The sequence below is a fragment of the Streptomyces sp. NPDC004610 genome, assembly GCF_040609715.1.
Lineage (GTDB): Bacteria > Actinomycetota > Actinomycetes > Streptomycetales > Streptomycetaceae > Streptomyces.
This window is the reverse complement of record NZ_JBEXLA010000003.1, coordinates 216,991-264,462: the sequence shown is the minus strand read 5'-3', so window position 1 is coordinate 264,462 and position 47,472 is coordinate 216,991. Positions and strand designations below refer to the sequence as shown.

The window sequence follows — 47,472 nt, the reverse complement described above, 5'->3', positions numbered from 1 at the left end:
CTGCGGTGGGGGGGGCCCCCGGGGCCACCCCCCCTTCCGCTGTCCTTCCTTGCGGGGCCATCACCCCGAAGCCCGCCCCCTGCCGACTACCCGATCGACCCCGGTCACCCCCGATCGACCCGTCAATCAGCGGAAGACCTGCCCCCGTACGGCCCCCTCGGGAAAGTCATCGGTGTGGAGGCTGACATAGAACCCACCCGGCTCGGCGGCCAGTTGGCGCAGGGTGGCGGGGTCGGCGACGGGGGCGGTGCCGGACAGGGCGATGATCGTGCCGGGGAGCGGCGAGGTGAACAGGGGGACGGCGACCTCACCGTCCTGGCCGAGTTCACCGCGCTGGACCTGGGCGCGGGTCGGCGGGCGCAGATTGACCCAGGCGAGGGAGTAGTCGAGGGCGGTGCCGTCCGGGTCGAGGGAGACGTTGGTGACGGCGTCGGGGTCACCGGCGGTGCCGAGGTCGGCCTCCTGTCTGCCGTCGGCGAGGGCGCTGAGGGTGCCGCCGGGGATGACGCCGAGCGGGTCGACGGGGGTGTCGGAGACGGTGACGGGTCCGCTGAGGGTGCCGCCCGGGGCTCCGGCGGCGGTGAGGGTGACGGTGAAGTCGGCGGGGCGGCCCCGCAGGTCCTCGGCGAGGGCGGGGTCGTCGAGGGTGAGCTGCCCGGCGGCGGCACGGGCGCTGCCGGGCAGGGGTGAGCCGAAGAGCAGTACCGCCGTCCCGGTGCCGCCCTCGGTCCGCTCGATGCGGGCCGCGCTGGGGGCGTCCATGCCGCTCCAGCTCAGGGAGAAGGTGACGCGCCGCTCGGCGACCTTGGCGAGAACGGCGGCACTCGCGCCCCGCGCGCCCTCACCGAGCCGGGCCAGCAGGGACGTCCCGGGACCGCCGGGCACGGCACTGGGCGACCCGCTGTCCGCGACCTTGGGCAGCCCGGTGCCCTGCGCGCCCGACAGACCGGTGCCCTGCGATGTGCCCACGCCCGGACCGGCCCCGCTCCCCCCGAGCGGCGCCCCGCACGCGGCCAACGCGGCGGTGAGCAGTACGGCTTCGGCGGTGATGAGAAGCCTGCGCATGATTCATGTCCTCACTGTGTGCGGTCGGCCACTGCGACCCGGGGCCCGCCAAGGGGCGCCCCGCGGGGGATCCGGCACGGGAGTTCCGCGCGGGGATCCCGACGCGTGGAGGAGCCTGCGCGGGGTCCGGGCATACGGAGCACGCTTGGCCGGGGGGAGGGGTTCAACTGAGCGCCGCACGTGCCGGGTGTCCCGGCCGGGCAGTCAACCCGGCCCGCCGCTCCAAGAGATGAGCGACGGGCCGACTGACAGGAAAGGGACTGCCGATCCGAGATCCGCAAACCCACAGACCCGCAGATCCATCAATCCCACCCACTACCGCAACTACCCAACTACCGCGACGACCTCAACCACTACCGCACGGCGACATAGTCCCCGGTCGACGCCTTCGCCCCGGAGGTCGAGTTCCCTCCGTAGTTCCACCGCCAGGTCCCCGACCCGGTGGCCTTCACCGTGGCCTTCAGCGCCCCCGAACTGCTCGACGTCACCTTCTTCACCGTCTTGTACGTGGACGTGCCCGCGGCCTTGAACTGAAGGCTCACCGTGCGGCCCCCGTACCCCTGGTACGTGTGGGTGTCCCAGTTGGCCCGGGTGACCCGCCCCGTCACAGTGATCGTCTTGCCCTTCGCGACCGGCTCCGGCGACGCGTTCACCGTGACCCTGGTGGCCCGCTTGATCTGCAACGGGAGACTGACGTCATCGACGTCATAGGCGTCACCGACGAAAAAGACACTGGCGGCGCTCTTCCAGGCGCCCGCGTCCTCGTTCCCGAAGTCGATGTGCCGCGGGTCGATGTAGAGCCACTCCTCGAAGTCGCAGATCCCCTTCGCCTTGTCCACGATCTTGCAGTCACTGGTGATGATGGCGCTGTGCACGGTGTCCGTATTGTCGAGCCTCCCCCGGTAGGGGAACAGCGACGCCCCGAAGTCGAACTTGAGCTTGGTCGTCATCCGGAAGGAAGCACGCACCTCCACCTCCTCCTTCACCCCGACCACGATCGGCTTCCCGCCGTTCACCGCGACCCGGCTGAAGGAGGCCCCGCCCTCCGCCGCCCCCGCGGGTACCGCCGCCACCCCCAGGAACACGGCCACCGCCCCACCGGCCGTCACCGCTCTTCGCATCGTCTTCCCCATCCTCGAAGCCCGTCCTCTCCCCTGCCGCCCGAACCGAGCGCGCAGGCACACCGGCCGAAGGCACATCCTCACGGCTGGTTGTGGGACAGCGGAGCACCGCACGCGGTTGTACGCGCCACGGCAACGATTCGATCACTCAGCTCGCCCCCACGAGCAACTGCCGTGCCCACGGGGCCAGATCACCCGGCGAGGCACCCCTGCGGTCCCGCACGATGCGCGCGTCGTCGCCGGTGAAGACCCTGCGCAGGAACGCACCGAGATGCCGCTTCCGTACCTCCGTCATCGTGCATTCCCGACCCCTCATAGCGCCCCACCGCACTCCCCCACCCAGAACTATGGTGCCCCACCACATACGACACCGCCCTCCCCCTTCCTACCGTGTGGCGACACGGAAACGTCCCCGCCAACCGCCTGGAAGTGGTGCCGATGTCGTCACCCGCAAGCGCCCCACCCGCTCCCGCGAAGCTCCGCCGAATCGTCGCCGCCAGCCTCATCGGCACGACCATCGAGTGGTACGACTTCTTCCTGTACGGCTCCGCCGCCGCGCTGGTCTTCAACGAACTCTTCTTCCCCGGCTCCGATCCCCTGGTCGGCACACTCCTCTCCTTCCTGACTTACGCCGTCGGTTTCGCCGCCCGCCCGCTCGGCGCCCTGGTCTTCGGGCACTACGGCGACCGGCTCGGACGCAAGAAGCTGCTGGTGCTGAGTCTGCTGCTGATGGGCGGCGCCACCTTCGCCATCGGGCTGCTGCCGACCCATGCCACGATTGGATCGGCCGCGCCCGTGCTGCTCACCGTGCTGCGGCTGGTGCAGGGCTTCGCGCTCGGCGGTGAGTGGGGCGGAGCCGTTCTGCTGGTGTCCGAGCACGGCGACGCGCGGCGGCGCGGCTTCTGGGCGTCCTGGCCCCAGACCGGGGCGCCCGCCGGGCAGTTGCTGGCGACCGGTGTGCTCTCCTTTCTCACCGCCGTACTGTCGGAGGCCGCGTTCACCGGCTGGGGCTGGCGGATCCCGTTCCTCCTCTCCGGTGTCCTGGTGATCGTCGGGCTGTGGATCCGGCTGTCCGTCGACGAGTCACCCGTCTTCCGGCAGGCCCTCGCCCAGGCGGAGACCCGCCGGGCCGCAGCCGCGGAGAGGGCTGCGGCGGAGAGGTCTGCGGCAGAGAGGGCCGTCGCCGCGGAGAAGGATGCGGCGGAGGGGACCGCCGCGGAGAGGTCCGCCGTCGCCGCAGCGGAACCGGCTGCGGAAGGCACAGCCGACACAGCCGGCACCGGCGGCGGCAACGCCGACCAGGTCGAACCCAACCGGCCCCGAGCAGCCCGGCCCAGCACCAGCCGCCGCCCCGGCGCGGAATCCGCCGCCGACCGGATGCCCCTGCTCGCGGTCCTCCGCCACCACTGGCGTGACGTCCTGGTCGCCATGGGCGCCCGCATGGCCGAGAACATCAGCTACTACGTCATCACCGCCTTCATCCTCGTCTACGCCACCACCGCCGCCGGGATCTCCCGGCAGTCCGCCCTGAACACCGTGCTCATCGGGTCGGCGGTGCACTTCGCGGTGATCCCGCTGTGGGGCGCCCTGTCGGACCGGGTGGGGCGGCGGCCGGTGTATCTGCTGGGCGCGGCCGGGGTGGGGCTGTGGATGTTCCCGTTCTTCGCGCTCATCGACACCGGCCGCTTCCCCGCACTGCTGCTCGCCGTGACCGTCGGCCTGGTGCTGCACGGGGCGATGTACGCGCCCCAGGCCGCCTTCTTCTCCGAGTTGTTCGCGACCCGGGTGCGCTACTCCGGCGCCTCCATCGGGGCGCAGTTCTCATCGGTGGCCGCCGGGGCTCCCGCCCCGCTGATCGCGACGGCCCTGCTCGCCGACCATGGGAGTTCGATGCCGATCGCGCTGTATGTCATCGCCTCGGTGGTGCTGACGCTGATCGCGGTGGGGGTGGCGAAGGAGACCCGGCACCGGGACCTGAGCGAGGTCGGGTCGGCGGGGTCCGCCGCCGGGGCGGACCTGAAGTCGCCCACGGACGGCCCCGGGGTCTCCGGGGCGGCGACCGGCGCCCCGATGGCGACCGGCGCCCCGATGGCGAGCGGCGCCCCGATGGCGAATGGCGCGGGCGGTGAGCCCGCCGTCCCATCCTCCTCCTCCCGAAATTCCCTCGACGGATAAGGCCGCCCCGGCCAGGCCCTCGGCCACGCCCCCCGTGCCCCGTGCCGCCCCCGTGCCCCCACTCCCCACCCCCCGCGCCCCGTCAGGGTCCAGGCACCGCCAACCGATGCAGTCTCAGAGCCAGTTGGATCTCCAGTATCCGTGCCGGGCTCTGCCAGTCCTCGCCCAGGAGGCGGGCGACGCGCTCCAGGCGCTGGGCCACCGTGTTGACATGGACGTGGAGCGCGTCCTTGGTGCGGGCGGGGCTCATCGCGCCGGCGAAGTAGGCGTCTAGGGTTCCTGTCAGGTCGGTGCCCCGGCGGGCGTCGTAGGTCACCACGGGGCCGATGGTGCGGTCGACGAAGCCGGCGATGTCGCGATCGCCCGCGAGCAGCAGGCCGAGGAAGCCGAAGTCCTCGGCGGCGGCGCCGTCGCCGGTCCGGCCCAGCAGGCGCAGGGCCTCCAGGCAGCGGCGGCCCTCGGCGTAGGCGGCGGCGAGGGCGTCGGGGTGGGCGGCGAGGTCGCGGACGGGGGCGGAGGCGCCCACCGTGACGGCCTCGTGGACGGCGGTGCCCAGCTGGCGGGCGGCGCGGCGGGCGACCTCGGTGGCGGTGTCGCCGTCGGGCAGGGGCAGCAGCAGGACCGTGCCGCCGTCGCGGGCGGCTGCGAGTCCCTGGCGGGTGGCGGCCAGATGGGAGGCGGCGGACCAGAGCCGGCGGCGGGCGGCGGCCTCCTCGTCGGCGTCGCCGCCCGTACCGTCGAGACGGGCGGCGAGGACGACCTGGGTGGCGTCGAGGTCGGCTCGGAGCCGGGCGGCGCGTTCGCGCAGCAGCCGGGGGTCTCGGTCCCGGGCGTCGAGGAGGTCGTCGAGGAGTTCGCCGCGGACGCGCTGTTCGGCCTCGGCGGCGGAGCGGCGGGCGAGCAGCAGCAGGGAGGTGACCATGGCGGCGCGCTCCAGGGTGCGCTGGTCGACCGGGTCGAGAGCGGGGTGGCCGCGCAGTACGAGGGCGCCGAGCAGTTCGTCACCGGCGGCGACCGCGGCGATCCACTCGTCCCCGTGCCGCACCGCGTGGCCGTCCGCGCGGGATGCCTCCAGGGGGGCGGCGGGGGTGGCGTCGGCCTCGGTGAAACGGACGGCGCCTTCGAGGATCTCGGAGACAGCGGCGGCCACGTCGTGCACCCCGCCGCCGCGCAGGACCAGCTCGGCGAGCCGGTCGTGGACCTCGGAGGCGCGTTCGATGACGGCGCTGCGGTCGCGGATGATCTCGTTGGCCCGCTCCAGCCCGGCGAGGGCGGCGCGGGTCTCGGTGAGCAGATTGGCGGTGTCGATGGCGGCGGCGGCGAGCGCGGCGAAGGAGCCGAGGAGCGCGATCTGCTCCCGTTCGAAGACCCGGGCGCGGCGGTCGGCGGCGAACAGCACGCCGATGACCTGCGGTCCGAGGGTCAGGGGGACGCCGAGGATGGCCACCAGGCCCTCGTCGTGGACACCGGCGTCGATGGTGGTGGTGTGCTGGAAGCGGTCGTCGTGGAAGTAGTCGTCGGTGACATAGGGCCGGGCGGTCTGGGCGACCAGGCCGCCGAGCCCCTCTCCCATGCCGAGCCGCAGTTGCTGGAAGCGGGCCGCGACGGAGCCTTCGGTGACCCGCATATAGGTGTCGCCGCGCTCGGGGTCGTGGAGGCTGAGGTAGGCGACATCGGTGCCGAGGAGGGAGCGGGCGCGCTGCACGATGGCCTGGAGGACGGCGTCCAGATCGCGCGGTCCCGCGAGGTCGTGGGCGGTCTCGAAGAGGGCGGACAGCTCGGCCTCGCGGCGCCTGCGGCCCTCCAGCTCGGCGCGGACGCGCAGGGCGCGCAGTTTGGCGGTCTCCAGCGCGGCCAGTCGCTCGGGCGGGCGGCCTTCGGCGCGGGCCCGCAGCAGGGGCTGTTCGTAGGCGTCGACGGGGGCGCCGCGGGCCAGCAGGTCGAGGAACGGCGCCTCGGCGCCGCCCACCGGTTCTGCGGTGGCGGGACGCTCCGCGGACTGCGTGTGATCGCGGTGCATGTGCCCAGGATGACCCATCCGCCACTCGGCCCGTCAGCCCTGTGGATAACTCTGCGTGACCCCGCCGCCCGGCCTGTGGCAAACCGGGTGTCCGCCGGTCAGTGCGCGGTCCAGCCGCCGTCGATCACCTGTGAGGTGCCGGTGATCGAGGACGCCCACGGCCCGCACAGCTGGGCGACGGCCTCGGCGACCTCCTCCGGTTCGATGAGCCGTTTCACCGCGCTGTCGCGGAGCAGCACCTCGGTGAGGACCCGCTCCACGGGGATGCCGTGCAGCTCGGCCTGGTCCGCGAGCTGCTTCTCGACCAGGGGGGTGCGGACATAGCCGGGGTTCACACAGTTCGAGGTGACCCCGTGCGGGGCGCCCTCCAGCGCGGCCGTCTTGGACAGTCCCTCCAGTCCGTGCTTGGCGGCGACGTACGCGGATTTGTAGGGGGAGGCGCGCAGACCGTGGACGGAGGAGATGTTGACGATACGGCCCCAGCCCTGGCCGTACATATGGGGCAGGGCTCCGCGGATGAGGCGGAAGGGGGCCTCCAGCATCACGGTGAGCACCGTGTGGAAGACGTCCGGGGGGAAGTCCTCGATGGGCCTGACCAGCTGGAGTCCGGCGTTGTTGACGAGGATGTCGGTGCCCGCGGCGGCCCGCTCGGCGGCGTCGAGGTCGGTCAGGTCCAGGACGTGCGGTACGACCGGGCCCGGCAGGGCGGCGGCCGTGGCGGCGAGGGCGTCGAGCCCGGCCGCGTCCCGGTCGACGGCCCTGACCTCGGCACCGGCGGCGGCCAGCCGCAGCGCGCAGGCGCGGCCGATCCCACCGGCGGCACCGGTGACCAGAGCGGTCCGGCCGCCCAGGTCGGGCGGGGCGGGGCGGGGATCCGGGGCGGCGCTGGCTGGGGTCATGATCCGACCCTAGGCCGCACCCACCCCCCGCACCCATATGGTCAGCCTCCACACCTCACAGGGAAGTCGTGGGGTCGAACCACGTGGGTGACTCGGACATGGCCTGCTTGATCCGCAGCACCCCGAACTCATCGAGGTCCGGCAGCGCGTCGACCGCGAACCAGCCGACGTCCAGTGACTCGTCGTCGTTCACCCGGGCCTCGCCACCCACCGCGCGGCAGCGGAAGGTGATGTCCATGTACTGGCAGACGTCCCCGTTGTCGTACCGCACCGGTGACAGTGCCTGGACGACGACCACCCGCTCGGCGACGCAGTGCACCGCGGTCTCCTCCTCGACCTCGCGGACCGCGCAGATGGCGGGCTGCTCGCCCGGCTCGGGGATGCCGCCGATCAGCGACCACTTGCGGTTGTCCGAGCGCCGGTTCAGCAGCACTCTGCCCTCGTCGTCGAAGACGACGGCGGTGACCCCGGGGAGCCAGAGCAGCTGATGACCGGCGGACTCGCGCAGTGTGGTGATGAAGTCAGGGGTAGCCATGTCCCCGACCCTAGCGGCCCGGTTCGCCCGGTCCCGTCCGGTTCAAGGGGCGTACGGCGGTCGTACGGCTACGCGCCACCCGCGCGCCGCCCGCGCACGCCCGCGGTGATCGCCCAGCCGAGGCCCCCGGCGGCGACCAGTAGCAGCGCGATCTCGGGCAGCACGCCCAGCGTGGTGGCGGGTGTCCGGGAGGTCCGCAGCGGCACCTCCTGGACCAAGGTGTCGGCGACGAACATGCCGGTCCGCTGGGTGATCGTGCCGTCGGGCAGGATGATCGCGCTGACCCCGCTGGTGACGGGAACGGTGACGGTCCGGCTGTGCTCGACCGCGCGGACCCGGGACATGGCGAGCTGCTGGTAGGTCATCTCACTGCGGTCGAAGGTGGCGTTGTTGCTGGGTACGGAGATCAGCTGGGCGCCGTCGACGACCTCGGAGCGCACCGCCCAGTCGAACGCGGCCTCGTAGCAGGTGACCAGGCCCACCTTGGTGCCGTCCATGGTGAACACGCCGGGTTCGCTGCCCCGGCTGAAGTCCTGGGCGACCATGCTGGTCCACTCGCTGTTGATGGCGCCGATCAGCGACCGCAGCGGCAGATACTCGCCGAACGGCTGGATCTGCCGTTTGTCGTAGGTGTCGACGGGGCCCTGCTCCGGGTCCCACAGGATCTGCTCGTTGAGGAGCCTGCCGTCGCGCCGGACGACCCCGCCGACCGAGATGGGCACCCCGATCGCCTGGGCGGCCCGGTCGATCACCGCGCGGGCGTCGTCATTGGCGAAGGGATCGATGTCGGAGGAGTTCTCCGGCCAGAGCACGAAGTCGGGCTGCGGAACCTCACCGGCGGCCACCCGGGCGGCGAGGCGCTCCGTCTCGCGTACGTGGTAGTCGAGCACCGCGCGGCGCTGGGCATTGAAATCGAGCCCCGCGCGCGGGACGTTGCCCTGGACCACGGCGACGGTCGCGGTGCCGGCCTCGGCGTCATCGCTGACCAGCGGCCGGGCCGCGACCGCGCCCAGCACCGGGACGGCGACACTGAGCAGGGCCACCGAGGCGGTTCCGCGGCGCACCGCGCGCGTACGGCGGGTGTCGAGGGCGACGCGCAGGACGTCGTACAGGCCGAAGCCGGCGAGGACGACGGCGAAGCCGAGGACGGGGGTGCCGCCGACGGCGGCGAGGGGCAGGAACACTCCGTCGGCCTGGCCGAAGGCGATCTTGCCCCAGGGGAAGCCGCTGAAGGGGACCCGCGCACGGGCGGCCTCTCCGGCGATCCACACGGCGGCGGCCCACACCGGCCAGCCGGGCAGCCGGGACACCGCGGCGACTCCCGCGCCGACCAGCGCGACGAAGAGCGCCTCGATCGCGACCAGGGCCAGCCAGGGCCCGGGGCCGACCTCCACGCCCGTCCACACCAGCAGGGGCAGCAGGAAACCGAGGCCGAAGAGGTAACCGAGGCCCAGTCCCGCCTTCCAGCCGCGCCCGCGCAGCACCCAGCCGAAGGCCGCGAAGGCCGGCAGGGCCAGCCACCACAGGGTGCGGGGCGGGAAGCTGACATAGAGCAGCACTCCGGAGAGGGCCGCGACGGCGGGCGGCACCAGACGCGCGAGCCGGCGGCGCGCGACGGGCGCGGGCTGCGGTTCGGCCTGGTCCGATTCGCCGGAGGGGGGCGCGGTGACGGTCACCCGGGGAGTGTACGGCGGCTTCCTGGGCGGCCGACAGGACGGTCCGGACGCCGGGACCGGGGCCGGGGCGCGGGGACCGGGGCCGGGACGCCGGGCCGGGCACCGGGGCGCTGGGCCGGGACGCCGGGGCGCTGGGCCGGGACGCCGGGGCGCTGGGCCGGGACGCCGGGGCGCTGGGCCGGGACGCCGGGCAGCGCGCTCCGTGAGACGGCGGCGGCGCCTTCCCCGGGAGAAGCGGCGGCACGCACACGTTCACCACAGTTCGTCACCCCTCATCCACAAAGGGCCGGTCTGCCGTTACGGTGTGCCGGAGCCTCGGGGCGCGCGGTCGTGATCCGGCGCGGGCGGCCGGGGCCGGGGAGAGGGTCCGGGGGGACGGGTGGGGTCCACGAGAAGCGTGTCCGCGGCCGGCGCGGCGGCGGAGGACGACGGACACAGTGTCTCCGACGCGACCGGGATGGCCGTGCTGGGCGGCTGCGCGATCTGGTCGCTGATCACGGCCGCCGTGCAGGGAGGCCGGCCGGAGGGGGCGCTGCTGGCGGTGCTCGCGGTCGCCGCCGGGCATGCCGCGGGCCGGATCGCCGGGGCGCTGCTGCCGGTGGCCGCCCCCGGTGCGGCGGCGCTGGCCGGGATCGCGCTCCCGGTGACCCTGCCGCGGCTCGCGCCGGGACCGCAGCCGGGCCCGCCGCTGGGCCACCTCGGCGCGACGGCCGCCCTGCTCACCCTGGCCGCCGGTGCGGCATGCTGCGCCGCCTGGGAGGCGTCGGCGCCCGCGACCCGGCTGCTGATGCGGCTGCTGGCCCTGGCGGCGGCGGTCACGGCGGCAGCGGTGGGCTCGGTCACCGGCGCGGTCGCCTGCGTCGTCATCCTGCTGGCGTCGCTCGCGGCGGGCCGGATGCGGCGGCGCGGCCCCGGCGTCGCGGGGCTGGCACTGGCGGCGGCCGGGGTCACGGCGACCACCTGGGCGGTGGCGGCGAAGGTACTGCCGGACGGGCCGACCCGGTCTCTGGAGGGCCCGCTCACCGCGCACCGCGTGGAGCTGTGGCGGGAGGCGCTGCGGCTGCTGGAGCGGGAGCCGCTGCTGGGCGTGGGGCCGGGACGGTTCGGCGAGCTGGGTCCAGCCCCCGGCACGCCGCTGGCCTCCGACGGCAAGGCCCACTCGGCGCTGCTCCAGCAGGCGGCGGAGCAGGGGGTGATCGGTGTGGCGCTGCTGGGGGCGGCCTTCGGCTGGGTGCTGATCGCCCTGTGGCAGACGGCCCGGCCGACTCCGGTGGCGCTCACCGCGGGGGCCGCGCTGACGGCGGTCGCGGGCATCGCCGCCGTGGGCAACGCGCTGAGCTTCACCGCCGTGACCGTGGGCGCGGGCCTGCTCGCGGGCCTGGCGACCGCCCGCCCGCTATCCGAGGCGGCCGGGGCGGCGGACGGCAGCGGGCGGCGGGGGAACCGGGGCGCCCCTGGTGGGCCGTACGGGTGAGCGGGGGTCAGTGGGCCGTGTCCGGGGTGCCCGCGCGCAGCCGGTCGCGGATCACCCGGACGGCCGCCTCCGCGTCGTCCACGGTGATGGTGAAGGTGTGCCCGTCCCAGAGCCGCAGGACCAGGCCCTCGCCCTGGCGGACGACGACGGCGGTACCCATCTCGGGCCGCCAGCGGTAGCCCCAGCCGCCCCAGTGGCGCGGCGTGACGTGCTCGACGAAGTCGGCGCCGACGACATGGGACAGCGGGATCCGGCGGCGCGGCACGCCGATGTGGCCGCAGCGCACCTCCAGGGAGTCCTGGTCGACCCTCAGGGCCACGCTGACGAAGGCCAGGGTGCCGAAGAGGACCAGCAGTCCGGCCGCGATGCAGCCGACCACGGACATCACCAGGGGCGCGGAGCCGGACGTCCAGGCCGAGTCCACGGCGAGCTGGACGCCGAGCGCCACACAGGCGGCGCCGACCAGCGCCAGCAGCCACTGCACACGGTTGGTGGCATGGCCGGTCCAGACATCGGGGTGCGCTTCGGGCGCGTCCTGGGGGTGGTCCCTCATGTCATCGAGACTACTCAGGATTCACTCCGCGGGTACCCGCGTGCGGAGTGTGAATGCTCCGGACGGAGGCCCCGGGGCGAGCGGAGCCAACGGATTCTCGCGCGCGGGGCACGGCCCCGGTTACCAGGGTCCCCAGGAGCCCTCTACGGCAGCCGTACCGGCGTGGCCGCCCCGAGCAGCCGTCCCTCCGCGTACGCGAGCGCCGGTTCCGGGAGGGTGCCCGCTCGGCCGCTGAGGAGGACGGTCAGGGAGCCGGTGGGGGCCGCGTCGGGGGCGGGTCCGGCGCCGATCCGGCGCAGTGCCTGGGCGGCCACCGCCCCGGCGGAGCCGTGCAGGACCACGGGCGGGGTCCCGGGGCGGCGGACGGCGGCGCGGATCCGCTCGGCGACCAGCTCGTAGTGGGTGCAGCCGAGGACGACGGTCCCCGCCTCGGGCGGGGTGAGGGCGGCGGCGGCGCCGATCGCGGCGTCGATCGCGGCCTCGTCGGCGTGCTCGACCGCCTCGGCCAGCCCCCAGCAGGGCACCTCGGTGACGGTGACACCACCGGCGAAGTCGTCGATCAGCCCGCGCTGGTAGGGGCTGCCGGTGGTGGCGGGGGTGGCCCAGATGGCGACGGGCGTGCCGGGGGCCGCCGCGGGCTTGATCGCGGGAACCGTGCCGATCACCGGCAGAGCGGGCTCCAGGAGGTCCCGCAGGGTGTTCAGGGCGTGCACGGTCGCGGTGTTGCAGCCGACGATCAGGGCCTCGGGGCGGTGCGCGGCGGCGGCGCGGGCGACGTCCACGGCACGCCGGGTGAGGTCCTCGGGGGTGCGCGGGCCCCAGGGCATGCCGTCGGGGTCGAGGGAGAGCACGAGATCCGCGTCGGGGCGGAGGCGTCGTACCGCGGCGGTCGCCGCCAGCAGGCCGATTCCGGAGTCCATGAGCGCGATCTTCACCCGGCCACGATAGACGATGGGCCGTGTCTCACCGGTGCCGTGGGGCAGACTGCGCGGGTGACCGCCTTCGCCTGGATCGCCGCCGGATCACTCGCCGTCTGGCTGTGGCTGCTGCTGTGCCAGGGCTTCTTCTGGCGCACCGATATCAGGCTGCCGCCCCGCCGGGACCCGGACGTCTGGCCGTACGTCTGTGTCGTGGTCCCCGCGCGGGACGAGGCGGAGGTGCTGGAGCTGAGCCTGCCCTCGCTGCTGGCGCAGGAGTACCCGGGGCGGGCCGAGGTGATCCTGGTGGACGACGGGAGTACGGACGGCACCGGGGACCTGGCCCGGGAACTGGCCGCGGACCGTGGCGGACTGGCGCTGACCGTGGACTCGCCGGGCGAGCCGCCCGCGGGCTGGACCGGCAAGCTGTGGGCGGTGCGCCACGGCATGGGGCTGGCCCGCGCGCGGGGGCCCGAGTTCCTGCTGCTGACCGACGCGGACATCGCCCATGCCCCGGACAGTCTGCGGGAGCTGGTGGCGGCGGCCCATGGGGGCGGTTTCGACCTGGTGTCGCAGATGGCCCGGCTGCGGGTGGCGAGCGGCTGGGAGCGGCTGGTGGTGCCCGCCTTCGTCTACTTCTTCGCGCAGCTGTATCCGTTCCGGTGGATCGGCCGCGAGGGCGCGCGGACGACGGCGGCGGCCGGGGGCTGTGTCCTGCTGAGCGCGGCGGCGGCGGACCGCGCGCGGGTCCCGGACGCCATCCGGCACGCCGTGATCGACGATGTGGCGCTCGCCCGCGCGGTGCGCCGCTCCGGCGGGCGGATCTGGCTGGGGCTGGCCGACCGGGCGGACAGCGTCCGGCCGTACCCCCGGCTGGGCGATCTGTGGCGCATGGTGTCGCGCAGCGCCTACGCCCAACTGCGCCACCGGCCGCTGCTGCTGGCGGGCACGGTCGCCGGACTGGCCCTGGTCTATCTGGTGCCGCCCGCCGCCGCCCTCGCGGGCGCCGCCACCGGCGCCACGGCGACCGCGCTGCTGGGCGGCGCGGCATGGCTGGTGATGACCGGGACGTACGTCCCGATGCTCCGCTACTACGCGCAGCCGCTCTGGCAGGCCCCGCTGCTGCCGTTCACCGCTTTTCTCTATCTGCTGATGACGGTGGACTCGGCGGTGCAGCACTACCGGGGGCGCGGCGCGGCCTGGAAGGGCCGCACCTACGCGCGCCCGGACGCCGTCCCCGAGGAGAGCTGAGCGGCGGGCCCGCTACTTGCGGCCGGGCGTCCAGTTCATGCCCCAGCCGTAGGCGTAGTCGACGGTCCGCTGCGGGCTGACACCGCGCTCCGGCACCAGATAGCGGGCCTCGCGCTGGACGATGAGATCGCCGCCCTCGCTGCTGATCAGGGCGAGCGCGCACACCGTGGACGGGACCGTGCACTCGTCCAGCGAGAAGTCGATCGGCGCGCCGAACTGCGGGGTCAGGGTGACCGTGGCGTGCAGATCGGCGAAGGAGCGGGCGCCCTCGTAGATGGTGACGAAGACGAGGATGCGGCGCAGGTGCTGCTGGAAGTCGAGGTTGATGGTGAGGTTCTCGCCGCTGGTGACCGCGCCGGTGCGGTCGTCGCCGTCGAGGTGGATGAACGGCGGCCGGTCCAGCGCCCCGTAGGCGTTGCCGAGGGACTGGACGACGCCCTTGGTGCCGTCGGAGAGTTCGAACAGGGCGCACAGGTCGAGGTCGAGGTCGCCGTGCATGGCGATCGCGCGGCCGAGTTTGCTGCCCCAGCCCTTGAACTGCTTGCGGACCTCCCAGTTGAGGTTGACCCGCAGCGCGCCCGAGGTGCCGCCCTGCTTGCTGAGGGAGACGGTGGGGGCGGACTTGGTGAGGGTGACCTTGCTGAGGCTCACGGGCCGCGCGGGGGCCGCCGGGGCGGGGGCGGGCGGGGTGAGCGACCGGGACGGGGTCGGCGGCGTCAGCGGACGCGCGGGTGCCGCGGGCGGCGGCGGGGCGGCCTGCGGCTGGGGTTCGTCCACCGTGATGCCGAAGTCCGTGGCGAGGCCCGCCAGGCCGCGGTCATAGCCCTGGCCGACGGCGCGGAACTTCCAGGCGCCCTGGCGGCGGTAGAACTCGCCGAGCACAAAGGCGGTCTCGACGGTGGCGCCGGTGCTGTCGAAGCGGGCGACGACACTGTCCCGGCCGCTCTCGCGGACCTCCACGGCGAGGTCGGGGACCTGCCCGAAGGAGCCGCCGTCGGTGGAGGCGGCGAGGACCACGGTCTCCACGGAGGGCTCCACGCGCGCGAGGTCCACGGTCAGGGTGTCGGTGACCCGGTCCCCGGCGGTGCGCTTGCCCTCGTGGCGGACGGCGCCCGAGGCGTGCGCCGCCTGGTTGTAGAAGACGAAGTCGGCGTCCGAGCGGACCTTTCCGCCCACCAGCAGCAGGGCCGAGGCATCCGCGTCGGGCACCCCGGCGCCAGCGCTCCAGCCCACTTCGATCCTCAGTGCCGCCGTCGGCACCGGAACGTTCGACCCTTTCGACATTGACATGTCCGCCCCCATCTCGTGCGTGGCGCCCCGCGGCGCTCCGGACCTCGCTGGTTTCCGTTCGACCAACCTATTCCCCGGGGCGACGGGACGCCCCTGCGGCGCACATGAACACCGCACATGAACGCCGGACATGAACACCGGTGGTCAACCGCCGGTAACCCGCAAGGAACTGAGCCTTTACACGATCCGAACGTACACCGCTGCCCTTTTTCCCCATGTTCGCTCGCATTGGCGATCCGAAGTCACCGCCGACACGGAAAACAACCCTCTTATCGGTCTCCACAACCAGCACATCGTGGGCTTAACTTATGTGCCATGACCTCCCCCCGCTCCACCTATGGCGGCGGCTACTACTCCGCCTCCTTCCCGGACACCCCGATCTACGACTCGCTCGTGGCCGAGCGGGGCACCCCGCAGATCGCCCCGATCCGGGTCCCCGCCGCGTACGACACGGGCAGTCACCTGCCCGCGCTGCCGCCGGCCCTGCCCGCCCTCCCGGCGGCCCCGTCCCAGCCCATGTACGGCTACCCGCAGGCGCAGCAGCCCGCGCCGCTCCAGCAGGCGCCCGGGGCGTACATCCCCCACCAGGCCACCGCGCCGCGCGGCTACCCGGGCCCCCAGCCGCAGCCGCCCCGCCCCGCCGCCCCCGGTGCCACCGGGTACGAGGCGATGCGCCCGGCCGCTCCCCGACCCGCCGCCCCGGGCGGCTACCAGGACCCGTACAACAACCAGCAGTACCGCGGCTACTGATCCCCGCCGCCGGTTGTCGGTGCCGCCTGGCACGATGGCCGTATGGGGAACGCGGGGAACGCGCGACTGCTGTCGCTGCACATCCATCCGGTCAAGGCGTTCCGGGGCATCTCGCTTCCGGAGTACGCCGTGGAGCCCTGGGGGCCGGCCGGTGACCGACGCTGGGTGCTGATCGACGACGGGGGAAAGGTCGTCACACAGCGACAGCAGCCACGTCTGGCGCAGGCCGCCGCCGAGCCGTTGCCCGGTGGCGGCGTCCTGCTGTCCGCGCCCGGCCGGGAACCGCTGGTCGTGACGGTGCCGGAGCCGGGCGGGACGGTCACGCTGGAGATCTTCCGGGACAAGGTGGAGGGGGTCCCGGCGGACGGCGCGGCCCACGCCTGGTGCAGTGCCTTCCTCGGCGCCGAGGTCCGGCTGGTGCATATGGACGATCCGGCGGTGCGCCGTCCGGTGGACCCGGAGTTCGCGCGGCCCGGTGAGATGGTGAGCTTCGCCGACGGCTATCCGCTGCTGCTGACGTCCGCCGCGTCGCTCGACGCCCTCAACGCGCTGATCGCCGAGGGGCCCCATGCCGCCGAGGGCCCGCTGCCGATGAACCGTTTCCGGCCGAACGCGGTGGTCGCCGGGACGCCGGCATGGGCCGAGGACGACTGGACGCGCCTCGCGATCGGGCAGGTGCGGTTCCGGGTGGCGAAGAAGTGCGGGCGGTGCGTGGTGACGACCACCGATCAGATCACCTCGGCGCGCGGCAAGGAGCCGCTGTTCAGTCTCGGGCGCCATCGCCGTATCGGCGGCAAGCTGGTCTTCGGCCAGAATCTGGTGCCGCTCGACCGCGGCACGATCCGGGTGGGCGACCCGGTACGGATCCTCGGCTGAGGGCTCCGCCGACTGCCGGACGGACGTCCCCGGCCACGGGCCCGCGCGCTCCCCGCACCCACCCCCTCACCCCTCCCCTCTGACCCTTCTGACCCCTCGTACCTCTCCCCGCGGCGGCGGGAACCTCCGCCGGGACTCCGCCCGTTGGACGGGCGAGGGGCTCACGAGGGCCCCGGGGCGCGAAGGCACCCGAGCGGCGCGAAGAGGGCCGCGAGGCCCGGACAGGGCAATGGGACTCCAGGGAAAACCAGGGAGAACCGGCAAGAATCAGGGAGAACCGGGAAGATCCCGGGGGATCCGGCCGGGGTGATTTCGCTCTCTCTTGTCCCGGTCCGCACGGCGCCGGGCGCCGGGTCGGGTTATCACGGAGCGGGGAAGGGGGTGCCGAACGGTGCGAGCGATCCGAGGGCTGTGGCGCTGGCGGCACAATCCGCTGCGCCGCACGACCGATCTCGTGGAGTGCTGGCTGGCGCTGGCGGCACTGCTGCTGATCCTGGTGCTGGCGCCGGTGTCCGGGGTCCTGGCGGGTACGTCCGCGCAGGAGGCCCTGGACCGGTCGATGCGCGAACAGCGCGACTCCCGGCGGGAGGTGACGGCGACGGTGGTGCGGGAGCTGGACCGCAGTGTGCTGGACATCGACCCCGAGGCCGCCGCCTCGGACACCCGCAGCAGAGTCCTCGCCGACTGGACGGCACCCGACGGCAGCGAGCACCGCGGCCCGGCGCTCACCCGGCTGGAGTCGCCCGCGCCCGGCGACCGGTTCACGCTGTGGACCGACGAGACCGGCCGCACCGTCGCGCGCCCGCTGGATCCGGCCACGGCCACCACCCATGCCGTGCTCGCCGGGTTCGGCGCCGCCCTGCTGGCCACGGCCCTGCTGGAGGGCGGCAGACGGCTCGCGCTCTGGCGGCTCGTCAAGGGCCGCCACGCCCGCTGGGACCGGGCGTGGGAGCGCGCGGGCCCGGACTGGGGCCGCACCGGCACGGGCAGTTGACGCCCTTCGGCCACCCCTGGACGGCCTTTCGGCTCTGGTCAACCCACCGCCCGCGCGCACGCTACGGTGGTCCGGCCGAACCCTTCGGCATCAAACCCGCGTACGACGAGGTGGGGGCAGAGCAACGCCATGGCACAGGGCACGGTCCAGGTGACGCACACCGGCACTTCGCGGTGGCGGCGCCGCACAGGTGAGTACACCTCGCTCGCCGCCGCCCTGGAGGCCGCGGCCGACGGGGACGTACTCACCGTCGCCCCCGGCACCTACCGGGAGAATCTCGTGGTGCAGCGCGCGGTGACGCTGCGCGGCCCCGAGGGCTCCCCCGGCTCGGTGCGCATCGCCCCCGTCGACGGGGTGCCGCTGACCGTGCGCGCCTCCGCTGTCGTCCAGGACCTGCTGGTCGAGGGCCAGGACGCCGCGGCGCCCGCCCTGCTGGTCGAGGAGGGCGCGCCGGAGCTGACGGACATACGGGTGGTGACCCGGTCCGCGTCCGGTATCGAGGTGCGCGGCGGCGCCCGCCCGACCGTGCGGCGGTGCACGGTCGACAACCCGGCGGGCATCGGGATCGCCGTGCTCGACGGCGGGGGCGGGGTGTTCGAGGAGTGCGAGGTGGTCGCGGCCGGGCAGGCCGGGATCGCCGTACGGGGCGGCGGACACCCGCGGCTCGACCGCTGCCGGGTCCATCACGCCTCGGGCGCCGGACTGACGGCGACCGGGGAGAACTCGGCGCTGGAGGCCATCGGCTGCGAGATCTACGAGGTGCGCGGCAGCGGCGTACAGATCACCGCCCGCGCCACCGCCCATCTCACCGACTGCGATGTGCACCGCACCACCGCCGACGGCGTCACCCTGGACACCGACGCGGTACTGACCCTGGCCGACTGCCGGATCCACGACATCCCGGAGAACGCGGTCGATCTGCGCTCGCGTTCGGTGCTGACGCTGACCCGGACCAGTGTCCGCCAGTTCGGCCGCAACGGACTGTCGGTGTGGGACCCGGGCACGCGGGTGGACGCCAACCAGTGCGAGATCTTCGACTCGACCGGCGACTACCCGGCGGTGTGGGTCAGCGACGGCGCCACCGCTGTACTGGACTCCTGCCGGGTGCACGACGTGCCGGACGCGCTGTTCGTGCTGGACCGGGGCTCGCGCGCGGATGTCGTCGACAGCGATCTGTCCCAGGTGCGCAACACGGCGGTCTCGGTGAGCGACGGCGCCACCGCGCAGCTCGACGACTGCCGGATCCGGGACGCGGCGACCGGCGCCTGGTTCCGCGACCACGGCAGCGGCGGCACGCTCAGCAACTGCACGGTCACCGGCACCCAGACCGGGGTGATCGTCACCAAGGGCGCCGACCCCACCGTCGAGCGCTGCACGGTCGACTCCCCCGCCGAGGCCGGTTTCTATGTGTCCGCGGGCGGCCGGGGCACCTTCACCGGCTGCCGGGTGACCGGCAGCGGCGGCTACGGCTTCCACGTCATAGACGGCTGCCGCACGACCCTGCGCAAGTGCCGTACGGAGCGCTGCGCGCGCGGGGGGTTCGAGTTCGCGGACGCCGGGGACGGCGCGGGCGCGGGGCCGGTGATCGAGGACTGCACCAGCGACGAGAGCGGCGGCATACGGGCCTCGGCGGCGGCCGAGCCGGTGGTCCAGCAGTCGGCGGCGCACACCCCCGGGCTGCTGGGCGCGATCCCCGGGCAGCGCACCGCCGAGCCCGAGCCGTCACCGGCGTTCGCGCCGCCCGCCGAGCCGGAGACGCCCTCCCGCACCTCCCAGGCCGTCCTCGGTGAGCTGGACGGGCTGGTCGGCCTGGACAGCGTCAAGCGCGAGGTGCGGGCGCTCACCGACATGATCGAGGTCGGCCGGCGCCGCCAGCAGGCCGGTCTCAAGGCGGCCTCCGTCAAGCGGCATCTGGTCTTCACCGGCTCCCCCGGCACCGGCAAGACCACGGTCGCCCGGCTGTACGGCGAGATCCTCGCCTCCCTCGGGGTGCTGGAGAAGGGGCATCTGGTCGAGGTGTCCCGGGTCGATCTGGTCGGCGAGCACATCGGCTCGACGGCGATCCGCACCCAGGAGGCGTTCCAACGCGCGCGGGGCGGGGTGCTGTTCATCGACGAGGCGTACGCGCTGTCGCCGGAGGACGCGGGCCGCGACTTCGGCAAGGAGGCCATCGACACGCTGGTGAAGCTGATGGAGGACCAGCGTGACGCGGTCGTGGTGATCGTCGCGGGCTACACGGCGGAGATGGAGCGGTTCCTGTCGGTCAACCCGGGTGTGGCGTCCCGTTTCTCACGGACCATCACCTTCGGCGACTACAACCCCGACGAACTGCTGCGGATCGTGCGCCAGCAGGCCGAGGAGCACGAGTACCGGCTCGCGGAGGGGGCGCCGGAGGCACTGCGGACGTACTTCGCCCGGATCCCCAAGGGCCCGGCCTTCGGCAACGGGCGCACCGCCCGGCAGACCTTCGAGGCGATGGTCGAGCGGCACGCGAGCCGGGTGGCGCAGCTGGCGGAGCCCAGCACGGACGATCTGTCGCTGCTGTTCGCGGAGGACCTGCCGGAACTGCCGTGACGTTCACCGGCGAACGGTAACCGGTAACCCGTAACCCCCGTCCGGTGACGGGTGACCGGCACATGGTGACCGGCGACGGGCGACCGGTGGACAGAGAGTGAGGTGGCGGGCGGACACGGGCGGTACTTGACTGGGAGGAAGCCCAGAGGCACCCCGCGCCGGGAGGCTCCCATGACCGCACCCACCGCCCCCTTCGACCCCACCCGCGTGGCACATCTCGGTGGCAGGTTCGCGCCGGTCACCGAAGAGGTCGACGTGGTGGACCTGGAGGTCACCGGGGAGTTGCCCCGCGCGCTGGACGGCGTCTATCTGCGCAACGGCCCCAACCCCCGCTTCAGCCCGATCGGCAGCTATCTCTTCCCTCTCGACGGCGACGGCATGGTCCACGGGGTGTGGCTGTCCGAGGGCCGCGCCCGCTACCGCAACCGCTTCGTCCGCACCCCCGCGATGCGCGCCGAGGAGCGGGCCGGACACGCCCTGTGGGGCGGCCTGGAGTCCCTGATCACCCCGGACGCCGACGAGGTCGGCGAGGGCCTCGCCCACACCCTCAAGCCCCTGCCCGACATCAATGTCGTCCGGCACGCCGGGCGGCTGCTGGCGCTGGCCGAGTCGGACTGCCCGTTCCGGCTGGACCCGGACCTGGACACGCTGGGCCGGGAGACCTTCGGCGACCGTCTGCCCGCCGGGATCACCGCCCACCCCAAGACCGACCCCGTGACCGGGGAGATGGCGGTGTTCTGCTACGCGCTGGAGCCGCCGTATCTGACCTGGTCGCTGCTCGGTCCGGACGGCGGGGTGCGGCGCGGGCCGACGGCGGTGCCCGGGGCGGACGAGCCGCAGATGATCCATGACATGGCGCTCACCGAGCGGTATCTGGTGCTGGTGCTCGCCCCCGCCTACTTCGATCTCGACGCCGCGATGAGCGGGGGCTCCCTCCTCGCCTGGCGGCCCGAGCGCGGCACCCGCGTCGCGCTGATCCCCCGGGACGGCGGCCCGGTGCGCTGGGCGACGGACGAGGCGTTCTGGGTCTGGCACACGGTCAACGCCTACGACGACCCCGCGGGCGGCGGACAGGTCGTCCTGGACTACGTGCAGTGGCCGTCCCTGTCCCTGGGGGACGGGTACGACGATGGGCACGGCGGAGCCGACCGGGCGACGGGCCGCGCCCATCACGGGCTGACCCGCGCGGTCCTCGACCCGGCCGCCGGAACCGTACGGCGGACGCAGTTGGACGACTCGCGGGTGGAGTTCCCCCGGGTCGACGACCGGACGCTGTCGCTGCCGCACCGGTGGCTGGCCGTGGCGGCGGACAGCGGGCGCGGCCTGGATCTGCTGGCGGGCGAGTTCGATGCCCTGCGCTGGTACGACGTCGGCGGCTCCGGGACCTCGACGCGGCGGTGGATCGCCGGGGACCTGTCCGTGGGCGAGCCGGTGTTCGCGCCGGTGCCGGGCGCGACGGAGGCCGGCCGCGGGTACTGGCTGACGTTCGCCACCGACCGCACCGACGGCAGCAGCAGGCTGCTGGTCCTGGACGCGGAGGACCCGGCGCAGGGCCCGGTCGCCCAGGTCCGCATCCCGGTACGGGTCCCCCTGGGGCTGCACGGGGCGTGGCTGCCGACGGAGTGAGCTGCCGGTGGGTGGGGTGGTCGGTGTGTTGGGGGAAGCGTAGGGCAGGGAGGATGGGCGATTCCGGTGGCGGGGTGGGCCGTACCGCTCGCCGGGTGGGCCCTTCTGGCCCGCCTGTGAACCGGTCCGGTCGGTGAGTGAGCCGTACCGGCTGCCGGGTGGGCCGTCCGGCACGCCGGGTGGGCGGGTCCGGTCGGCGAGCAGCCGCTACCGGCGCCGGACAGGCCATCCCCATCCCCATGCCAGGCGAGTCGTTCCGTCCGCCGAGTGAGTCATCCCGTACCCCGGGTGGGCCGGTCGGGCGGTACCGGAGTGGGGCTTGGTGCGGCGGGGTGGCCCGGTGGCGCTCGACCGGCAGCATGGCCCGGCACGTCCGGACCGCCGACGACCACTCCTGGGGAACGCTGATGCCGAAGCCGCCGTCGCGGCCCGAGGTCACCGGGGCGGCCCGGCGTGCGGTGCGGGTCACGGTCGCGGCGACGGCCGGGTTCTATCCCGCCCAGCATCTGCTGGACCAACCGGTCGTCGCGGTCTACGCGCTGTTCTCGGCCATCGCCTTCGGCGCGCTCTCGCCGCTGCCCGGTTCCGGCCGCACCCGTGCCGCAACGGTCCTGCGGGCGGTACCGGCCGCCGTCGCGCTGATCGTCCTCGGGACGGTGCTGGCGGTGGCGACCTGGGCCGCCGTGGTGGGCATGCTGGCCGTGGGGTTCGTACTGACGTTCGGCGCCGCCTGTGCGCCCCGGCTCGCGGCCGTCGTACCCGGCCTCCAGCTCTGCTACATCCTGGCCTGCTTCCCGCCGTACGCGCCCGGCACCGTGCCCGAGCGGCTGGCCGGGCTCGCCGTCGGGGTCGGCGCGCTGGCGCTGTGCGAGGCGCTGCTGCTGCCCGCGCCCTGGCAGCCGTCGTACGCCGACCGGCTCGCCGGGGCGCTGGATCTGGCGGCGCGGACGGCGCGGCATCTGACCGGGGCGCCGGGCGCCGACCGCGAGACGGCGGCGCGGCTGCGGGCCGAGGGCCGGGCGCTACGGTTCTCGCGGCAGCCCGCGGGGAGCCGCCCCACGGGAGCGGGGCGCCGGGACCGCGCGCTGGCGCAGGCCGGTTCGGCGACCCGGCGGCTGCTGGACCAGCTCGCCGCGCTCACCGAACTCCCGCCCGGCCCGGCGGACATCGCCGCGCAGAGCCTGCTCCGGGGCACGGCCGCGGCCTGCGCGGACACGGCGGCGCTGCTGCGCGGGCGGCACCCGGCCGCCGGGCCGGAGGTGATCGTCGAGATGACCGACCGGTTCCTGGTCGAGCGGACCCGGCTCCCGCACTGCCCCGAGGGCACCCTGCACGCCCTGCTGCGGCGACGGTCGACGGTACTGTCCGTCGCCGTCTCGGCCGTGACCGTACGGACCGCCGCCTCCCTCGCCACCGGGGGCCGCCGCTCGGTGCCGGGGCTGCCGCACGAGCAGTTCTGGTACGCCGCGCTGCCCGCGCGCCGGCTGTGGCTGGTGCGGATCGCCGGGAACCTGACCCGGAACTCGGTGGTGTTCCAGAACGCCGTCCGGACGATGCTGGGGCTGGCGCTGGCCCGGCTGGTGGCGGGGTCGTTCGAGCTGACGCACGGCTTCTGGGTGCTGCTTGCCGTGCTCACCCTGGGGCGCACCACGGCGGGCGCCACCTGGTCCGCGGTCCGCTCGGCGGCCCTCGGCACCCTGCTGGGCGCGGTGGTGGCGGGTGTCCTGGTGATCGGCGCCGGGAACGCGACGGCGGTCTACGCGGTGCTGCTGGTGCCGACGATGCTGCTCGCGTTCTCGGTCGGGCCGGTGGGCGGACCGGCGTGGGCGCAGGGCCTGTTCACGCTGGTGGTGTCGATGGCGTTCGCACAGCTCGCGCCGGTGACCTGGCGGCTGGCGGAGGCGCGGCTGGTGGATGTGCTGACGGGCAGCGCGATCGGGCTGCTGTGCGGGCTGCTGGCCTGGCCGTCGGGGGCGCGGGCGGAGATCCGGCGCGGGGTGGCGGCGCTGCTGCGGACCGCCGGGCCCCTGGTGCGGGCCACGGCGGACGCGGTGACCGGTGCGGGCGGGCGGCGCGGGGAGGTCGCGGCGGGGATGCTGTGGCTGACCCTGCACCGGCTCCAGATCGCCGAGGCCGCGTACGCCCAGTACCGGGCGGAGCCGGTGCCGCACACGGGCGACGACGGCGACAGCGACGACGGCCCGGACTGGCTCGCCGCGCTCAACTACGGCTCGCGGGTGCTGATCGGCGCGTACTGGCTGCCGCAGGAACGGGGCGGTGGGGCCCGGTCGTTCCCGCCGGCCGTACGGGAGTGGGCGCACGAGACCGCCGGGCGGATCGCCGCGGCGGGGGAACGCGCGGCGGACCACCCGGGGAGGGGGCTGCGGGTGACCCCGCCCCCGCTCCCCTGGTCCGAGGCCCGCGCGGCACCGGCCACGGCCCTGCCCCGCCTGGTCGACATGGAGGTCTGGCTGCACGCCCTGGCGAGGGACCTGGAGACGGCGGTGGCGGGGGCCGGGGGATCGGGCGGGGCGGGGCGTGGGTTCCCGGACCTGCCGGATGGCGGGAGTCAGGCGTGAGGGGGCGGGCGGGCGGCGAGGTACCTGCCGTCGGCCAGTCGGCCGACCGGGTGCCGTGCCTGCCGACGGGACCCATGGGCTGGGCGGCACGGCAACCCTTGTCTGGGCGGCACGGCAGCCCTTGCATCGGGTCGGCGAGGCTGCACGGGGGCGGGAGTCGGCAGCCGCGGACGCTCGACGGAGGGGGATCAGATAGGCGGGATCGGAGGCGGGGGATCAGATGAGCTGGATCGGAGGAGGCGGATCGTAGGAGCTGGATCGGAGGAGGCGGATCGGAGGAGCGGGAGCCGACCGGCGACGGACGCTTCCGGCGGTCGACCGACGCGGCAGGCGCCATGGGCGGCGCGGCACCGCGGCGACGCGTGCTACCCGGCCGCACAAGGTCGGTTCAGCCCGGTACGAGCGACCGCGCAAACCTGCGGCACGCTCCCCGCTGCCCCGCCCGCCACTCGGCCGCGCTCAGCGCCCCCCCCTGACCGCCCGATGCGCCACCACCGCCCCCCCGACCGCCCGGCGCGCCACCACCGCCCGCCGTCGCGGACGGCCACCCCGGCGTCGAGCCCACGACCGACACCGCCGCGCCTGGCCCGCCCAGCAAGTGCGGCCCCCGATCAACGGCCCCGACCGGCAAACCCGCCCGCGGACCCCCGCACGAACCACCACCCGACCGAACCCCTAAGACTCCGGCCGCTGCCCCGGTACCTCCGGCCTCAGCCGGGCCAGTAGGCGGGCGCGTTCCTCGGTGAAGGCCGGGTCCGCCTGGTAGTCGGAGTGGCCGAGGATCGGGGCGGGGAGGGGGTGCAGCTCGGTGCGGCCGTAGGCGAGGGGGTCGGCGAGGGCGTCGCGGTCGACCTCGGGGCCGCAGTCGCCGGGGAGCCGGATGGGGCCGCCGATCGGGTCGGTGGCCCGGTACAGATTGCGCCAGCAGTCGACGTCCTCGTGCAGCGCGGTCAGCGCGGCGGAGCCGAAGTACGCCGGGAACCAGCGCCCGTACAGCCGCTCCAGCGGGGAGCCGTAGGTCAGCAGGGCGACCCGGTGGCGTACCTCCGGGGAGAGCTGCCAGGCCGCGGCGGAGGCGAGGACGCTGCCCTGGGAGTGGCCGGAGATGACCAGGCGTCCGCCGGTGACCTCGGTCCAGGTCGCCATCCGCCAGGTGAGGTCGGGGACGGCCCGCTCGGCGTAGCAGGGCGGGGCGAAGGGGTGCGCGGCGCGCGGCCAGAAGGTGCCGACGTCCCACAGGATGCCGATGGTGCGCCGCGCGGACGGATCCTTGTAGGCGCGGCGGCCGGAGGCGACGAACAGTATGAAGCCGAGCCCTATCAGCCAGGAGCCCAGCGCCTGGGCGGTCTCCGCCGCGCCGTGCACGAACGGGTGGACACCGGCCGCGGCCTGGGCCGGGGTCTCGTCGGTGGCCAGCGCCCCGGCCAGCGCGCCCGCGCCGAGCACCAGCGTCACCAGCGCGGTCGCGGCGACGAGCATGGGGGCCCGGTCGGTGAGCCTGGCCATCGCGCGCGTGCGGGCGATACGGCGGGTGCGGCCGTCGTCCGCGGTCTCCTCGGGATAGTCGTCGGAGACCCCGGACTCCTCGGCGCGGGCCAGCCGCAGGGTGCCCCGGGCCAGCCAGACCACGACGAGGAGCAGGACCAGCAGCAGCGGCGGGATCACGGACGCCTGCCAGGTGAGCAGGACGGGCGGGCCGGGGATGATCACCCCCGTGCCGTCCAGCCAGTCGGCGACCCGCTGGGAGATGCCGCCGGAGAACACCCCGCCGAGCGCGCAGGCCAGCAGGGCGACGGCCGGGCCGCCGAAGCCGCGCATCGCGCTGCGGGGCTCGGGACGGGCCCGGTGCAGGATGTGCGCGACGACGCACAGGGCGAGCGCCAGCAGCCCCTGGAACAGGGCGAGCGCGCCGAACACGGTGTCGCCGGGCAGGCCCCGGGAGGAGTGCCAGCCGGGACGGGCCCAGCCCGCGTACAGCACGGCGAGGAGCAGCAGGACGACCGCGGCGAGCGGCAGCAGGCGCACCAGGTGGGCATCGAGTTCGCGGTCGACGCGGCGCTCGCTGCGCCCGCGTCGGCAGACCACCCAGAGCACGGCCGCGAAGCCCGCCGGCAGGGCGCCGCCGAGGAGGACGCCGAGCAGATCGAGGGCGGCGGGGCCGTCGGTCCCGCGGTCGTACCGCAGGGCGGCCCAGACGAGGGCGGCGGCCATGGTGAGCAGTCCGGCGGCGGTGTGGGCGGCGCGCAGCCGGGCGACCAGCCTCCGGCCGAACCAGAAGCCGGGCCGCCCCAGCGCGGTGGCGGCGCTCTCGGCGGGGGTCCGGGGCCGGTGAGGGGACACCGACGGCGCACGCTCCTCCGCCTCCTGAGCCTCTTCGCCCGGTGACCCGGTGTTCATCGGGCGGGCCGACTCGTACGCGCTCCAGGTGCGGTGGGAGAGGTACCACAGGAGCCCGATCAGACCGGCGGGGACGACGGTGGCCAGGGCGAGGCGGCGTCCCGGCAGGCTCCACCAGCCGTTCTGGGACAGCTCCGGGGAGAGGAAGCCGAGCCAGGAGTTGCGCTCGGCGCAGGCGCGGGTGCCCGCGCACTGCCAGGCGGCGAGATCGAGGGCGACCTCGCAGGCCGCCGCCGCCATCAGCACCGTCAGGGAGAGCCCGGTGAGCCGCACCAGCAGCCCGTACAGCCGGACCGCGCGGGTGTGGCCGCGGGTCGGCGGGCGCATCCAGTGGGCGAGGTTGGCGACCATGAACGGGAGCAGCAGCAGCCACAGGGCGCGGGCGCCGTTGCCGGAGGTGAGGTTGGACCAGACGTACGCCTCCTGGACCGGCTCGCCCGGGGCGCGGTCGGCCCGGTGTTCGGCGTCGAGGTCGCCGGTGCGGCGGAAGACCGCGGCGATGTTGTCGCCGGTGACCCGTTCGGTGCGCGGGTCGTTCAGCATCTTCTCCGGCGTCGCCCCGCCCACTCCATGGACCAGGAGTTCCAGGGCGATGGTCGCCCCGCCGCCGTCGATCGCCGCGCTCGCCGCGGCCCGTTCCTGCGCGCGTTCCACTGCTGTGTTCCCCCGAGATGTGCCGTGGCGGTGCCGTCCGGCGCCTGTGTGGGCGCGGGCTCAGGATCTCCGGGGAGCCGTCCGCGCGCCCCTGTCGTCACCGAATCTCCCTGATCATTGTGACGGACCGACCACGGCCCGGACACGGAGTGGACACCCGGTGTCGCCGCCCGGACGGGGCGGCGGGCGGGCCGACTGGCGGGTCGGCGGGCGGGTCGGCGGGCGGTGGCGCCGGGGCGGGCGACCCGTGCGAGGATGGGACGCCCCGCGCCCCTGACCGGCGTCCCTGGCGTCGCAGCAGGTGCGAGGGGGTGTCCGAGGAGCGGCGGCGAAAGGACCGGAGCGTACGTGAGTGAGAATCAGAACCTCCTCGCGGAGCAGCGGCGTGCCCTGATCCTGGACGAGGTGCGGCGCCGGGGCGGCGTCCGGGTGAACGAACTGACCCGCAAGCTCGGTGTCTCCGACATGACCGTGCGCCGGGATCTGGACGCGCTGGCCCGGCAGGGCGTGCTGGAGAAGGTGCACGGCGGCGCGGTCCCGGTGGTGGAGGCCAGCACCCATGAGCCCGGTTTCGAGGCGAAGTCGGGTCTTGAGCTGAGCGCCAAGGAGGACATCGCGCGCGCCGCCGCCGAACTGGTGGCCCCGGGCGCGGCCATCGCCCTGTCGGGCGGGACGACGACCTACGCGCTGGCGCAGCGGCTGCTGGACGTGGCCGATCTGACCGTGGTGACCAACTCGGTGCGGGTCGCGGATGTCTTCCACGCGGCGCAGCGGTCCTCGGGGCCCCGGCCGGGCGCGGCGACGGTGGTGCTGACCGGCGGGGTGCGGACCCCGTCCGACTCGCTGGTGGGTCCGGTCGCCGACCAGGCCATCGCGGCGCTCCACTTCGACGTCCTGTTCCTCGGGGTGCACGGGATAGCGCCCGAGGCGGGGCTGTCGACGCCGAATCTCGCGGAGGCGGAGACCAATCGGCGGCTGGTGCAGTCGGCGCGGCGGGTCGTGGTGGTGGCCGACCACACCAAGTGGGGCACGGTGGGGCTGAGTTCGTTCGCGTCGCTGGCGCAGGTCGACACCCTGGTCACGGACGCGGGGATGGGCGCGGGGGCGCGCGCCGAGATCGGGGAGCACCTGCGGCTGGTGGTGGCCGGGGAGCCGCACGGGAGCGAGGATCCTCCCGGGGTCGCGGACGTCTGACGGACCGCCGACTGAGGTGGGCGCGCCCTGACCGACCGACCCGCTCCGAAAAGCGGTCCGGCTGGTTCCCGCCCGGGAGGTCGTGGCGCCCCCGGAGGCGGTGTTACGGGCGCTGGCGCATGCGCCCGGCGTACGCGCCCCTCACCCCACCCACTCCCCCGTCCTCAGCACCCTCTCGATCACCGTCGTGTACGGCGTGATGTCCAGGCCCTGTTCCGCGAGCCAGGCGTCCGAGTAGTACTTGTCGAGGTACCGGTCCCCCGGATCGCACAGCAGGGTGACGACGCTGCCCTGCCGGCCCTCCGCGACCATCTCGGCGACTATCTTCAGCGCGCTGTACAGCCCGGTCCCGGTGGAGCCGCCCGCTCTGCGGCCGATGGCCCGCTCCAGGGCGCGGACGGCGGCCACGCTCGCCGCGTCCGGCACCTTCATCATCCGGTCGATGGCACCGGGCACGAAGCTCGGCTCCATCCGGGGGCGGCCGATGCCCTCGATCCGGGACCCGGAGTCGCAGGTGACGCCCGGGTCGCCGGTGGTCCAGCCCTCGAAGAAGCAGGAGTTGTCGGGGTCGGCGACACAGATCCGGGTGTCGTACTGCATGTAGTGCACATAGCGGGCGATGGTCGCCGAGGTGCCGCCGGTACCGGCGGTGGCGACGATCCAGGCGGGTTCCGGATAGCGCTCCAGCTCCAGTTGGCGGAAGACGGACTCGGCGATGTTGTTGTTGCCGCGCCAGTCGGTGGCGCGTTCGGCGTAGGTGAACTGGTCCATGTAGTGGCCGCCGGTCTCCGCCGCGAGCCGGGCGGACTCCTCGTACACCTTGCGCGGGTCGTCCACGAAGTGGCATCGGCCGCCGTGGAATTCGATGAGACGGCACTTCTCGGCGCTGGTCGTGCGGGGCATCACCGCGATGAAGGGGACGCCGATCAGTCCGGCGAAGTACGCCTCGGAGACGGCGGTGGAGCCGCTGGACGCCTCGATCACCGGGCGGCCGGGCCGGATCCAGCCGTTGCACAGGCCGTAGAGGAAGAGGGAGCGGGCGAGGCGGTGTTTGAGGCTGCCGGTGGGGTGGGTGGACTCGTCCTTGAGATAGAGGTCGATGCCCCAGGGCTCGGGGAGCGGGAAGCGGAGCAGATGGGTGTCGGCCGAACGGTTGGCGTCGGCCTGGACCTTGCGGACGGCCTCTTTGAGCCAGTCGCGGTAACCGGGGTCGGTGCGGTCGACATCGAGGGTCGCTCCGGGCCGGGTCTGCTGAGGGGTGCTCACGGCGGGCTCCTTACGCTGCGCGCCGACGCTCTGCCGCGCGGGCGGCACTTCGATCATAGGCATGACCGGCAGCGCTTCTCACCTGCATAAACGCATCTTTGGGGGGCTCAAAGCGAGCGCTGGGGCCCACGCGGCGCGGCAGGCGGGGCCGGTCGGCGGGGGCGCATTCGCCCGAGTGCTCCGGGCGCCCGGCGGGAAGCCGCCGCACGCACTGGTGCGCGAGGGCGGCCCGGGGCAGACTGCACCGCGCGGGGTCGGCTCGTACGGCCGTACGGTCGGGGCGGGGCACGCCGTACCGTGGAAGCGGAGGTCTCGTGGGCCCCGGGCCGGGCGGCCGGCGGGGCGTGGGAGCGAGGGGGCGAGGGGAATGGCGGAGCAGGAGTTCACGGCGAGCGGGGTGCGGATAGGCAGGCGGCTGCGGTCGCTCACCCGGGCCGGTCAGGTCCGGATCCGCGGCGGCAGGCTGGAGTTGCTGACCAGCTACGGCAGCGAGATCGACAGCGCGCCGGTACAGGCGGTACGGGCCTCCCGGCCGTGGTTCGCGCCCGGGGACCGCGCGCTGGCGGACCTCAACGGCACCCGCTATCTGCTCACCCTCGGCGACCACGATCCGGCCCCGGGACAGCCGGGCCCCCCGGCGGCCCGCCGGTTCATCGAGGCGGTACGGCACGCAGCGGGGCGTGACCGCTGAGTCACCATGAGTTGCGGTACCGCATCCGCTGGGTCACGCTTGATTCACCTCACCCAGGGTTTACCGGCGACAACGCTGCGAGCCAGCCCGCCGGGCACCACAGCGGGCGGGCCGCCGCGCGACGGCGCTCCGCCGGCTCCGAACTCCGTGTTCTTCCGGACCTCAACGTCGGGGAGCCGCAGCCGTGATCAGTCACCCCACCAGACACTGCGCAGTGGAGCTCCAAGCCCTGCCGGCGCGGATCGGTCAGGTCCGCAGAATCGTTTCAGCGCAATTGCGCTACTGGCATCTCGACCCGCTGATAGACCGCGCCTCGCTCGGTGTCACCGAGCTGCTGAGCAATGTCCACCGGCACGCCCAGCCCGACAAGACCTGCACCGTGGAGATCGAGCTGCGGCTCGACCGGCTGACGGTCTCGGTGCACGACCACGATCCCCGGCTGCCGGAACTGGGCGAGGCGGATCCGCTGGCCACCTGCGGCCGGGGACTCGCCATGGTGGCCGCCGTCAGCGAGAGCTGGGGCGCCCAGCCGGACGGTGAACGCGGCAAGGTCGTCTGGTTCACCCTGCCGACCCCCGCCCACGCGGTCACCAAGCCCGCCCGCCCCGCCCGCCGCCCGGCCGCCGAACCGGCGGCCGTCTTCGCGGAGGTGTTCACGGAGGCCGAACCCGCCGGTCTCACCGCCGACGCCCACAGACCCGGACACGCCCCCGCCCGCTCGGCCGTTCCCGGCTGAACGGGCGGCGACCGGCCGCCCGCCGCGAACGCCGACCGGGAGATGCCTGCCGGCACGGGGCCGGGTCTTGGACAGCCGCCGGGAGACGCCTGCCCGGCACGGACCCGGGTCTCGGGCAGCCACCGGGAGACGCCTGCCCGGCACGAGACGCCGATCTCGGACACCCACTGCGAGATGCCTGCGCGGCATGGACCCCCGGTCTTGGACACCCACCGCGAGATGCCTACCGGCACGGAGCCGGACCCCGGACACCCACCGCCAGACGCCCGCCCGGCACGGGACCCCCGGCCTTGGACACCCACCACGAGATGCCTCCCGGCACGGAGCCGGACCCCGGACACCCACCGCCAGACGCCCACCGGCACAGCCCCCCGGTCGCGGACACCCACCACCGAACACCCGCCCGGCACACCCCACCCCCGGCCCCGGACACCCACCACCAGACCCCCACCCCCCACAGCCCCTCCCCCCGGTCTCGGGCGGAGCCCCGCCGTGAGACACTCCCCTCGGGCCGGGTCTGCTGGATGCCTCTTCTCCCCTCTCACCTGCCCTTTCGTACCGGCCGAGTGCCCCTTGGGGCCCACATTCCGCCGGGTCAGGCAGGGGACCCGCACCGCTCCCCCGCCCGACTTGTTTTCCTGATATTCAGAGATGGTTCGTAGATGTTTTGCCCTTTGTTCATCTGACAGGTACCGGCCAAGTGCCGTACGAGGCTGGCCACTTGTGGGCCGGGATCTGACCGGAGGCGGGGGCTGTCCCTACTATCGGTCCCCCCCCACAACATCCCGCACGACACCCTCAAGCCCTCAGGAGTCACGATGCTCGAAACGGCGTCCCGCGCCGCCCCACCCCCCTTGGTGGTGGGCAGCCGGGACCACGACCCCGACCACGGGGGCCGCCCCGCCCCCGCGCCCAAGTCCGGCCGCAAGGCCAAGGAACGGGAGCGGGCCCGGCTGACGGCGGCGTACGCGGAGCTGCTCCAGGAGATCCGGGTGGCCCAGACCGGCGTGCAGGTGCTCCTCGCCTTCCTGCTCACCCTGGCCTTCACCCCCCGGTTCGCCATCATCACGCCCATGCAGCGCTATCTGTACGTGGCCGATCTGCTGCTGACCGCCGTCGCCGCCTCGCTGCTCATCGCACCGGCGCCCTTCCACCGGCTGGTGCACGGACGTGAGCTGCGCAAGCAGTTACTGGACATCTCCGCCCGGCTGGCGTTCTGGGGGCTGATCGCGCTGATGCTGGCGATGGTCACGTCTCTGCTCCTGATCCTCGATGTCGTCCTGGGCCTGCATGTGGCGACCTTCCTGGCCGGGATCACCCTGACCTGGTTCGCCGTGTTCTGGTGCGGACTTCCCTGCTGGAGCCGCCGCCGCGCCCGGACCCGCGAGGCACCACCCGCCCCACAGGTGAGGATCCCCCGGCAGTCCACACGCAACGCCGTGGAGGAAGTGCCCGTACGACACTCCGCCTAGGCGGACCCTGGATACCCGGGCGGCGTCGGCCCGGCTCGGAACCAGATGGGACACCCCGGCGAATCCCCCACATTTCCGCTCCCCCCGCACCGACGGTTCCCACATCTGTCCCGCATCCGTCCCGCAGCCCTCCCACACCGCTCGACGGGACCGCTTCCCGGCAGCGCTCGGCAGAGCCGCGCCGACCGCGCACGCCACGCAGACCGCGCACGCCGCGCACGCCGCTTCCCGGCACAGCCCGGCAGGACCCGCACCGGCCGACAACACCCGCACCACCCCGCAGGACCCGTACCACCCGGCAGTACCCCTACTCGCCGACAACACCCGCACCACCCGGCAGGACCCCCACCCGCCAACAGCACCCGCACCACCCGGCAGCACCCCCACCCGCCCACAACACCCCCACCACCCTGCAGCACCCCCACCACCCGCGCACTCCGCAGACGCGCCCCTCCGCTTGGGGGTGCCGCGGAGCCCTCCCGGCCCCGTCCCGGCGCCGGAGCGCGCGGCACCCCTTCCGTCTTCGGGCCGTGACTACTCCGTCCCGATGGCGCGCAGCACATCCAGCCGTGCCGCCCGTGCCGCGGGCCGTACTCCCGCCAGCGCTCCGGCCGCCAGCCCCACCACCACGACCGCCGCCGGCCGCAGCGGCGGCAGGGCGAAGACGAACGTGCTGTCGGCGGAGGCGCGGACCAGGACCCAGCCGAGGAAGGTGCCCAGGGCGAGACCGCCGGCCGTGCCGAAGGCGGCGATCAGGACGGACTCCCAGCGGACCATGGCCCGCAGTTGGGGCCGGGTCTGGCCGACCGCGCGGAGCAGGCCCAGTTCACGGGTGCGTTCATGGACGGCCAGGGTGAGGGTGTTGGCGATGCCCAGCAGGGCGATCAGCACGGCGAGTGCCAGCAGGGCGTAGACCAGGGTGAGCATCATGTCGATACCGCTCGCCGAGGATCGGGCGTACTCGTCGCGGGTCTGCACCTCGGGGCCGCCGAAGCGTTCCGCGGTCCGTTCCACGGCGGCGGTGCCGGTGGCCGGGTCGACGCCGTCGGCGAAGGAGACCGCGACCAGGGTGTCGGCGTCCTGCGTGCGGTGCGGGGCCCAGGCGTCGCGGGTGATGACATAGTCCCCGGCGAGTTCGGACGGTCCGTAGACCGCGCGGACGGTGAAGGTCCGCCGGGTGCCGTCGGTGAAGGCGAGGCGGAGGGTGTCGCCGGTCGTGACGTGCGCGCGGTCGGCCTCCGTCGCGGTGAGCGCGATGCCGTCGGTCCCGAGCCCGGACAGATCGCCGTGGACCGTGCCGAGGTCGAGGACGCGGGCGAGGGCGGGCGGGTCGGTGACCGTCAGCGCGCGTCCGTCGCCGTTCACCTCGGCGACCCCCCGGCCGAGCCCCACGGCGGTGTCCACCTCGGGCAGCCGGGCGATCTCCGGCGCGAGCCGGGGGCTCAGCCCGCTGCCGCCCGCGCCGAACCCGGGGGTGCCGATCGCCACGTCCCCGGCGAAGGACCGGGACACGGTCCGGTCCATGGTCGCCTTCAGCGAGGCCCCGAACACCGTGAACAGCGACACCACCGCCACCCCGATCATCAGCGCGCTCGCGGTGGCGGCCGTCCGCCGGGGACTGCGCAGGGCGTTGCGGCGGGCGAGCGAACCGGTCACCCCGCGCAGCCGGGCCGCCGGGGCGCCGAGGATCCGTACGGCCGCGCCGGAGGCGACCGGTCCGAGGACGACGAAGGCGGCCAGGGTCAGGACGGCACCGGTGCCGGCGAGCCGGACGGACGGGGCGGCCAGCACGCCGGTCAGGGTGGTGGCCGTCGCGAGGGTGAGCAGGGCGCCCCCGGCGAGGGCGCGCGGGCGGGAGGCGCCCGAGGTGTCGACGGCACTCTCGCGCAGCGCGGCCAGCGGTGCGGTACGGCCCGCGCGGACGGCCGGGAGCAGGGCGGAGCCGACGCAGACCACGACGCCGACCGCGAGGGGCAGGGCGAGCGAGAGCGCGCCGATCACCAACGCGCCCTCGGGGAAGGGGAAGCCGATCGCCGGGAACAGCGCCTGGAGTCCGGCGGCGATGCCGATACCGCCCGCGAGTCCGGCCAGTGAGGCGGCGACGGCGACGGCGGTGGCCTCGGTCAGGGTCAGCACGGTGATCTGGCGGCGGGCGGCGCCGAGCGCGCGCAGCAGGGCGTTCTCGCGGGTGCGCTGGGCGACCACGATCGCGAAGGTGTTGTGGATGGAGAAGGTGGCGACCAGCAGCGCCACCCCGGAGAAGACCAGCAGGAAGGTGGTGAAGACGCTCAGGAACCGGCCCGAGATCAGGTCGGTGTTCTCCTGGGCGAGTCGCTCGCCGGTGATCGCCTCGGTGCCGGGCGGCAGCACCCCGTTGAGCCGCTCCACCAGGGCGTCCTGGCCGACCCCGGCCTCGGCCCGGACCCGGATGTCGGACGCCTCGCCCGGCCGTGCGGTGAGGTAGCGCCCGGCGTCGGCGAGGGTCATGCCGGTGTAGGTGACCTGGGCCATGCCGTCCGCGCCGCCGAAGGTGGCCAGGCCGACGACGGTGACCTCGACGGGATCGGGGGTGCGCAGCACGGTCCGGTCGCCGAGGGTGAGTCCGCCGCGCTCGGCGGTGCCCTCGTTCACCACGATCTCGCCGGATCGTTCGGGGGCCCGCCCTTCGGCCAGCCGGTAGGGGTTCAGCCGGGGGTCGGTGATCCAGTTGCCGGCCACGGTCGGGGGGCCGTCGCCGCCGATGGGTTCGCCGTCGGAGCCGAGGAGCTGGCCCGCGCCCTCGACGCTCGGCACGGCGGCGGCCACGCCCGGCACCCGCTGGACGGCGTCCACCAGATCGGTCGGCACCGGCTGCCGGACGCCCTGGCTCTCGCCGGGGGCGGTGATGGCGTCGGCGCCGCGGACCACGGCGTCGGTGCCGCTGGTGGCGTTGCCGAACATCGCGTCGAAGCTCGCTCTGAGCGTGTCGCCCATGACCAGGGTCCCGGCGAGGAAGGACACCCCGAGGAACACAGCGAGGAAGGTGCCCGCGAAGCGCCGTCCGTGGGCGCGCAGGGAGGAGCGGCTGAGCCGCAGCGCGACCCTCATGACGGCACCTCGAAGGCTTTCATCCGGTCCAGGACCCTGTCCGCGGTCGGCTCCGGCATCCGGTCGACCAGCCGTCCGTCCGCGAGGAAGACGACCTCGTCGGCGTGGGCGGCGGCGACCGGGTCATGGGTGACCATGACGACGGTCCGGCCCATGGTGCGCACGGCCCGGCCGAGCAGTCCGAGGACCTCCTCGCCGGAGCGGGAGTCGAGGTTGCCGGTCGGCTCGTCGGCGAAGACGACGTCCGGCCGGGCGGCGAACGCCCGTGCCACGGCGACCCGTTGCTGCTGTCCGCCGGAGAGTTCGGCGGGCCGGTGCCGGAGCCGGTCGCGCAGTCCGACGACCTCGATCAGCGCGTCGGTCCACTCCGGGTCGCCGGACCGCCCGGCGAGGTCCAGGGGCAGGGTGATGTTCTCGGCGACGGTCAGGGTGGGCACCAGGTTGAACGCCTGGAAGACGAAGCCCACCCGGTCCCGGCGCAGCAGGGTCAGTCGGCGGTCGTCCAGGGCGCCCAGCTCCGTGTCCCCGATCCAGGCGGTGCCGGAGCCGAGGGTGTCGAGTCCGGCGGCGCAGTGCATCAGCGTGGACTTGCCGGAGCCCGAGGGCCCCATGATCGCGGTGAAGCGCCCGGCCGGGAAGCCGACGCTCACCCCGTCCAGGGCCCTCACCTCGGTGTCGCCGTGCCCGTACACCTTCACGGCGTCGACGACCCGGGCGGCGGTGCGGGCAGCGGTCGTGGTGGTCGTGATCACCGGCCGCCCCTGTCCGTCGTCGTGCGGCCGAACTGCTCGTCCAGGACGGACAGCCGCCGCCAGTACTCGTCCTCGTCGATCTCGCCCGCCGCGAAACGGCGGCCGAGGACGGCGATCGGGGAGTCACCGGCGGGCCGGACGTCCCGGCGGCCGTAGCGCCCGGGGCCGCCGCGCCACACCGTGCGCCGCAGCACGCCCACCGCGCCGATCACGACGGCCGCCCAGATCAGCGGGAACAGCAGGATCCAGGGGCCGGGCCCGCCACCGCCGCCCCAGTCTGCGAGGGTCTGCATCTCAGGTCATCTCCCAGGTCGGGGCGGCCACCGGCCGGCCCCTCGTCGTTGCGTCATCGATGCCTTGAGCCTCGCTCCGCCGGGGGTGCCGGGGCGTCGTACGGCCAGCGGCTGTGCGGCTACCTCCCGGGGAGTAGTCGCGCTCCGCCCGGCTGCTTCCTTAGGGTGTCGGTGGAGGTGGGGACGGACATGACAGCGGAGGCCGGGGCCCGGCGGGGCGCGTACGGGGCGGTGTCGACGGCGCTGGCGCTGCGCGGCGATCGTGAGCTGGCGGACCTGCTGGAGTCGGCCGAGCCGCTCGGCACCGGCATCGGCGGGCGGGCGGCACGGCTGGAGATCGAGGGGACCGGGGTCTTCGTGAAGCGGGTGCCGCTCACCGCGCGCGAACTGCGCCCGGAGCGGCTGCGCTCCACGGCCAATGTCTTCGACCTGCCCGCCTTCTGCCAGTACGGCGTCATCAGCCCCGGGTTCGGCGCCTGGCGGGAGCTGGCCGCCCACATCATGACCACGGACTGGGTCCTGGCGGACCGGTACGCGGGCTTCCCGCTGATGTACCACTGGCGGGTGCTGCCGGACACGCTCCCGCCCCCGCCGGCCGAACTCGCCGATATCGACCGGGCCGTGGCCTACTTCGGCGGCGGCGACGCCGTACGGGGGCGGCTGGAGGCGCTCCGGACCGCCCCCGCGAGCCTCGTCCTGTTCCTGGAGCACATCCCGCGCACCCTGCACGACTGGCTGGCCGAGGAGGTGCGGGGCGGCGAGGAGCGGGCCGACCGGGCCGCCGCGCTGGTTGAGCACCGACTGACCGAGGGCGCCGCCTTCATGGGCGCCGAGGGCCTGCTGCACTTCGACGGCCACTTCCGGAACATCCTGGCCGACGGGGAGCGCCTGTACTTCACGGACTTCGGCCTGGCCGTCTCCGACCGCTTTGCCCTCTCCCCCGCCGAGTCCGCCTTCCTCACCCACCACCGCACCTACGACCACTGCTATCTGCGCAGCTATCTGGTGAACTGGCTGATCACCGCCCTGTACGGCCATCAGCGCGCCGAGCGCGAGGCCCTGATCCGCGCCCTCGCGACCGGCGCCGAACCCCCGCCCGGTCCCCCCGGCATCAGGGCGCTCCTCACCCGGCACGCCCCGATCGCCGCCGTGCTCACCGAGTTCTACGGCCGGGTCCAGGACGACAGCCCGGACACCCCGTACCCGGCGGAGACTCTGCGGCGGCTTCTGGCAGCAACCAGCCGCCCCTAGTTTATTGACCGATCGTTCTTGTATCGCCTAGGGTCGTCCCCATGGCCAGGACCAAGGAATTCGATCCCGACGCCGCCCTCCAGTCCGCCCTGGAACTGTTCTGGCGCAAGGGCTACGAGGCCACCTCCATGGCCGATCTCGTCGCACATCTCGGCATCGCCCGCGCCAGCATCTACGCCACCTACGGCAACAAGCGCGACCTCTATCTGAAGGCGCTGGACCGCTACGGCGAGGCCCGCACCCCCGGCCTCACCCGCGAGCTGTCCCAGCCGGGCCCGGCGCTGCCCGCCGTACGGGCGCTGGTGCGCCGGTTCGCCGAGGAGGCCGCGGACGAGACGCGCCGCCCGCACGGCTGCCTGGTCACCAACACCGCGGCGGAGCTGGCCCCGCACGATCCGGGGGCGGCCCGGCGGGTCGAGCGGAGCTGGGGGCACACCGAGACCCTGCTGCACGCGGCGCTGCTGCGCGCCCAGGCGCAGGGCGAGCTGGCCGCGGACCGCGATCCGCGCGCCCTCGCCCGGATGCTGCTGGTGCTGATGCAGGGGCTGCGGGTGGTGGGCAAGGCGTCCGACGACCCGGCCCGGGTCCGCGACGCGGTCGAACAGGCACTGACCCTGCTGGACTGAACCCCGCCCCGCACTCCGGGGTGTTCCTTGCCGTCCTTATACTAGACCGTTCGTTCTGGAAAGAAGGATGTATGCGCGCGCTCACCGGCGCGGTCGCGCCGGACCGGCGGCGGCCCGACGCCGCCCGGGTGTTCCCGCTCCTCGGTTCCCTCCAGGTCACCCTGATCTTCACGCTCGCCTCCCTCGCCGTCCCGCTGCCCGAGATAGGCCGCCGATTCGCCCTCGGCCGGGACGAGTTGATCCTGCTCAGCGCGGCCTACGGGCTGGCCTTCGCCGGTCTGCTGCTGTTCGGCGGACGCCTCGCCGACCGGTACGGGGGACGGTCCGCGCTGATCGGCGGGCTGTGGCTGTTCGCCGTCGCGTCCGTCGCCGCGCCGCTCGCCCCCGGCTACGAGGCGCTGCTCGCGGCGCGGTTCGCGCAGGGGGCCGGTGCGGCGCTGATCGCCCCCGCCGCCATGACCGTACTGCGCGCCCTGTATCCCCGGCCGGGCGACTACCGCCGGGCGATGGCCACCTGGGGCGGGCTGTCGGTGCTCGGCGCGACGGCGGGCCAGGTGCTCTCGGGGGTCGTCTCCGCGCTCTCGTCCTGGCGTTGGGCGCTCGTGGTGCCCGCGGTGGTGGCGGTGGCGGGGCTGGTCCTGGTGCCCCGGACGCTGCCCCCGGGCGACAGGCCCCCGCGGTCGGGCGGGCTCGATGTGCGCGGCGCGGTGCTCGCCACCGGGGGGCTGGTCGCGGCCAGTTACGGGCTGGTGGTCACCGACGCCCGGCCGTGGGGGTCCGCCCTGGTGCTGGGGCCGCTCGCGGTGGGGGTGGCGCTGCTGGCGCTCTTCGCGGTCGCCGAACGCCGGGCGCGCGATCCGCTGCTGCCGCCGGGGTTCCTGCGCGACGGGCGGCGCGGGCTGGGTCTGCTGGCCACCGCGCTGACCGCGGCCGGGACCAGCACGGTGTTCATCCTGTTCTCCCTGTTCCTCCAGGAGGAACGGGACTGGTCGGCGCTGCGCACCTCGGCCGCGTTCGTGCCCTTCGCCGTCGCCCTGCTCGTCTCCGGGCGCATGGCCGGACGCCTGATCGCGCGGTACGGGCCGGGCCCGGTCACCGGGGGCGGGCTCGCCCTCGCCGCCGGTGGTCTCGCCCTGCTCGCCGCCACCGGCCTCGACCCCGGCATCCCGTACGGCCACGGCGTGCTGCCCGGCTTCGTGCTGCTGCCGGCCGGGGCCGCCGCCGCCTTCGCGGGGGCCGCCGTCCTCGCCACCGACCGGGTGCCCGCGGAGCGGACCGGGCTGGCCGGGGGTGTGCACAACACCGCGATGGAGACCGGGCCGACCGTTGTCCTCGCGGTACTGCTCGCCGCCGGGAGCGATGCGGTGAGCCTGGCGGTGGCGGCGGGGGTGTTCGCGGTCGCGGCGGGGGCGCTCCGCTTCCGGGCGGGATGATCGCGCGCCCTGTTTCTTACTTCCTTCTCTCTCGACATCTCCCTCAGGAAAGGCAGTTCACCCATGTCTCAGCACTCTCAGCACTCTCAGCACCGTTTCAGCGATCGGTCCGTGCTCGTCACCGGAGGGGGTTCCGGGATCGGGCGGGCCATCGCGCTGGCCTTCGCCGCCGAGGGGGCGAGGGTCGTGGTGGCCGGGCGGAGGCGGGCCGCGCTGGACGAGACCGTCGCCCTGGTGCGGGCGGGCGGCGGCACGGCGGTCGCGCAGGTCGCCGATGTGTCCCGGCACGCCGAGGTGGAGGCGCTGACCGACACGGTGACCGAGCGGTTCGGGTCGCTCGACGTGGCCGTGAACAACGCGGGCGTCTTCCAGGGCGGCCCCGTCACCGAACTGTCCGAGGCGGACTGGCGGCGGGTCCTCGACATCAATGTGACCGGCGTGCTGTTCGCGATGGCCGCGCAGATACGGCGGATGCGGACCCAGCCCGGCGGCGGGGCCATCGTCAATGTGTCCTCGAACCTGGGGCGGCACCGGCAGTGGCCCGGCACCACCCCCTACTCCGCCACCAAGGCGGCCGTCACCTCGCTGACCCGGGGCGCGGCGCTGGAGCACATCGCCGAGGGCGTGCGGATCAACGGGGTGAGCCCCGGCGCGTCCGACACCACGATGTCGCTGCACGGCGGGGAGACGGAGGCCGACCGGGCGGCACGGATGAAGGACGAATCACCACTGGGCCGGATCTCGACCACGCCGGAGGTGGCGGCGGCGGTGCTGTATCTGGCCTCGGACGCCGCCGCGTCGGTGGTCGGCACGGATCTGGTGATCGACGGCGGGGCGTCCTTGTAGCGGCGGGGCACCACGGGGACGACTCGATCGGGCCGCAGCCGCCGGGGCGGCGGGGAGCCGGGTCGGGTCCGGTCGGGCCGCTGCCGCCAGGGCGCCGGGAGCTGTGCCGGGTCCGGTCGGGCCGCCGCCGCCAAGGCGCCGGGGAGCCGTGCCGGGTCCGGTCGGACCGCTGCCCCCAGGGCGCCGAGGGGGTCGTGCCGGGTCCGGTCGGACCGCTGCCCCCAGGGTGCCGGGGAACCGGGTCGCGTCCGGTCGGGCCGCAGCCGCCAGGGCGCCGGGGAGCCCGGTCGGGTCCGGTCAGGGCGCAGCCGCCAAGGCGGCGGGAGCTGTGCCGGGGCCGGTCGGGCCGCCGCCGCCAAGGCGCCGGGGAGCCGTGCCGGGTCCGGTCAGGCCGCAGCCGCCAAGGCGCCGAGGGGGTCGTGCCGGGTCCGGTCGGACCGCTGCCCCCAGGGCGCCGAGGGGGTCATGCCGGGTCCAGTCGGGCCGCAGCCGCCAGGGCGCCGGGGAACCGGGTCCCGTCCGGTCAGGCCGCAGCCGCCAACGCGCCGGGGAGCCGTGCCGGATCCGGTCAGGCCGCAGCCGCCAACGCGCCGAGGGGGTCGTCCAGGACCGGCTGCCAGGCCAGTTCGGCGGCGCCGACCAGGCTGTTGTGGTCCAGGGTGCAGGGCAGGATCGGCACCACCCCGCTGCGGCCCCACAGACTGCGGTCGGCGACCACCGCGCGCAGCCGCTCGGGGTGGGCGTCCAGCAGGGTGCGGTGGAGTCCGCCGAGGATGATCCGGTCGGGGTTGAGGATGTTGACCAGCCCGGCGAGGCCGAGGCCGAGCCGTTCGACCAGGGTCTCGACGGCGGCGCGGACACCGGGGTCGTCGGACTCGTGCCGGATCAGGTCGTTGGCCTGCTGGAGCAGGGACACCACGGGGCCGGGGCGGCGGCCCGCGGTGGTGAGCAGGGCCAGCGGGTCGGTCTCGACATCCAGGCAGCCCCGGCTGCCGCAGTGGCAGGGGCGGCCCTCGGGGTTGACGGTGAGGTGGCCGACTTCGAGGGCCAGGCCCGCGCTGCCGGTGTGCAGCCGTCCGTCCAGCACCAGGGCGCCGCCCACCCCTCGGTGTCCGGTGGCCACGCACAGCAGATCGCGCGAGCCGCGCCCGGCGCCGTGCCGGTGCTCGGCGAGCGCGGCGAGATTGACGTCGTTGGCGGCGAAGGCGGGCCCGGTGATCCCGGCCGCCCGCACCTGCTGGGCGAAGATCTCCCGGACCGCCGATCCGGCGGGCCAGGCCAGATGCAGCGGGTTGAGGGCGAGGCCCTCGGGTTCGGCGACGGCGGACGGCACGGCGAGCCCGGCGCCGACACAGCGCCGTCCCGTCTCGCTGAGCAGTGCGGCGCCCGCTTCCACCACCTGGCCCAGCACCTTCGCCGGGTCGGCGGCGACGGCCTCGCAGCCGGGCGTGGTGGCGACCATCCGGCCGCCGAGCCCGACCAGCGCGGCCCGGAAGCCGTCGGCGTGCACCTGGGCGGCGAGCGCGACCGGGCCGTCCTCGGCGAGTTCGAGGCGGTGCGAGGGGCGGCCCTGGGAACCGGCGGCGGCCGTCGGGCGGGCGTCGACCCGGATCAGGCCGAGCGCCTCCAGTTCGGCGGCGACGGCTCCGGCGGTGGCGCGGGTGACGCCGAGTTCGGCGGTGAGCACCGCGCGGGTGGGTGCCCGTCCGGTGTGCACCAGCTCCAGCGCGGGGCCGAGCGCGCCGCGCCCCCGGTCCAGCCGCGTTCTCGACGTGATCCCTTCCCCCGGCCGCCGGGGGTCCGCCTTGCCGCTCATGACGGCGAGTCTGCCATGATCCGCCGGCCTGCCGGGGCGGTGCGGCGGTCCGCCGTCGCGCGCGATGGCACGGCGGCACCGGGTGCGGCCGGGCCGCCGGAGCGGGCCGGGCGGAGGCCCTCGTACGGGACCGTGCCTGGGCACGCGCGCGGTGGCCGCACGGCACCGGAGTGCCCGCCCTCGCGGCCCCGTCCTCCCCCCAACCCCCCTGAGCTGCGGTTCCGCTAGCCTTGGCGGCGATGAGCGACCGTATGACGACCCCGTGGGGCGCGTTCGAGCTGTCCCGGTTTCCCGAGGACCCGCGTGACCGGCTGCGTGCCTGGGACGCCGCCGACGCCTATCTGCTGCGGTATCTGGCGGCCCGGGAGACCGGCCCGGCCGGTGAGGTCGTGGTGGCCGGCGACCGCTGGGGCGCCCTGGTCACCGCGCTCGCGCGCTTCGGGCCGACGCAGATCACGGACTCGTTCCTCGGCCAGGAGGCGACCCGGGCCAACCTCGCCCGCGCCGGGGTCCCGCCGGGCACGGTCCGGCTGCTGACCACGCAGGATCCGCCGCCGGAGCGGATCGATCTGCTGCTGGTGCGGGTGCCGAAGAGCCTGGCGCTGCTGGAGGATCTGCTGCTGCGCCTCGCGCCCGCGCTGCACGAGGGCACGGTGGTGATCGGCACCGGGATGGTCAAGGAGATCCACACCTCCACGCTCACCCTGTTCGAACGGGTGCTCGGGCCGACCCGCACCTCCCTCGCCGAGCAGAAGGCCCGGCTGATCTTCTGCACCCCGGACCCGGGCCGGGTGCCCCCCGTCAACCCGTGGCCGTACCGCTACGCCCTGCCGGACGGCGTCGGCCCCGCCTCCGGGCACACCGTCGTCAATCACGCGGGCGTCTTCTGCGCCGACCGGCTGGACATCGGCACCCGGTTCTTCCTCACCCATCTCCCGGATGTGCGAGGGCTGCGCCGGGTGGTGGACCTGGGCTGCGGCAACGGGGTGGTGGGGACATCGGTGGCGCTGGCGAACCCGGACGCCGAGGTGCTGTTCGTGGACGAGTCGTACCAGGCGGTGGCGTCGGCGGAGGCCACGTACAAGGCGAACGGGGTGCCGGGGCACGCCGAGTTCCGGGTCGGGGACGGGGTCGCGGGGGTGGCCTCCGCGAGCGCGGACGTCGTGCTGAACAATCCGCCCTTCCACACCCATGCCGCGACCACCGACGCCACCGCCTGGCGGATGTTCACCGGGGCGCGGCGGGTGCTGCGGCCGGGCGGGGCGCTGTATGTGGTGGGCAACCGGCATCTCGGGTACCACGCGAAGCTGAAGCGGGTGTTCGGCAACAGCGCGGTGGTCGCGAGCGACCCGAAGTTCGTGGTGCTGCGCGCGGTCCGGCGGTAGCGGCCGGGGGTTCAGGCGCCGGGCGGCGGGTCCAGTACGGCGATGATCGACGCCACCGTCCGGGCCATCGCCTCCCGGCCGACCGCGAGGTACGTGCGGGAGTCCACGGCCCGGGGGTGGGCGGCGAGGAACTCCCGGATCGCGGCGGTCATCGCGGCGTTGAGGGCCGTGCCGACATTGACCTTGCTGATGCCGCCCGCGACGGCGGCGGTCAGTTCGCCGTCCGGGACGCCGGAGGAGCCGTGCAGCACGAGTGGGACGCCGAGCGTGCCGGACAGGCTCTTCAGCAGGGCGTGGTCGAGGGCGGCGGTGCGCTCGGTCATGGCGTGCGTGGTGCCGACGGCGACCGCGAGGGCGTCCACCCCGGAGTCGGCGACGAAGGCGCGGGCCTGACGGGGGTCGGTGCGGGCGCCGGGGGCGTGGGCGTCCAGCGGGGGGCGGCCGTGCTTGCCGCCGACCTCGCCCAACTCGGCCTCCACCCACAGCCCCTGGGCGTGCGCCCAGTCCGCGGCGGCGCGGGTGGCGGCGAGATTGTCGCCGTAGGGCAGCCGTGAGGCGTCGTACATCACCGAGCTGAAACCGGCGTCCGGGGCCTGGCGGAGCAGTCCGTCGCTGACCACATGGTCGAGATGCAGGGCGACCTGCACGGTGGACCGCTCGGCGGCGGCGACCGCGGCGCGGGCCAGCGGCAGCAGCCGTCCGTAGCGGAACTCGACGGTGTTCTCGCTGATCTGGAGGACGACGGGACGGCCGGCCAGTTCGGCGCCGGCGATCACCGCCTCGATGTGCTCCAGGGTGATGACATTGAAGGCGCCGACGGCACCGCGGGCCGTGGCGGCGCGGCCGACGAGGTCACCGGTGGTGGACAGGGGCACGGCGGAATCCCTTCTGGGCGGGGGCGGGGCGGGCCGGTCAGGGGGTGAGGATCACCGAGCGGGTGAGATGGCGGGGGCTGTCCGGGTCCAGGCCGCGCGCGGCGGCGACGGCGACGGCGAGGCGCTGCGCGCGGACCAGTTCGGCGAGCGGGTCGAGGCGGTCGCCGGGCACCCAGCGTCCGCCGGTGGCCCGGACCTGGTCGGCGAGGCCGTCGGGGGCGGGGCCGAACATCCAGGTCGCGCCGCCCTCGGTGGTGATGCTGATGGGGCCGTGGCGGTACTCCATCGCCGGGTACGCCTCGGTCCAGGACAGGGACGCCTCGCGCATCTTGAGGGCGGCCTCGTTGGCGAGACCGACGGTCCAGCCGCGGCCGAGGAAGGTGAACTGGCGGCAGCCGGTGAGCCCTTCGGGGAGGTCCTCGGCGAGCGCGGTGCGGCAGTCGGCGACCGCGGTGGCGGGGTGGGCGCCGAGATGGGCGCGGAGCAGGGTGAGGGCGGTGGTGGCGAACCGGGTCTGCACGACGGAGCGTTCGTCGGCGAAGTCCAGGACGACGATGTCGTCGGCGGCGGTCATCACCGGGGTGGCGGGGTCGGCGGTGACGGCGGTGGTGCGGGTCCGGCCGCGCAGGGCGGCGAGCAGGTCGAGGACCTCGGTGGTGGTGCCGGAACGGGTCAGGGCGAGGACCCGGTCGTAGGGGCGGGCGGCGGGGAACTCGGAGGCGGCGAAGGCGTCCGTCTCCCCGGCGCCGGCCGCCTCGCGCAGGGCGGCGACGGCCTGGGCCATGAAGTAGGAGGTGCCGCAGCCGACCACCGCGACGCGTTCGCCGGGGGCGGGCAGGGCGTCCCGGTGCCGGGGCGCCTCTTCCGCGGCGCGCTGCCAGCACTCCGGCTGGCTGCTCAGCTCGTCCTCGACATGGCTCATGCCCGAACCTCCTGTTGTCGTACCGACCTCAAGGACCTACTCGACATGCTTGCTCTTGCTTGTTCTTGCAAGATAGCGCGTGCTTTCAATCAACATCAAGCATTCCGGCGGGTTGGTGACAGGGTTCTGCGCTAGGGTCGCCGGAAGATCCCGGAACCTCGGGGCATGGGTGGTGGGAGGTGCGGATGTCGCGTGACGCCCGCTGGAAGGCGCTGCTGGAACTCCTGGTCGAGCGGGGCCGGCTGGATGTCGAGGAGGCCGCCTCGGCGCTGGAGGTGTCCGCCGCCACCATCCGCCGTGACTTCGACCAGCTCGCCGAGCAGCAGATGCTGGTGCGCACCCGCGGGGGCGCGGTGGTGCACGGGGTGTCGTACGAGCTGCCGCTGCGGTACAAGACCGCCCGGCGCGCCTCGGAGAAGCAGCGGGTCGCCAAGGCGGTCGCGGAACTGGTCGCGCCCGGCGAGGCGGTGGGCCTGACCGGCGGTACGACCACCACGGAGGTGGCCCGCGCGCTCGCCGTCCGCAGCGACCTGGCCTCCGGCGCCCCGGCGCTGACGGTGGTCACCAACGCGCTGAACATCGCCAATGAGCTGGCGGTGCGCCCGCAGTTCAAGATCGTGGTGACCGGCGGGGTCGCGCGGGCCCAGTCGTACGAGCTGATCGGGCCGCTGACCGACGGGGTGCTGTCCCAGGTGACGCTGGACATGGCGGTGCTCGGGGTCGTCGCCTTCGATGTGACGCACGGGGCGGCGGCGCACGACGAGGCGGAGGCGGCGGTCAACCGGCTGCTGTGCGAGCGCGCCGAGCGGGTGGTGGTCGCGGCGGACTCCAGCAAGCTGGGCCGCCGCGCGTTCGCCCGGATCTGCGCGACGGAGACGGTGCACACCCTGGTCACGGACACGGCGGCGGACGCGGAGACGGTACGGGGGTTCGAGGAGGCGGGGGTGACGGTGATCACGGTCTGACGGACCCGACTCCGTGGCCGGGTCCGGGTGCGGGTGCGGGTGGACCAATCCCGGGCCCGGGTCGGTATGGGCCATTCCCGGGTCCGGGGTCCGTTTGGGTCATTCCCGGGCCCGGGTCCGTATGGGCCATTCCCGGGCCCGGTCCGCACGGCCCACCCCTGCGCCCGGTCCTGGCCCACCCCTGGGCCCGGTCCGCACGGCATCCCTTGGGCTGGTCCAGACGGGCCGCTTCCCCGCCCGGATCTCCACGGGCCACTCCCGGCCCGGGTCCCTACGGGCCCCCTCCTCCGGGCCCGGATCCCCACAGACCCCCGCCCGGCTCAGCGGTCGGCTCGGCACCCGGCTCGGCACCCGGCTCGGCACCCGGCTCGGCACCCGGCTCGGCACCCGGCTCGGCACCCGGCTCGGCACCCGGCTCGGCACCCGGCTCGGCACC

General features: G+C 74.6%; 38 protein-coding genes. 20 read left to right on the top strand and 18 right to left on the bottom strand.

The window, feature by feature from the left end; genetic code table 11:
• Nucleotides 1-126: 126 nt before the first annotated feature.
• The 3 genes from ABZX40_RS05240 to ABZX40_RS05230 form a co-directional block, all read right to left on the bottom strand.
• Complete coding sequence (locus tag ABZX40_RS05240; protein ID WP_355741844.1) at nt 127-1,065, bottom strand: CHRD domain-containing protein; 939 nt, start codon at nt 1,063-1,065, stop codon at nt 127-129.
• Between the two features lie 353 nt (nt 1,066-1,418).
• The gene (locus ABZX40_RS05235) at nt 1,419-2,198 is read right to left on the bottom strand and encodes a hypothetical protein (protein WP_355741848.1); all 780 of its coding nucleotides are present in this window, start codon (nt 2,196-2,198) and stop codon (nt 1,419-1,421) included.
• Nucleotides 2,199-2,334: 136 nt separating this feature from the next.
• Nucleotides 2,335-2,481, bottom strand: coding sequence for a hypothetical protein (locus tag ABZX40_RS05230; protein WP_355741851.1), 147 nt, complete (start codon nt 2,479-2,481; stop codon nt 2,335-2,337).
• Between the two features lie 143 nt (nt 2,482-2,624).
• Between ABZX40_RS05230 and ABZX40_RS05225 the strand changes: the two genes are divergently transcribed.
• Nucleotides 2,625-4,361, top strand: a complete 1,737-nt coding sequence (locus ABZX40_RS05225; RefSeq protein WP_355741854.1) for an MFS transporter — start codon at nt 2,625-2,627, stop codon at nt 4,359-4,361.
• Between the two features lie 82 nt (nt 4,362-4,443).
• Here the strand turns inward: ABZX40_RS05225 and ABZX40_RS05220 are convergent, their stop codons facing one another.
• From ABZX40_RS05220 to lnt, 4 genes are all read right to left on the bottom strand, one after another.
• Entirely contained in the window at nt 4,444-6,381 is a 1,938-nt protein-coding gene (locus tag ABZX40_RS05220) for a GAF domain-containing protein (RefSeq protein WP_355741857.1), read from the bottom strand.
• A gap of 98 nt (nt 6,382-6,479) precedes the next feature.
• Nucleotides 6,480-7,280 carry a 3-hydroxybutyrate dehydrogenase gene (locus tag ABZX40_RS05215; protein ID WP_355741860.1) on the bottom strand — a complete coding sequence of 267 codons (801 nt, stop codon included), beginning with the start codon at nt 7,278-7,280 and terminating at the stop codon, nt 6,480-6,482.
• 55 nt (nt 7,281-7,335) lie between these two features.
• On the bottom strand, nt 7,336-7,815 hold the full coding sequence (locus tag ABZX40_RS05210; RefSeq protein ID WP_355741862.1) for an NUDIX domain-containing protein: 480 nt from the start codon (nt 7,813-7,815) through the stop codon (nt 7,336-7,338).
• 68 nt (nt 7,816-7,883) lie between these two features.
• On the bottom strand, nt 7,884-9,491 hold the full coding sequence (gene lnt, locus ABZX40_RS05205) for an apolipoprotein N-acyltransferase (protein WP_355741865.1): 1,608 nt from the start codon (nt 9,489-9,491) through the stop codon (nt 7,884-7,886).
• Nucleotides 9,492-9,948: 457 nt separating this feature from the next.
• Here lnt and ABZX40_RS05200 point away from each other — a divergent pair, with 457 nt between their 5' ends.
• Nucleotides 9,949-10,965: an O-antigen ligase family protein gene (locus ABZX40_RS05200; RefSeq protein ID WP_355741944.1), complete on the top strand. Its 1,017-nt coding sequence runs from the start codon at nt 9,949-9,951 to the stop codon at nt 10,963-10,965.
• A gap of 7 nt (nt 10,966-10,972) precedes the next feature.
• Here the strand turns inward: ABZX40_RS05200 and ABZX40_RS05195 are convergent, their stop codons facing one another.
• Nucleotides 10,973-11,518, bottom strand: a complete 546-nt coding sequence (locus tag ABZX40_RS05195) for a hypothetical protein (RefSeq protein ID WP_355741868.1) — start codon at nt 11,516-11,518, stop codon at nt 10,973-10,975.
• A 143-nt stretch (nt 11,519-11,661) separates the two neighbouring features.
• Nucleotides 11,662-12,453, bottom strand: a complete 792-nt coding sequence (locus ABZX40_RS05190; RefSeq protein WP_355741871.1) for an aspartate/glutamate racemase family protein — start codon at nt 12,451-12,453, stop codon at nt 11,662-11,664.
• 57 nt (nt 12,454-12,510) lie between these two features.
• On the opposite strand from ABZX40_RS05190, the gene ABZX40_RS05185 reads away from it, so the two are divergent.
• Nucleotides 12,511-13,686, top strand: a complete 1,176-nt coding sequence (locus tag ABZX40_RS05185; RefSeq protein WP_355741874.1) for a glycosyltransferase — start codon at nt 12,511-12,513, stop codon at nt 13,684-13,686.
• A gap of 12 nt (nt 13,687-13,698) precedes the next feature.
• Here the strand turns inward: ABZX40_RS05185 and ABZX40_RS05180 are convergent, their stop codons facing one another.
• Complete coding sequence (locus ABZX40_RS05180; protein WP_355741947.1) at nt 13,699-14,970, bottom strand: TerD family protein; 1,272 nt, start codon at nt 14,968-14,970, stop codon at nt 13,699-13,701.
• Nucleotides 14,971-15,291: 321 nt separating this feature from the next.
• Between ABZX40_RS05180 and ABZX40_RS05175 the strand changes: the two genes are divergently transcribed.
• From ABZX40_RS05175 to ABZX40_RS05150, 6 genes are all read left to right on the top strand, one after another.
• On the top strand, nt 15,292-15,726 hold the full coding sequence (locus ABZX40_RS05175; protein WP_355741877.1) for a DUF6643 family protein: 435 nt from the start codon (nt 15,292-15,294) through the stop codon (nt 15,724-15,726).
• Between the two features lie 42 nt (nt 15,727-15,768).
• Nucleotides 15,769-16,602: an MOSC N-terminal beta barrel domain-containing protein gene (locus ABZX40_RS05170; protein ID WP_355741880.1), complete on the top strand. Its 834-nt coding sequence runs from the start codon at nt 15,769-15,771 to the stop codon at nt 16,600-16,602.
• Between the two features lie 391 nt (nt 16,603-16,993).
• Nucleotides 16,994-17,596, top strand: coding sequence for a hypothetical protein (locus tag ABZX40_RS05165; protein WP_355741883.1), 603 nt, complete (start codon nt 16,994-16,996; stop codon nt 17,594-17,596).
• A 129-nt stretch (nt 17,597-17,725) separates the two neighbouring features.
• Complete coding sequence (locus tag ABZX40_RS05160) at nt 17,726-20,170, top strand: right-handed parallel beta-helix repeat-containing protein (protein ID WP_355741886.1); 2,445 nt, start codon at nt 17,726-17,728, stop codon at nt 20,168-20,170.
• A gap of 171 nt (nt 20,171-20,341) precedes the next feature.
• Nucleotides 20,342-21,796 carry a carotenoid oxygenase family protein gene (locus ABZX40_RS05155; protein WP_355741889.1) on the top strand — a complete coding sequence of 485 codons (1,455 nt, stop codon included), beginning with the start codon at nt 20,342-20,344 and terminating at the stop codon, nt 21,794-21,796.
• A 359-nt stretch (nt 21,797-22,155) separates the two neighbouring features.
• Complete coding sequence (locus ABZX40_RS05150; protein ID WP_355741892.1) at nt 22,156-24,375, top strand: FUSC family protein; 2,220 nt, start codon at nt 22,156-22,158, stop codon at nt 24,373-24,375.
• Between the two features lie 675 nt (nt 24,376-25,050).
• Here ABZX40_RS05150 and ABZX40_RS05145 read toward each other — a convergent pair.
• Nucleotides 25,051-27,315, bottom strand: a complete 2,265-nt coding sequence (locus ABZX40_RS05145; RefSeq protein WP_355741950.1) for a hypothetical protein — start codon at nt 27,313-27,315, stop codon at nt 25,051-25,053.
• 459 nt (nt 27,316-27,774) lie between these two features.
• Between ABZX40_RS05145 and ABZX40_RS05140 the strand changes: the two genes are divergently transcribed.
• Complete coding sequence (locus tag ABZX40_RS05140; protein ID WP_355741895.1) at nt 27,775-28,620, top strand: DeoR/GlpR family DNA-binding transcription regulator; 846 nt, start codon at nt 27,775-27,777, stop codon at nt 28,618-28,620.
• A gap of 141 nt (nt 28,621-28,761) precedes the next feature.
• Here the strand turns inward: ABZX40_RS05140 and ABZX40_RS05135 are convergent, their stop codons facing one another.
• A complete protein-coding gene (locus ABZX40_RS05135; RefSeq protein ID WP_355741898.1) occupies nt 28,762-29,886 on the bottom strand; it encodes a PLP-dependent cysteine synthase family protein in 1,125 nt (374 codons plus the stop codon).
• A 367-nt stretch (nt 29,887-30,253) separates the two neighbouring features.
• On the opposite strand from ABZX40_RS05135, the gene ABZX40_RS05130 reads away from it, so the two are divergent.
• The 3 genes from ABZX40_RS05130 to ABZX40_RS05120 all read left to right on the top strand — a co-directional run bounded on the left by ABZX40_RS05130 (nt 30,254) and on the right by ABZX40_RS05120 (nt 32,785).
• On the top strand, nt 30,254-30,577 hold the full coding sequence (locus ABZX40_RS05130; RefSeq protein WP_355741901.1) for a hypothetical protein: 324 nt from the start codon (nt 30,254-30,256) through the stop codon (nt 30,575-30,577).
• A gap of 184 nt (nt 30,578-30,761) precedes the next feature.
• The gene (locus tag ABZX40_RS05125; protein ID WP_355741904.1) at nt 30,762-31,313 is read left to right on the top strand and encodes an ATP-binding protein; all 552 of its coding nucleotides are present in this window, start codon (nt 30,762-30,764) and stop codon (nt 31,311-31,313) included.
• Between the two features lie 818 nt (nt 31,314-32,131).
• Nucleotides 32,132-32,785, top strand: a complete 654-nt coding sequence (locus ABZX40_RS05120) for a DUF6328 family protein (protein WP_355741907.1) — start codon at nt 32,132-32,134, stop codon at nt 32,783-32,785.
• 534 nt (nt 32,786-33,319) lie between these two features.
• Here the strand turns inward: ABZX40_RS05120 and ABZX40_RS05115 are convergent.
• From ABZX40_RS05115 to ABZX40_RS05105, 3 genes are read right to left on the bottom strand one after another with little or no spacing between them, the layout of a single operon-like run.
• Nucleotides 33,320-35,872, bottom strand: coding sequence for an ABC transporter permease (locus ABZX40_RS05115; RefSeq protein WP_355741910.1), 2,553 nt, complete (start codon nt 35,870-35,872; stop codon nt 33,320-33,322).
• The gene (locus tag ABZX40_RS05110) at nt 35,869-36,621 is read right to left on the bottom strand and encodes an ABC transporter ATP-binding protein (RefSeq protein WP_355741953.1); all 753 of its coding nucleotides are present in this window, start codon (nt 36,619-36,621) and stop codon (nt 35,869-35,871) included. The genes ABZX40_RS05115 and ABZX40_RS05110 overlap by 4 nt, the downstream gene beginning before the upstream one ends.
• Nucleotides 36,621-36,917, bottom strand: a complete 297-nt coding sequence (locus ABZX40_RS05105) for an SHOCT domain-containing protein (protein ID WP_355741913.1) — start codon at nt 36,915-36,917, stop codon at nt 36,621-36,623. The genes ABZX40_RS05110 and ABZX40_RS05105 overlap by 1 nt, the downstream gene beginning before the upstream one ends.
• 189 nt (nt 36,918-37,106) lie before the next feature.
• Between ABZX40_RS05105 and ABZX40_RS05100 the strand changes: the two genes are divergently transcribed.
• The 4 genes from ABZX40_RS05100 (at nt 37,107) to ABZX40_RS05085 (ending at nt 41,073) form a co-directional block, all read left to right on the top strand.
• Nucleotides 37,107-38,168 (top strand): protein kinase family protein, encoded by a 1,062-nt coding sequence (locus tag ABZX40_RS05100; protein ID WP_355741916.1) that lies wholly within the window; start codon nt 37,107-37,109, stop codon nt 38,166-38,168.
• Nucleotides 38,169-38,209: 41 nt separating this feature from the next.
• Nucleotides 38,210-38,794 carry a TetR family transcriptional regulator gene (locus tag ABZX40_RS05095; protein WP_355741919.1) on the top strand — a complete coding sequence of 195 codons (585 nt, stop codon included), beginning with the start codon at nt 38,210-38,212 and terminating at the stop codon, nt 38,792-38,794.
• A 71-nt stretch (nt 38,795-38,865) separates the two neighbouring features.
• Nucleotides 38,866-40,227, top strand: coding sequence for an MFS transporter (locus ABZX40_RS05090; RefSeq protein ID WP_355741922.1), 1,362 nt, complete (start codon nt 38,866-38,868; stop codon nt 40,225-40,227).
• A gap of 63 nt (nt 40,228-40,290) precedes the next feature.
• Nucleotides 40,291-41,073, top strand: a complete 783-nt coding sequence (locus tag ABZX40_RS05085; protein WP_355741925.1) for an SDR family oxidoreductase — start codon at nt 40,291-40,293, stop codon at nt 41,071-41,073.
• A gap of 568 nt (nt 41,074-41,641) precedes the next feature.
• Here ABZX40_RS05085 and ABZX40_RS05080 read toward each other — a convergent pair.
• Nucleotides 41,642-42,889 (bottom strand): ROK family protein, encoded by a 1,248-nt coding sequence (locus ABZX40_RS05080; RefSeq protein WP_355741927.1) that lies wholly within the window; start codon nt 42,887-42,889, stop codon nt 41,642-41,644.
• Nucleotides 42,890-43,140: 251 nt separating this feature from the next.
• Here ABZX40_RS05080 and ABZX40_RS05075 point away from each other — a divergent pair, with 251 nt between their 5' ends.
• A complete protein-coding gene (locus ABZX40_RS05075) occupies nt 43,141-44,274 on the top strand; it encodes a methyltransferase (protein ID WP_355741956.1) in 1,134 nt (377 codons plus the stop codon).
• An 11-nt stretch (nt 44,275-44,285) separates the two neighbouring features.
• Here ABZX40_RS05075 and ABZX40_RS05070 read toward each other — a convergent pair whose 3' ends face one another.
• Together ABZX40_RS05070 and ABZX40_RS05065 are read right to left on the bottom strand one after the other, a co-directional pair.
• On the bottom strand, nt 44,286-45,149 hold the full coding sequence (locus ABZX40_RS05070) for a class II fructose-bisphosphate aldolase (protein WP_355741930.1): 864 nt from the start codon (nt 45,147-45,149) through the stop codon (nt 44,286-44,288).
• Nucleotides 45,150-45,186: 37 nt separating this feature from the next.
• Entirely contained in the window at nt 45,187-46,071 is an 885-nt protein-coding gene (locus ABZX40_RS05065) for a sugar isomerase (protein ID WP_355741933.1), read from the bottom strand.
• A 185-nt stretch (nt 46,072-46,256) separates the two neighbouring features.
• On the opposite strand from ABZX40_RS05065, the gene ABZX40_RS05060 reads away from it, so the two are divergent.
• Together ABZX40_RS05060 and ABZX40_RS05055 are read left to right on the top strand one after the other, a co-directional pair.
• On the top strand, nt 46,257-47,036 hold the full coding sequence (locus ABZX40_RS05060; protein WP_355741935.1) for a DeoR/GlpR family DNA-binding transcription regulator: 780 nt from the start codon (nt 46,257-46,259) through the stop codon (nt 47,034-47,036).
• Nucleotides 47,037-47,157: 121 nt separating this feature from the next.
• Nucleotides 47,158-47,472 (top strand): hypothetical protein (locus tag ABZX40_RS05055; RefSeq protein WP_356009226.1); only part of this gene is annotated, 315 nt, incomplete at its 3' end.

Bases quoted from the DNA above. Each gene is read 5' to 3' on its own strand.
- ABZX40_RS05195 (WP_355741868.1), bottom strand. From the start codon at position 11,518: ATGAGGGACCACCCCCAGGACGCGCCCGAAGCGCACCCCGATGTCTGG.
- ABZX40_RS05240 (WP_355741844.1), bottom strand. From the start codon at position 1,065: ATGCGCAGGCTTCTCATCACCGCCGAAGCCGTACTGCTCACCGCCGCG.
- ABZX40_RS05065 (WP_355741933.1), bottom strand. From the start codon at position 46,071: ATGAGCCATGTCGAGGACGAGCTGAGCAGCCAGCCGGAGTGCTGGCAG.
- ABZX40_RS05215 (WP_355741860.1), bottom strand. From the start codon at position 7,280: ATGACCCCAGCCAGCGCCGCCCCGGATCCCCGCCCCGCCCCGCCCGAC.
- ABZX40_RS05220 (WP_355741857.1), bottom strand. From the start codon at position 6,381: ATGCACCGCGATCACACGCAGTCCGCGGAGCGTCCCGCCACCGCAGAA.
- ABZX40_RS05060 (WP_355741935.1), top strand. From the start codon at position 46,257: ATGTCGCGTGACGCCCGCTGGAAGGCGCTGCTGGAACTCCTGGTCGAG.
- ABZX40_RS05105 (WP_355741913.1), bottom strand. From the start codon at position 36,917: ATGCAGACCCTCGCAGACTGGGGCGGCGGTGGCGGGCCCGGCCCCTGG.
- ABZX40_RS05075 (WP_355741956.1), top strand. From the start codon at position 43,141: ATGACGACCCCGTGGGGCGCGTTCGAGCTGTCCCGGTTTCCCGAGGAC.
- ABZX40_RS05100 (WP_355741916.1), top strand. From the start codon at position 37,107: ATGACAGCGGAGGCCGGGGCCCGGCGGGGCGCGTACGGGGCGGTGTCG.
- ABZX40_RS05235 (WP_355741848.1), bottom strand. From the start codon at position 2,198: ATGGGGAAGACGATGCGAAGAGCGGTGACGGCCGGTGGGGCGGTGGCC.
- ABZX40_RS05230 (WP_355741851.1), bottom strand. From the start codon at position 2,481: ATGACGGAGGTACGGAAGCGGCATCTCGGTGCGTTCCTGCGCAGGGTC.
- ABZX40_RS05210 (WP_355741862.1), bottom strand. From the start codon at position 7,815: ATGGCTACCCCTGACTTCATCACCACACTGCGCGAGTCCGCCGGTCAT.
- ABZX40_RS05145 (WP_355741950.1), bottom strand. From the start codon at position 27,315: ATGCTGAACGACCCGCGCACCGAACGGGTCACCGGCGACAACATCGCC.
- ABZX40_RS05090 (WP_355741922.1), top strand. From the start codon at position 38,866: ATGCGCGCGCTCACCGGCGCGGTCGCGCCGGACCGGCGGCGGCCCGAC.
- ABZX40_RS05120 (WP_355741907.1), top strand. From the start codon at position 32,132: ATGCTCGAAACGGCGTCCCGCGCCGCCCCACCCCCCTTGGTGGTGGGC.
- ABZX40_RS05200 (WP_355741944.1), top strand. From the start codon at position 9,949: ATGGCCGTGCTGGGCGGCTGCGCGATCTGGTCGCTGATCACGGCCGCC.
- ABZX40_RS05115 (WP_355741910.1), bottom strand. From the start codon at position 35,872: ATGAGGGTCGCGCTGCGGCTCAGCCGCTCCTCCCTGCGCGCCCACGGA.
- ABZX40_RS05170 (WP_355741880.1), top strand. From the start codon at position 15,769: ATGGGGAACGCGGGGAACGCGCGACTGCTGTCGCTGCACATCCATCCG.
- ABZX40_RS05155 (WP_355741889.1), top strand. From the start codon at position 20,342: ATGACCGCACCCACCGCCCCCTTCGACCCCACCCGCGTGGCACATCTC.
- ABZX40_RS05160 (WP_355741886.1), top strand. From the start codon at position 17,726: ATGGCACAGGGCACGGTCCAGGTGACGCACACCGGCACTTCGCGGTGG.
- ABZX40_RS05080 (WP_355741927.1), bottom strand. From the start codon at position 42,889: ATGAGCGGCAAGGCGGACCCCCGGCGGCCGGGGGAAGGGATCACGTCG.
- ABZX40_RS05180 (WP_355741947.1), bottom strand. From the start codon at position 14,970: ATGTCGAAAGGGTCGAACGTTCCGGTGCCGACGGCGGCACTGAGGATC.
- ABZX40_RS05175 (WP_355741877.1), top strand. From the start codon at position 15,292: ATGACCTCCCCCCGCTCCACCTATGGCGGCGGCTACTACTCCGCCTCC.
- ABZX40_RS05130 (WP_355741901.1), top strand. From the start codon at position 30,254: ATGGCGGAGCAGGAGTTCACGGCGAGCGGGGTGCGGATAGGCAGGCGG.
- ABZX40_RS05085 (WP_355741925.1), top strand. From the start codon at position 40,291: ATGTCTCAGCACTCTCAGCACTCTCAGCACCGTTTCAGCGATCGGTCC.
- ABZX40_RS05095 (WP_355741919.1), top strand. From the start codon at position 38,210: ATGGCCAGGACCAAGGAATTCGATCCCGACGCCGCCCTCCAGTCCGCC.
- ABZX40_RS05225 (WP_355741854.1), top strand. From the start codon at position 2,625: ATGTCGTCACCCGCAAGCGCCCCACCCGCTCCCGCGAAGCTCCGCCGA.
- ABZX40_RS05150 (WP_355741892.1), top strand. From the start codon at position 22,156: ATGGCCCGGCACGTCCGGACCGCCGACGACCACTCCTGGGGAACGCTG.